The organism is Marinobacterium halophilum, from assembly GCF_003014615.1.
GTDB classification, from domain to species: domain Bacteria; phylum Pseudomonadota; class Gammaproteobacteria; order Pseudomonadales; family Balneatricaceae; genus Marinobacterium; species Marinobacterium halophilum.
The window spans coordinates 55562-112831 of sequence record NZ_PYGI01000010.1 but is presented as its reverse complement, the minus strand read 5'-3'; the positions used below and the strand labels follow the sequence as shown (position 1 = coordinate 112831).

Genomic DNA, 57270 nt, shown 5'->3' with positions numbered 1-57270 from the left:
GGTACAGGTGCCCGCCGAACAACGCACGGCCCGTTTCCAGTGCGTACTGGTGTTCATGCGCCACGCCGAAGACCCGACCCCGCTGATCTGCCAGGGCAGCTGGGAAGGCCGTATTCTGACCGCACCTCACGGCCATAACGGCTTCGGCTACGACCCGCTGTTTTACGTGCCGGAAGCCGACTGCGCCAGCGCCGAACTCAACCCCGAGCAGAAGCAGCAATACAGCCACCGCGGCAAGGCCGTGCGCCAGTTCATCGCCGCTATCGGCCCATGGCTCAGCCACGCATGAGTCTGCCGCCACTGTCGTTGTATGTGCATATCCCCTGGTGCATACGCAAATGCCCCTATTGCGACTTCAACTCCCATGCCGCGCCGGAGCAGCTGCCCGAGGCCGCTTATGTGGACGCCTTGCTGGAGGATCTGGACGCCGAACTGCCTCTGGCGGCAGGGCGCCCCCTGCAATCGATCTTCATCGGTGGCGGCACGCCCAGCCTGTTCAGTGCTGCCGCGATCGACCGTCTGCTGCAGGGTATTCGCCAACGGATCGCACTGGTCGCGGACGCCGAAATCACCCTGGAAGCCAACCCCGGTACCTTTGAACGGGCGCGTTTCGAAGGCTATCACGCCGCTGGCATCAATCGCCTGTCAATCGGCGTGCAAAGCTTCAACGCTGAACATCTGCAGCGCCTGGGCCGCGTCCATAATCCGGACGACGCCCTGCGTGCGGCCGATGCCGCCGTAGCGATATTCCCGCGCGTCAATCTGGACCTGATGCACGGTCTGCCGGGACAGAGTGTCGAGCAGGCACTAAGCGATCTGAAACAGGCACTGGATTTCGACCCCGGCCACCTGTCCTGGTATCAGCTCACCATCGAACCCAATACCGAATTTCATGCCCGCCCGCCGCAGCTGCCGGTGGACGAATCCCTGTGGGATATTCAAGAGCAAGGCCAGGCGCTGCTCGACACACGGGGCTATGCCCAGTACGAGATCTCGGCCTATGCCCGCCCGGAACAGCAAGCCCGACACAACCTCAATTATTGGCAGTTCGGCGACTACTTAGGCATTGGTGCCGGCGCCCATGGCAAGATCAGCCATTACGATAACGATGGCCAGCTGCAGATCCTGCGCCGCCACAAGCAGCGCCAGCCCAAGGGGTATTTCGAGCCCGCCCGCCGACTGGCCGGGGAAGAAAGCATCGCGCTCGATGATCGCGGCTTCGAATTCATGCTAAATGCTCTGCGTTTGACTTCAGGCACGTCTGTAGACTTGTTTAAGACCCGCACCGGGGTTACCGTGTCCACTTTAGAGCCTGTCTTGAACAGAGCTCGGCAGATGGGTTTGCTGGTCGACGACAGGTCGCTGCTGGCCCCCACCCCTCAGGGACGCCTGTTCTTGAACGATCTGCTGGCACTCTTCCTGGATTGAAGCGTGCTCACCCGGTTCATGGATGCAGTAACTGAACTCTGGACGCCCTTCGGCATGACCATCAAACAAAAATTGACCACCCTGATCGCCCTGATTCTGGCAGGCTTCATTGGCATGGGTCTGATTATTCATTACACCCTGGGGCAGTACCGTGAACTGGTCATGACCAGCCAGACTTTGACCCAGGTGGAAACCCGCAAGCTCGATCTGCGCCGCTACGAAAAAGACTTCCTGGCGCGCCTGGATACCGACTATCTGACCCGCTTTGACAGCACCTATGACACCTTCAACACCCAGTTGAGGGCACTTCAGCAGCTGCTTGAAGGTGCCGCGCTCGACGACCAGTTGAACACCTTCGCACAGCGCATGCAGACCTACCGCCAGACCTTCACTGCTGTCAGCACACTGAGAACCGATATCGGCCTCACCCCCGATACCGGCTTGCGTGGCCAGGTACGCCAAGCGATCCACTCCGTCGAACGCGAGATCCGCGCCACCGACAACAGTGACCTGCTCAGCACGCTGTTACAGATGCGCCGTCACGAGAAAGATTTCATGCTCCGCCTGGACGCCAAGTATCTGGACCGCTTTCAGCAGGAAATGACGCGTCTGCAACAGCAGATCGACATGTTGTTGCTGCCCTCGCAAAGTGCTTACCTGCATCCACTGCTGGATGAATACCAGAATGCCTTCACCCAATTGGTCGACTCTTACCGCCGCCTGGGCCTGAGTGTTGAGCAGGGCTTGATGGGCGAGATGCGCAATGCGGTCAAAAGCACTGATGAGATCCAGAACGCACTGGAACACCATCTGGAACAGCGCCTGGAAGCCGAACAGCAGCGCCTGCTGATGACCGCCATAGTCGCCATTCTGATCGCCATACTCGCTACCGTGATTCCGGCACTGTTGCTGGGTCGCAGCATCCTGCGCCCGATCAATGCCCTGGCACGCACCATGAAACAGGCCAGTGACGAACATGACCTGACACTGAGATTTACTACCGACAGCCAGGATGAAGTCGGGCAGATGGCTGGCGACTTCAATCATATGATGGATAGCTTTCGCGATCTGATTGCCCGTGTCGCCGGCACATCAGCGCAGCTGGCAACGGCTGCTGGACAGCTGTCATCAACCACACAGGACACGGCCGATGGCATCAGCAAACAGCAGAACCAGGTACTCCAGGTAGCTGCAGCGGTGCAGCAGATGGAAAGTTCCATGCAGGAAATTGCCGGCAACACCGAAAGCACCGCCGCCACCGCGGCCCAAGCCGAGCAGAATGCCGCCGACAGTACCGCGCGCGTCAGCAGCAGCATCGACGCCTTGCAATTGATGGCAGGGAAAGCGCGTGAAACCGCGAGCGTGGTTGAACAGTTGCGCAACGACAGCGACCGTATCGCGACCATGCTCGAGGTAATCAAGGATATTGCCGATCAGACCAATCTGCTGGCGCTGAATGCGTCCATCGAAGCCGCTCGCGCCGGTGAACAGGGACGTGGCTTTGCCGTAGTTGCCGATGAGGTGCGTACGCTCGCATCACGTTCGCAGCACTCCGCCGCCGAGATCGAACAGATGACCCTGAGCCTGCAGGAACAGACGCACAATGTCAGTCGCCTGATGCAGGAAAGTGTCCGCGACAGCGAACTCAGTGCCGAGCAGGCCAGCGAAACCATTGAGGCCCTGAGCACCATCACCCGCGGGGCCGCCAGCATCGTCGACATGACCACGCAGGTTGCCTCCGCCACCGAGGAGCAGGCCGCCGTGGCGGCTGAAATCACACGAAACATCGAGCATATTCGTGCGATCATGGCCGGGGCCAATGATCAGGTCGGGCAGAATGCCGATGCCAGTCAGCTGGTAGCGCAGCAGGCCGCCGATCTGCAAAATGCCGTGGCCAGTTTCCGCACCTGAGTCATCCTAGAGGGTCACGCGGCGGTCAGCTCTGGCCGCCAGCCGCGTGACCTCCTCGGGGATGGCTGACAGGCAGCTGACTCGGGCATCCGCTCGAGCCGGTTGTGGCCACTGCTGCCCCGGCAGGTTGACCCATATCGTCCACAGTCCCGCGTCCCGCGCAGCCCGCACATCATTGAGCGGATGGTCACCGATGTGGACCACCTGTTCAGGGCGCAGCCCGGTATACTGCAGCGCCTGCTCGAACAGGCGCGGGTGCGGCTTGGCATAACCGACATGCTCGGCGTTGTACTGAAAATCAAACAGGTTACCCAGCAGGGTCTGGCCCACATCCGCATTGCCGTTGCTGAGCGCACCGATGATGTAGCCCTCACGCCGCAACTGTTCCAGCATCGCCTGGGCATGCTCAAACAACTCAACCTGATGTCGGGCCTGCATAAACACTTCGAACGCACGCTCAGCCAATATGATCGCTTCAGTGGCCGTGTAACCGGCCGCCAGACAGCCCCGCTCCAGCAGCTTGATCCGGATCAGGCTGACACTGTGGGCGATCTCCGGCATCTCCTCCAACAACTCACGGCGCAGTGCCGACCCTTCCGCCATATCCGTCAGCTGGTGACCGGCCGTGAACAGGGGGGCATTATCATCCAGCCACTGCCAAAGCGTTCGATTGGCTTCACGGATCACCGGATCGACAGCCCAAAGCGTATCGTCCAGATCAAAGGTGACACATTTAATCATCCTGCTGTTCCTTCGCACGTGGGTGAGCTTGTTCGTAGACATCCATCAAATGCTGGAAGTCGAGGTGGGTATAGATCTGGGTAGTACTGATATTGGCATGGCCGAGCAGCTCCTGCACCGCACGCAGATCACCACTGGATTCCAGCAGATGACTGGCAAAGCTGTGCCGCAGTCGGTGTGGATACACTCGCCCCTGCGTCCCCTGCTCGGCGCCGCGCTTGCGCAGGCGCTGTTCGACGGCGCGCGTGGTCAGCCGCTGCCCACGCAAACCGACAAACAGGGCGGTTTCATCCGCGGCCGCCAGCGTGTTGCGCACCGGTAGCCACCGCCGCAAGGCTTCGCGGGCCAGGCGACCGACGGGCAAACGACGCATTTTGTTACCCTTGCCCAGCACCGTAATCACGCCATCGGCGGGGTCCAGATCACGCAGGTCTACACCGACCAGCTCGGATACGCGCAGCCCTGAAGAGTAGATCAACTCCATGATCGCGCGGTCACGAATATCCAGTGGCTCGTCGCCCGGCACCGTCAGCAGCGCACCGACCTGTTCGGTATCCAGCGTCTGCGGCAGCCGCCGAGCGGCCTTCGGAGCCTGCACCGAGAGCGCCGGGTTGCGGCTGACCCAGCCTTCGCGGGCCAGAAAACGGTAGAACGTACGAGTGGCCGAGAGCAGCCGCTGCAGGCTGCGCCCCGACTGCCCCTGAGCATGCAATGCACCGATGGCGTAGCGCAATGAGGCTTCGTCCAGAGCGCTCCATATGGCGATATCAGCGGACAGCGTGGCCGCCAGCGTCGACAGGTCGCGCTGATAGTTGTTCAGCGTATGCGGGGAGAGCTGGCGCTCTACCCGCAGGTAGTGGATAAAATGCTGCGGCCAGTCCGCTTCGGCCGGCACGGCCATCTCAGGCCTCCTGCTCCTGCAGGACGCGGAACAGCACCCGACTGAGCACTTCACCGACATAGCTCAGGAACAGTGTGCCCTGGCTGCTTTGAAAGTAATGCGGATCGTAGCTGCCGATCGCCAGCAGGCCGAGTGTATCGCCCTTGACCAGCGGCACCACCGCCGCCGACTGTACCTTGACGCTGCGCTCCTGAAACAGGAAACGGTTCATCGCCTCGGACAGCTGACCGCAGCTGGGCAGGTTGGTCTCGATCAACGGCTGCACCAGTGAATCTTCGGCGCGCGCCAGCGTGCGGATGCTGTTGCTGCCCAGAGAACGCTCGCTGAACAGCAGCACTTCGGTCTCGTCACCGTAGAAGTCGCGACACAGGCTCTCCTCGACCGCAACCGCCACGTCATCCAGCGTCCAGGCCTCCAGCAGCGCCAGCACCATGCGCTTGGTCTTCTCGAACTGGACATCGTTGTGCCGTGCCGCGTCGATCATGCCCGCCAGATGGCCGTGCAACTGCTGGTTGCGCTCACGCAGCAGCGATGTCTGCCGCTCGACCAGCGAAACCGCCGTGCCGCGTTGATGCGGAACGTACAGCTTTTCCAACAGATGCGTATGCTCAGTGAAAAAGTCGGGGTGACCGGCCAGGTAGTCCGCCACTTGGTCGGCACTGAGCGTCGGCTGTTCGAGTACATCCGAAGTGTCATTCATAGGTAGATCTGCCCTTCGAAAACAGTTGTCGCAGGCCCCGTCATGCGGACGGCCTGGCCTTCGCCCGGCCAGCAGATCCGCAGATCACCGCCGGGCAGGTGTACCAACACTTCCTCGTCGAGCAAACCCCGCAGCCGACCGGCCACCACCGCCGCACAAGCGCCGGTGCCACAGGCCAACGTCTCGCCGGCACCGCGCTCATAGACACGCAGGCGGATCTCGTTGCGGCTGACCACCTGCATGAAACCGATATTGGCGCGCTGCGGGAAGCGTGGGTGCGATTCCAGCAGCGGTCCTAGACGCTCGACCGGTGCGCTGTCGACAGCATCGACCACCAGCACACCGTGCGGGTTGCCCATGGATACAACGCTCAGTTCGACGTACTCACCATCCACCTCGACCGGGTAGCTCACCGCCGACTGCTCGGCCGTAAACGGCACTTCGGCCGGATGCAGCTCAGGCGCACCCATATCGACATCGACCTGGCGGTCGGGCAGCAGGTGAAGTACCGCATGGCCACGGGCGGTTTCCACATGAATCTCGTCCTTCGTCGTCAACCGGCGCTCACGCACGAAACGGCCGAAGCAACGGGCACCATTACCGCAATGCTCCACTTCCGAGCCGTCGGCATTGAAGATGCGGTAACGGAAATCCATATCCGGGCGGCTCGGCGGTTCCACCAGCAACAGCTGGTCAAAACCGATGCCCAGATGGCGATCCGACAGGTTGCGCACGATCTGAGGCGTGATCCGCACACGCTGCGACAGCGCATCGATCACCATGAAATCGTTGCCCAGTCCGTGCATTTTGGTAAAACGTACCAGCATGGGTATCGACTCCGCTCAGGTCTCGGGCAGCAATTGCTCGCCACGCATAAGATCATCCAGGGTCTCGCGCGCGCGCACCAGACAGGCCTGATTGTCATCAACCATGACTTCGGCCGGACGCGGGCGGGTGTTGTAGTTCGACGCCATGACAAACCCGTAGGCACCGGCAGAACACACGGCCAACAGGTCACCCGCCTGCAGATTGAGCTGACGGTCCTTGCCAAGGAAGTCACCGGTTTCACACACCGGTCCCACCAGATCCCAGGCCTTGGTATCACCCTCTTCGCGCAGCTGCGCCGGGATAATCTCCTGATAGGCACCGTACAGTGACGGGCGGATCAGGTCATTCATGGCACCGTCGATAATGGCGAAATTCTTGTCGCCGCTCTGCTTGAGGAACTCGACCCGGGTCAGCATTACCCCTGCATTGGCGGCAATGGAACGGCCCGGCTCGAAGATCAGCTTGTAGTCACGTCCGGCCAGCTTGTTCAGCACCTGCTCGATATACTCGCCCGGTGTCGGCGGTACCTCATCGGTGTAGCAGACGCCAAGGCCGCCACCCAGATCAAGATGGTGGATGTGGATACCCTCTGCCGCCAGCGTATCCAGCAGCGCCAGCAGGCGATCGATGGCATCCAGGAAAGGGCTAACTTCGGTCAGCTGGCTGCCGATATGGCAATCCATGCCGACGACGTTGACGTGCTCCATCGCCGCCGCACGGCGATAGACCTCAACGGCGGTATCGATATCGATACCAAACTTGTTTTCCTTCAGCCCGGTGGAAATGTACGGGTGGGTGCCCGCATCCACGTCCGGGTTGACGCGGAAGGAGACCGGTGCCTTGACGCCCAGCTCACCGGCAACCGTGTTGATGCGATCCAGCTCGGTATCGGACTCGATGTTGAAGCAGAGAATGCCCACTTCAAGCGCCCGGCGGATCTCCGCCGGCTGCTTGCCGACACCCGAAAACACTACCTTGGCAGGATCACCACCGGCCCGCAGCACACGCTCCAGCTCACCCGCCGAAACAATATCGAACCCGGCACCGAGGCGCGCCAGCACGTTCAACACGGCCAAGTTGGAGTTGGCCTTTACGGCATAGCAGACCAGTGCGTCGCGGCCTTCCAGAGCCTGTGCATAATTCAAATAGGCGCGCTCAAGCGCATCACGGGAGTACACGTACGTCGGGGTGCCGAATTCCTCGGCGATGCGGTCCACTGCCACCTCTTCGGCGTACAGGTGACCGTTGCGGTATTCGAAATTATCCATGGAAACTCTCGTTGTGATTGATGTGGTGAGCGGCGGTGTCGTCCGGCAGATACAGCGGCCCCTTCTGGCCACAACCCGACAGCAGCAGAGCACCCAGCAGCACGGCTGGCCAGCAGCGTTTCAGCATCATCAATCCCTTCATCATCGGTTGGCCGCCCCTGACAGGACGGGTTTTAACCCGCGATTATACCCTCAGCCACAGGGGCTGAGTACCGCTCGCAGCTGAGTTATACTCATTCACCGATATTTGCAGGCAGAGAGATGCAGTGATGACCGAATCCGAATTCATGACCCGAGTGGACCAGACGCTGGAACAGCTGGAAGATATTCTGGATGATGCCGAGAGTGATCTCGACTATGAGAGCAATGGCGGCATGATGACGGTGAAGTGCGAAAACGGCAGCCAGATCATCTTTACCCGCCAGCCACCGCTGAAGCAGCTTTGGGTCGCCACCCGCCACGGCGGCTTCCATTTCGACCACGATGGCAAGCAGTGGCACCGCGATACCGACCAGGCCACGCTGGCTGAAGTACTGGCCCAGGCCTTTGCCGAACAGGCGGGCGAGAACTTCGATTTCAGCGACCTCTGAGTCTAGACGCCGACAGGTGATGCTGCCGTCTGACCAACCCCAGCGTCAGGGCAGCAAGCGCTCGACAGCATGTTGCAACCGACCCAGCGCGCCGCGATTGGCGGCGACAAAATCGGCCCCTTGCCGACCCGCCGCACGGCGCTGGTCCGCGCGTTCCAGCCACAGCGCCAACTGGTCGGTCAGCGCGGCGGGGGTCTCCACCCGCACCAACCCACCCGCTTCGCCCAGGGCATCGGTAATGCTCTGGAAGTTGAAACAGTCCGGCCCCATCACCACCGGTACCCCCAGCGCGGCGGGTTCCAGCGGGTTATGCCCGCCGGTACCACTGAAACTGCCGCCCACAAAGGCGATATCGGCGGCGGCATACAGCAGCATCAACTCGCCCATGGTGTCACCCAGGTAAAGTTCGGTCTGTGTATCCGGCTGCGCGTCCTCGCTGCGGCACACCAGCCGCTCGCTGTATTGACGACACAACCGGGCGACATCGGCAAACCGCTCGGGATGGCGCGGCACCAGAATCAGCACCAGACCAGGATGCGCCGACTGCAGCTGCTGCCAGGCCTGTAACAGAATCTCGTCTTCACCCTGATGGGTACTGGCACCAATCAGCACCGGCCGACCCGACCCCAATCGTTCACGCAACTGCCGGCCAGCTGCAACCTTGCCTGCATCCGGCTGCAGATCAAACTTGATGCTGCCGGTGACTTCAACTCGCTCGGCCGGCATGCCCAGCGCGATAAAACGCTCGGCATCGGCATGGTTCTGTGCCGCGATCAGGTCCAGGTGCTGCAACATCGGTTGGGCCAGCACGGCAAACCTGCGATAGCCACGGGCTGAACGCGCCGACAGCCGTGCATTGGCCAACAGCACCGGCACCTTGGCACGGGCACACTGTGCCACCAGGTTAGGCCACAACTCGGTTTCCACGATGATGCACAGCTGCGGTCGTGTCCGACGCAAGAACACCCTCAGCGCCAGCGGCAGATCCCAGGGGCAGAACCGTTGTTCCACCCGATCTCCAAACAGGGATTTCACCTGCGCCGCACCGGTCGGCGTCATGTTGGTGATCAGAATGCGGTGTGCGGGATAACGCTGCAGCAGCCAGCGTACCAGCGGCGCAATCGCGACCGTTTCGCCCACCGACACCGCATGTACCCAGATCACCGGTTGGTGAATGACGGCTCCAAGACCCAGCCGCTGACGCCAGTTGCGGCGATAACCGGGAGCCGTACGCCCACGCCACCACAGACGCAGCAACAGAACCGGCGTGAGCACGTAGAACAGGAGGCTGTAAAGGCTGAGCAGCAGGGCATTCATCGACGGCAGCAGGCTTCATCTGACAAAAGCGGCAGTGTATCACAGCCCTGCCAGGCACAGTGCTGGAACAACCCTGCAGGATCAAGCACAATGGCCGCTCAAGCGACGGCGACTGTGGATATCAGTATGGACGACAACACCTTCCCCTCCCCCGATGTACAACGGCAAGACCGGCCCAGCCTCACCTGCATTCTGCCGGCCTACAATGAAGCGGAAAATCTGGGCCGACTCATTCCCGAGCTGACCGCTTATCTGCAACGTTTTTCCGACCAAATTGAATTGCTGGTGATCGATGATGGCAGCCGGGACGCGACCGTCGCCGTGGCAGCGGCACTGGTCGATGAGTACCCGGTCACCGTGTTGCAGCTGTCCCGCAATTTCGGCAAGGAGGCTGCGCTCAGTGCAGGCATTGACCATGCCGAGGGTGAGGTCGTGTTGCTGATGGACGCCGATGGCCAACATCCACTGGAAGCGATCGATCAGTTTTTTCATCACTGGCGTCAGGGCTACGACATGGTGTTTGGCGTGCGTGACAACCGTGCCGATGAGTCAGCAGCCAAGCGCCACCTGACCAACCTGTTCTACAAAGTCCTCAGCCGCAGTGCCGAAATCGACATTCACCCCGATGCCGGTGATTTCCGCCTGCTGGACCGTCGCGTGGTATTGGCTTTGCGCCAGCTGCCGGAGCGTTCGCGGATGATGAAAGGCCTCTACGCCTGGGTCGGCTTTCCCAGCAAGGCGGTCACGTTCACAGTGGCACCCCGCATGGGCGGCACCAGCAACTTCCGCCTGCGTCATCTGTCCTCGCTGGCGCTGACCGGCTTCACCAGCTTCAGCAGTGCCCCCTTGCGGGTGTGGATGCTGATCGGGGCCGGCATATCCGTGCTGTCCCTGCTCTATGCGTTCCTCATCGTGATGCGTACCCTGCTGTTCGGCTCGGACGTACCCGGCTGGCCCACCATTGCCGCCGGCATCGCCTTTCTGGGCGGTATCCAACTGTTTTCGGTCGGTATCCTCGGCGAATATATCGCCCGCATCTTCTCGGAAGTGAAAGCCCGCCCCCTGTATCTGGTCAGCCGTCGTCACTCTTTCCGTGACCGCACCACCGCAACGGACACTACCGATGACACGTGAAGCGCTGAGTTTCATCTTCGTCGGCGTCAGCGCACTGCTGACGCACTGGCTGATCGTGGTGTTACTGGTACCACTGGTCGGGCTGCACCCGCTGCTGGCCAATGTGGTCGCCTTTCTGGTCGCCTTCAACGTCAGCTATTTCGGCCATCGCCACCTGACCTTCAAGGCCAGCGAGCGTTCGCACCGGCGCACCCTGCCCCGCTTCGCCACGGTTGCCGCCAGCAGCTTTATGCTGAATGAGGCCCTGTATTGGGCCTTGTTGCAGTTCACCCCCTTGCGCTACGACATCGCCATGCTGCTGGTACTGGGCAGCGTAGCGGTACTGACCTATGTGCTGGGCAAATTCTGGGCATTCGCATGAGCCGTTCACTCGTTCTCTGCGCGGATGACTTTGGTTTGTCCGAAGGCATCAACCGCGCCATTCTGGCACTGATCCGCCAGGGTCGTCTGTCCGCTACCAGCTGCATGACCACCATGCCCGCCTGGCACGCGGAAGCGGCTACCGAACTGCTGGCTCTGCATGGCAAGGCGGCTCTGGGCCTGCACTTCAATCTGACCGAGGGTGATCACGCCACGCCTCTGGGGCAACTGATGCAACAGAGCCTGAGCGGACGGATCGATCGCCAACACATCCAGCAGGCGCTGGAGACTCAACTGGACCGGTTCGAACAGCAGCTTGGCCATGCGCCGGACTTTGTCGATGGTCACCAACATATCCAGATGTTCCCCGTCATCCGCCAGATCGTACTGACAACGCTGGCGCGCCGTTACGGTCATAATTGCCCCTGGATCCGCGTATCTACACCCGCCTTAAGTGGCCACGATGCACGCTTCAAGGCGTTGATTCTGAACATGATGGGAGTGGGATTTGAGCGCATGCGCCGGCGTTACGCCATCGCCGGCACTCGCGACTTTGCCGGCATGTATTCGCTACAGCCCGAAGCGGGCTTCGGAACGATGATGACACACTGGTTCAACACGCTGCCGGACGGGGGGTTGATCATGTGTCATCCGGGATATACCGATGGACGCTCCCCCCTGGCACGGGCGCGCGAAGAAGAGCGTAACTGGCTGGCCAGTGCAGCCTGCGCCAATGCGTTGCAGCAACATCAGCGCACCTTGAGCAAGCGCCCCGCGCTGCTCTGATCTGATCGTTCAATCAATCGTCACAGCGGCCTTCAGGTAGCCAGAGCCGCCACTGAACCGCCAACGGCTCACGTTCAGGCAGTCGCGGCCAGGGCAGCATCAGCTCGCCCTCGGCATCCCAGTGCCCCGCTTCGGGCAACGCCTGCTGCCAGCGCCGGTCTCCCGACGCCCAGATCAACAGCCCTCCCTGCCTGCGCAAGCGCTCGGCATCAGCCCAGGGGGCCAGAGTAAAATCGGCGTCCGGGATCGCTGCAGCGCGGGGAGACAGGTTGATCGCCACCGTCTCGGCCAGCCAGTAGTCACCCGCCACCAGTGACAAGGGGCAGGCGCTGCGCTGCTGCCACTGTTGCTGGAGGCCATTGGCCAATGCGGCATCGGGCCAGCCGGTACGAGAAGGCTTGTCACGAATCTGGTCCTTGAAGCCGACAAACAGCACCATCAGCACCGTCAACACGCCAAGGAAACCGGTAAACACCCAACAGAGTCGACGCCAGTACTGTGCCAGCACCGCCGCTGGCATCAGGGCCGCCAGCATCAGTCCCGACAGGTTCCACATCGGCGCGCCCCACATGTCGCGCGTTCCGGCACCTGTCAGCAGCGCGCCCAGTGCCGTCAGCAGCGCCGGCATCAAGCCGATCCAGAACAGGAACGCGGAACTCGCCAACGGTGCCTGCCAGCAGCGCCGGCGCCAGAAACCGGCCAGCAGCAACAGAATCAACAGCGGCAGATGATCAACCAGCTGTACCAGCAGGAATTTCAGCGGCCCCAGCCAGCGGGATTCGGTTGCTGCAGCGGCTTCCGAGCGCGCGGCGGCATAGCTGAACGGCAGGAAATCATGTTCCACCAGCCACAACAGGTGCGGCAGGAATACCAGCCCCATCAACAGCACACCGGCCCAAGGCTGCAGCTTGAGCAATCCGGCCCGCAGCGAGGGCTGCACCACCAGCCACAGGAACATCGCCGCCAGCAGCATGATGTAGGAATATTTGGTCAGCAACCCCAGCCCGGACACCAGCCCCAGCAGCAACCAGTCGGTATGACGCCAGTGGGTAATGCCGCGATGGAACAGCAACACAGCTGCCGCCCAGATCGGCATTTGCGCCACATTATGGTTGAATTCGATGGTCGGCCACGTAAAGAAATACACCCCCATCAGAGCCAGCACGCCGAACGCGGCACGCGGCCGGTCCAGCGTCCGACAGCCAATATGCCAGACGCAGAACAGCGTCAAGGCAATACAGAGCTGGCTGAGTACAAAGGGGCCAACGTCACCCAAAGCGCGCTCAAACAGGTACAGAACCCAGGCCGGCAGCGGCGGGTGTTTGTAATACCCCCACTGCCACTCCTGCCCCCAGTACACGCCTTCAACCACATCCAGCGGCAGGCTTTCTACCAGCAACCCGGGGAGCAGCCCCCAGGCCAGAAAGTATACGATCAACAGACGCAGCAGGCCCCGCTCGGGGGCGGTAGGGGTAGGCATAAGGGCTAGCTCGGATCAGTATCAGTCTGAAGGATGTGGAACTGGGCGTACGCACCTTGCTGTTCAAGCAGTTCGGAATGGGAGCCCTGCTCCACAATACGGCCGTTATCCATCACCACAATGATGTCGGCCTTCTCAATCGTAGACAGGCGGTGGGCAATCACCAGCGTGGTACGCCCGCGCATCACCCCTTCCAGAGCTTCCTGAATATGACGTTCGGATGTGGTGTCCAGTGCCGATGTTGCCTCGTCCAGGATCAGGATCGGCGCATCATTGAGAATGGCGCGCGCAATGGCGATACGTTGGCGCTGACCGCCGGACAGCAGCACGCCGTTTTCACCGACGCGGGTGTGTAATCCGTCCGGCAGGCGCTCCACAAACTCCATCACATGGGCCGCCTCGGCGGCCGCCAAAATCGCCGTTTCACTGGCACCGGCCATGCTGCCATAGGCGATATTCTCGGCGATGGTGCCGTTGAACAGCACCACGTTCTGATTCACCAGCGAGATGTTGCTGCGCAGACTTTCCAGCGTAAAGGATTCCAGCGGCTCGCCATTGATCAGCAGGTCGCCGCTCCAGCCGTCATTGAACCGCGGCAGCAAACTCGCCAATGTGGTTTTGCCGCTGCCGGAACGGCCCACCAGCGCCACCGTTTTACCCGGCGGCAAGCGCAGGCAGATGTCCTGCAGCACTTGCTTGTCGGTGCCGGGATAAGCAAAACCAAGGTGACGAAATTCGATCTCGCCGACTTCATCCAGCACTCGAGCGCCGGTGTCTTCTTCCACCGTTGCATCCAGGACTTCAAACAGGCTTTCTGCCGCCGCGATTCCCTTTTGCACAATCGAGGTGACATCGGTCAGCAGTCGCAGCGGCTTGGTAATCATGCCCGCCGCCGTCAGAAAAGCGACAAAACCGCCCGTACTCATGGTTCCCATCACATCCGGATGCATCGCCAGAAACAGCAGCATGGATAATGCCAGCGCCACCAGCATCTGGATGATCGGCGTGTTCAGCGACTTGGTCACCACCAGCTTCATGAACTGTTGCTTGTTCTTGATACTGGCCGTTTCAAAACGTTGCTTCTCTGCTTCCGTACCCCCGAAGATACGGACGACCTGATAGCCCTTGATGGATTCTGACGCGGCTTCGGTAATGTCACCCACCGACTCCTGAATACGCTTGCTCAGCTTGCGCATCCGCCGTGCCGCCATGGAAACCACCAGTCCGATCAACGGACCCGCCGCCACAAAGATGAGCGTCAGCTTCCAGTTGAGATAGAACATGTAGCCCAACAAGCCCACCACGGTCAGACCTTCACGGAACAGCACCTTGATCGCATTGGTGACAGACTCGGTGACCTGCTCGACGTTGTAGGTCAACTTGGCCAGCAGCTCGCCACTGGAGTGATGGCTGTAATATTGGGACGGCAGCAGCAACAACTGTTCAAATACCTGAGTACGCAAACGGTGAATCACTTCCCGGCCAACATAGGCAATACTGTAGTTGCCGATGAAGGCACCCACGCCCCGCAGCACGAAAATGCCCAAGACCGCACTGGCAAGAAAGTAGCGCTGGTCGTAAGCGCCTTTTTGCACCGTATCCACCACCATCTCCAGCCACTTGGCTGACAGCGCCTGCCCGGCACCATAGATGGCAAAACCGATAAAACATACAAGAAACACCGGCCATAGGTGCTTCGCATAACCCAACAGACGCCGATAGATCTGCCAGGCACTGATTTCGGACGCACCGGAAACGGAGGGGCTGTTCTGCTCGTGTGCGGACATGGTAGAAGTATCTCTGCTATTCGGTCTGACTAACCGCTTGAAGGGAAACAGGACTCAGGCGTCGCCGCCAAACAGGTCCCGCGTATAGACCTTGTCTGCACAGTCGCGCAGGTCGTCGGTCAAGCGGTTGGCAATAATGACATCGCTGGTCGCCTTGAACTCGTCCAGATCCTGAATGACCCGCGAATTGAAGAAATCTTCGGCATCAAGAACTGGCTCATAGACCACCACTTCGACCCCTTTCGCCTTGATCCGCTTCATCACGCCCTGAATGGCCGAGGCACGGAAATTGTCTGAGCCCGCCTTCATCACCAGTCGATAGATACCCACGACGGCAGGGTTAAGGCGCAGCACCGACTCGGCAATGAAATCCTTGCGGGTCGTATTGGCATCGACAATGGCCCGGATCAGGTTATTCGGCACCTGATCATAGTTGGCCAGCAGCTGCTTGGTATCCTTGGGCAGGCAATAACCGCCATATCCGAAGGACGGGTTGTTGTAGTGCGTGCCGATACGCGGGTCGAGTCCCACGCCTTCGATAATCTGGCGTGCATCCAGCCCATGCACCTCGGCATAGGTGTCGAGCTCATTGAAATACGCCACCCGCATGGCCAGATAGGTATTGGCAAACAGCTTGATCGCTTCGGCTTCTGTCGAGTCTGTAAACAGCAGCGGAATCGTCTCTTTCTTGGCACCCTGCTGCAACAGGCGGGCAAAGTTCTCGCCCCGCTCCGAACGCTCGCCCACAATGATGCGGGACGGATACAGGTTGTCGTATAGCGCCAGCCCTTCACGCAGGAATTCGGGAGAGAACAGCAGGTTTGAGGTCCCCAAACGCTCGGATAGCGCACGGGTGAAACCAACCGGCACGGTCGATTTGATTACCATCACCGCTTGTGGATTCAGCGCCATCACATCTTCAACCACCGCCTCTACACTGCGTGTGTTGAAATAATTGGTTTGCGGATCATAATCGGTCGGCGTGGCAATAATGACGAAGTCAGCGCCGGCATAGGCGTCATCCTTGTCCAGCGTTGCCCGCAGGTTCAACGCACCCGACGCCAAATATGCACTGATCTCGGCATCCTCGATCGGAGCCTGGCCTGCATTCAGCAACTCAACCTTCTCGGGTACGATATCCAGCGCCACGACTTCGTTATGCTGTGCCAGCAGCACAGCATTGGAAAGTCCGACATAACCCGTTCCTGCTACGGCTATTTTCATCTGCTACCTACTCAGATCTTTTATCAGCGGTACAAGGGCGCATCATAACATGACTCGTGTCACCGCGCCGTTTCCCCTTCCGCACAGCACCCGGGCCGGGTTTGCCGCCCCTTGCATGCAACGATACAATTCACCACACAGCCACAGCCATCGGTGTATCCGTGAGCCACGACCGTACCGCTAAACATTTCATCAGCCCGCGCTTCTGGCCTGTCTGGCTGGGATTCGGAATCCTCTGGATGCTCAACCGCCTGCCATGGCGGTGGCAGATACGTCTCGGCCGAATTCTGGGGCGCGGACTGTATCTGCTTAACGGCAAACGGCGTCACGTCACACGTACCAATATCCGCTTGTGTTTCCCGGAGCTGAGCGACACCGAGCAGGAGCAGATGGTCAAGGCGGTGTTTGCCAACAACGGCATTGGCATCTTCGAAACCGCCATGGCGTGGTGGACACCGCGCAAATGCTTGCGTAACCACGTCACTCTCAAGGGACGCGAACACCTGGACGCCGCTCTGCAACAGAAGAACGGGGTTATTTTGCTGGGCGCGCACTTTTCCACCCTCGACCTTGGCGGGTTGTTGTTTTCCGAATTCTATCCCGTCGATGCCATGTATCGCCGCCATAACAACCCGTTGATGGAGCAGATCATTACCCGCGGACGCAACCGCTTCTTTGATATGACCATTGAGCGCTCCGATATCCGCAGTGTGATCAAAGGACTGCGCCAGAATCATATTATCTGGTATGCGCCGGATCAGGATTTCGGCAGCAAGCAGTCGGTATACGCTCCGTTTTTCGGCATCCCGGCCGCCACCATCACGGCCACCACGCGGATGGTCAAACTGAACAAATCGCCAATCCTGATGCTTGCCCAACATCGTCTGCCGGATGATTCCGGCTACGAACTTGAACTGTTTCCGGTCATCACCCCGTTTCCGACAGGGGATGAAGCAGCGGATGCCGCGCGTATCAATGCCGAAATCGAGCGTGCCATCCGCAAGGATCCGGCGCAATACATGTGGGTTCATCGACGTTTCAAGACCCATCCCAAGGGCAAGGGGTACCTTTACCGCTCGTCCGCTGACCAACCGGAGTCCCGATGATTACAGTGATGCAGGTCTGCGGCGCCAACAAGCCCGGCGGTGCCGAATCCCATTTCCTGCGTTTTTGTCTCGCGCTGGACCATACCGAAGCCGTGCGCGTCATAGCCGTTGTCCGTAAGGGGTCATGGCTGGCAGAGCAGTTCAAGGCCACCTCGGTGCGGGTATATGAATTACCGTTCATGGCCCGCTGGGATCTTTACACCCGCTATCAACTTAAGCGCATTGCGCAGCGGGAGCAGGCCCAGGTTGCACAGTGCTGGATGAGCCGTGCCGCCAGCCTCATGCCCCGCGTGGACGGCACGCTGAATCTGGGACGACTGGGTGGCTATTATGCACTGAAGAACTTTACTCGCATGCACTGGCTGGTGGGCGCAACCGATGATCTCGCCCGACACATTCGCGACGGTGGACACCCTGCTGAACGCACTGCCGTGATCCCGAACTTCGTCAATCCAGCGAAGCCGGAGGATCCGCAATGCTCGCAGCGCCTGCGCCAGCAACTGAGGCTTGAAGGCAAGAAAGTCCTGTTCACACCAGCCCGCCTGCATGGCGTCAAAGGGCTGGATACGGCCATTGCCGCGCTCACGCAGCTGCCTGAACAGTACGTCTACATTATTGCGGGGCAAGGCCCGGAGGAAGCATCACTGCAACAGCAGGTCACGCAGCTGGGATTACAACAGCGGGTACACTTTGTCGGCTGGACCGACAACATTTCCCAATACTGCCATATCAGCGACCTGTTCATCGTGCCATCCCGACACGAACCCTTTGGCAGCGTTCTGCTCGAAGCCTGGTCACACCAGCTGCCGCTGGTCAGTTCGGATTCACAGGGGGCGAGCGCCATTACACGCCACGAAGACAACGCGCTGATCTTCCCCAAAGATGACAGTGCTGCACTGGTAAGGCACATCATGCGACTTGCCGATGATGAAGCGTTGCGCCAGCAACTAATCCACAATGGCTACGAAACCCTAAACCGTCACTATGCCACGGCCCCCGTGATGCAGGCCTATATTGACCTGTATCGGCGCATGCAGGCGGAGGGCTAACAGCGGAGCGCGATCATTTCGAGTGCTTGCTGCGCGCAATGATCGCCTTCTGCGCTGTACGCCACTGGCCCGGACGTCCGTCCAGCTCCCATTGAATACGCAGGTTCATGTTGCGGATCTTGCGTTCAATGTACTGTTGTCGCCAGGAGCGCAACGGGTATAACAGCGCCAGAAAGTCCGGCGCACCCAAGCCGTCGATAATGTACAGACGTATCCCCTGCGGCCCCGATTTGACCGCAAGGTTATGCGGCAGCAGGTTCCGCGTCAGCACCTGGTGCGCGCGCAACCAGGACTGGAACTCACGAATGGCAACCGTGGTCGCCTCATCCATGCCCTGCTGTACCAGCCATTGCGACAGATTCGGTGCCACCTCCCCCGTCGCGGTTGTGATCAGTTCACTGACGTTGGCCATCCCTTCAGAGGTCAGCTCACGCCCCCAGAGCTGCGGGATATGGTCATACAGCTGCGGACTGGCGGCCACTTTACGCAGCTGCCGATACCCCTTCAGCTCCTGCAGGTTGTCATCCAGCCGATCACGCCCCTGCTGGCGCTTGATCCAGGACGATCCCTTGAAGCGCTTGTCGATCACTTCCTGGCGTGCCACCTTGACACACTTGCCCGCATCCTCGGGGTGAATGTAACAGTGGCGATTGCCGCCGCTGGCGAACGGAGTCAGCCCGTGCAAGTCAATCATGCGCCGGCTCCAACGACAGAGCGCTCAGATTCCTGTGTCCGCAGAAAGCTGACAATAATCAACATGCACATGATCGACGACGACAGCGTCGAATAAATGCCCCAGTGCGTATTGATCGGCATCGCCATCAGCACGGCGGCAAAGGTCAGTGCAAAGTCACCACAACGCCCCCCCCGCGCGGCCTGCCACCAACGCTGCATCAACACCGCAAACGCCAGCATATAGGCGACAAAACCGATCAGTCCGGCATACATCAGAACATCCAGACCAAAGAAATGCGCGTGAGGATAGCCTCGACTGGCCAACTGCTGCTCTTCGGTCATGCTGGCCATGGCACCCTGGCCAATGCCGTTAATCGGGTCGTCCTTGAACAGCGACCAGGCCGCAGCCCAGACTTCGCCACGCATGGACGTTGCCGCATTCAGCGAGTCTTCGCTCAGATCAAAAATCTGTGCGGTACGATCCATGCGCTGCTGAAACTGGGGCACCCATTCGTAGGCCGCCAGCGCAGCTGCCGTGCTGATGACCAAGCCGACCAGCACGGCTTTTCTGGACACGACACCCTGCCACACGAAGAACAGCATATAGCCAAAGATAGCCGCTACCGCCACCAGCCAGGATGAACGACTGCCGCCAATAATGATGACAAACAGAATCGGTATCAGCAGCAACCATGACAGACTGCCAACTCGGTAAGCGGACCAGCGGCGACAGGCTTCGATCGAGAAAGGCAGCAAATGGGCCAGAACGATGCCGATCCGCATTTTGGGATGGAACACACCGGTCACGCGGTAATTGTTGTATTCGAAACCCAGCAGGTTCTTGCCGCTGGCATACTGGATAATGGCATCAGCACTCCAGGCCAGCGAGATCAGCAGGACCAGGTAAAACAGCAGATCCGACAACCGCGCCGAGAGTGCCTCCCGATTCAGCATCAGCAATACCAGACCGGCATAGAAATAGAGCCCGATACGCACGGCATCGATCAAGGTTTTTTCCACATCCCGCGCACCGATGGCGGCAATGGCCGCAGGCACCGTCAACAACAGGGCAATTGCCAGAAATTGGTTAAAACCCTCAAACCTGGTGAGCTGGTTGCGCATGAACACGCTGCCCAGTATCAGCAACAGCGGTACAATATGCACCGCTTCCGTCAGCGGCAATAACAGCACAAAACAGGCCATCAAGCCTACGGCCAACAACCCGCCTCGTGAAGTGGGCAATGATAAGGTACTCATGACGGCGTGCCGGCTCCTGTGACGTCGGTGTATAGATTCAAAGTTTCAGTGAGCATCCGGTGCTGCACAAACGGGTTGTCCTGTATCGGTGCGGACTCGCCCTCGATAACGGCAGCCACTTTGCGCACAACAGCCTGAACGTCACCTGTCTCCACTTTTCCCTGCGGGTAAATCGCCCCCAAGGTTTCCGCCACTGCACCATGGGCATAGCCGATCACCGGCGTGCCAACGGACAGACACTCAACCACCGTACGACCAAAGGCCTCGGCGGTTGTTGAAGTCAACGACAATGTCACGTCAGCCACGGCGTATAGCTCTTTCATATCGGAGCGGGTACCAAGAAACGAGAAATAAGCATCCAGCCCGGCCTCACTAATGGCGGTTTTCACCTCATGGATGAACTTGTCCTTGGGGTCACTGCCCACCACCAACACATGGAAATCCTGACGCTGACGGCACAGTTCTGCAACTACCTTGACCAGATCCAGATGTCCTTTCCAGCGGGTGATGCGACCCGGAAAACAGATCAAATGCTTGTTTTTGGCAGCGGGATAATCACTGAACAGTTGCTCTTTCCACGCATCAGCGGGCTGATAGCCGGGCGGAAATTCGTTGGGATCGATACCGCGATGAATCACCGTCACCTTTGCCGGATCCACGCCGGAAAAATTGTCCAGCAGATAGCGTTTGGCCGTTTCAGAGACCGCGATAACACGCTCGCCCCGGCCCATGATGGCACTGTAACGATTGATCGAGTGCATGCCGTGCAAAGTGGTGATAAACCGCGGCCGCCTGGCTGGATCCATCGTCCGCCAGGCCAGCCATACCACCCATGCCGGCATGCGGGAGCGCACATGCACGATGTCGGGCTGTTCCTGTGCCAGCCAGCGCCGGAACTTCGGGACCTGCAGGAAGGTGAGCAGGGATTTCTTGCCCAGCTCCCACGGCACATGACGACTGCCTTCGCGCTCCAGCTGTTCAACCAGGCGACCACCGGCGGATACCACCACCGACTCATGACCTGCCGCGACCAGGCCTCGCGCGACTTCCAGCGTGCCACGTTCGACTCCGCCCAGCTCCAGCGCCGGTAATACCTGTACCACTTTCACAACCATTCTCTCTTTAATATTGCATCGGCACAGCGCGCTGCTTCGTTGAAGGCGCCGTGCTCATTGCTCAGTTGCTGCATCAACCAGTCCGGCGCACGGGTAATCTGCCCCTGTGATGCCAGCCCTTCAAGTCCTCGACTCAAACGATTATCCACCCGGTCCGCAGGCCCCAAAACACCCACCCGACACCCGGCCGTCAGGGCTTCATACACCATTGAGGCACTGTCTTCGGTTACCCAGCACACCTCGGCCCTGCCCAGCTGTTCAGGCAGCCAGTCAGCGCCGGTGTTGGCCGCGGGCACGAAACGCTCGCCGACCAGTGCGGCCAGCGCCTGTTCAGTACTGGCCGGTGTGCGCCGTGATGAGCCGATCAACCAGTCACGGGCACCTGCGGCCAGCAAGGATTCCACCTGCTCCAGCACACGGGGTTCGTCCCAATCGAAATGCTTTGACGGCCCGCCGATCAGGACCACCCCGCTACCCGGCGTTTTGGCACCCGGCTGCATGCGGTTCAATGCGCCTCGCGTGGGAATAATGTTCGGGCGCGACGGCGGCTGGTCGTGCTCGGGGACCAGACAGAGATCGAAAAATCCCATCGGAATCGACGGCTGCATCAACACCACTGCAGGCACCCCATACAGCCGGCGCAAGGCCAGCAGGGTCAAATGGGTGGCGTGGCCGGCACCAATCAGCAGCGCCGGCTTGTCGTCCAGCGTCGGCAAAAAGCCGCTGAAACAGAGCCGCAGCGCCTGCAGCCTGCTCATGGGCGGCTGTTCACTGATCACCACCTCACGCTGGCGCGCGATCGCTTCGGCAAGGCCACGGGACTGGTTCAGATGTCCCGGCTTGCCATCACTGACAATCCAGATCTGTTTTGCCTGTGTTACGTCATTCACCCGCGCTCAATCCCCTGCAACCGCTACATGCTGCCAAAACACCTATGGTACCATTAGCGGCGCGATGCAACGAAGCGTGCAACACTATTTACGCCCTTCGGGTCATTCCATTTTTGCCGTGAATGCATACAATCTAGGCTGCTGCCGTGCCCGCACCATGTCGCTGCGGTTGCGCCCACCGGTCTCTCTCAACCCTGCTTGTTAGGAAGGTCTTATGTCTGCTTTTGGTTCCGTGTTCATGCCTGAAATGGCGATCTCCTGGTTCGACGGCTCACAATGGAGCGACACCGACGTGGTCTCGAGCGACAGCCTTCAGCTGCATCCGGGTGCCCACGTGCTGCACTATTCCAGCACCTGTTTCGAAGGCCTGAAGGCGTTCCGCCACGAAGACGGCTCGGTCAAGGTTTTCCGTATGGACAAGAACATCAGCCGCCTGGCTCAGAGCTCTGAACTGCTGGCCCTGCCGGCATTCGACGAAGCGGTGATGGCTGACATGATCCGCGACATCGTCGCCCGCTTCGCCGACGAAGTGCCTTCACCGCCGGGCTCCATGTATATCCGTCCGACCCATATCGGCACTGAACCGGCTATCGGCAAGGCTGCCGTGCCATCGCTGACCTCCTGCCTGTACGTACTGCTATCGCCGGTCGGCGATTACTTCACCGGTGGCGACAAGGCGCTGCGCCTGCTGCTGGACGACGAAGGCATGCGCTGTCCGCCGCACATGGGCATGGTCAAGTCCGGCGGCAACTACGCCGGTGCGCTGCAGCCGATCATGAAGGCCCGCGCCGAATTCCAGGCCGATCAGGTACTGTTTTGCCCGGGTGGCGATGTCCAGGAGACCGGCGCAGCCAACTTCCTGCTGATCGACGGCAACGAGATCATCACCAAGGCGCTGGACTCATCGTTCCTGCACGGCGTGACCCGCGACTCCATTCTGACCCTGGCCCGCGACATGGGCATGGATGTACAGGAACGAGAGCTGAGCGTTGAAGAGCTGCTTGAGCGCAGCGCCCGTCCGGGCTGTGAAGCTGCCCTGTCCGGCACCGCCGCCGTCCTGACCGCCGTTGGCACCCTGATCTACCAGGGCAAGGAATATCCGGTCGGCAATGGCGGCATCGGCGAAACCACACTGCGTCTGCGCCGCGCCCTCAACGATATCCAGTGGGGCAAGGCCGACGATACTCACGGCTGGCTGACCAGCATCTGATCGGGCATCACAGCGCTTGATGTAAACAAGCCGACCTCCAGGGTCGGCTTTTGCGTTGTCGATCAGGCGGCCATCAGGCGCTGCCAGATAGCGGCCACGCCCTCGCGATATTCGCGCATCTCCTCCTCATCCAGCACGCCGGACAGGTTCTGCAGCGTCAGCCGATGCCCCGCCGCCCGGAAGGCCTTGTAGGCTTCACGCAGCAGCTCGGCATCGTCCGCTGCCAACAAACCGGCAGCCTCCAAACTGTCCAGAATGCGGATATTGTCAGTCCAGCGCAGCAGTTCTGGGCGTGCTGCAGCATGCCGCAGCACCAGATACTGCACCATGAACTCAATATCGACGATGCCACCACGGTCCTGCTTCAGATTGAATACCGGGTGCTCCGTATCGCCGGTGTTCTTGCTGCCCAGATGCTCGCGCATCTTCTCACGCATGTCGGCCACCTCGGTGCCCAGTGTTGCGGCATCGCGGGGTTGCTGCAGAATCTCGTGGCGCACCTGCTCGAACCGCTCGGCCAGTGCCGGACTGCCGGCCACGACCCGCGCCCGCACCAATGCCTGATGCTCCCAGGTCCACGCATCCTTGTGCTGGTAGTCACGAAAGGCACTCAGCGAGCTGACCAGCAGCCCCGAATTGCCCGACGGGCGCAGCCGCATATCGACTTCATAGAGAATGCCGGACGGGGTAAAGGTGTTGAGAATATGAATGATGCGCTGGCCCAGGCGGTTGAAAAACACGCTATTGGCTAGCGGCCGGCCACCGTCGGTCTCCAGATTGGAAGCGGCATCATGCAGGAACACCAGATCCAGATCCGAACCGTAGGACAGCTCGATCCCACCCACCTTGCCGTAACCGACCACAATAAAATCGGGGTCGCAGGGCACACCCGGCGCTCGCATCGGCACGCCATGCTTTTCGGTCAGATTGCGCCAGGCGATCTCCAGCACCGCCTCCAGCACCGCTTCCGCCAGCCAGGTCAGGTAATCGCTGACCTTCATCAACGGCAGCACACCGGTGATGTCAGACGCCGCTACCCGCAGCATATGTGCATGCTTGAAGTAACGCAGCGTTTCCATCAGCTGCTCGATATCATCTTCCGGGATGCGCAGCAGTTGCTGCCGCAATTCGGTGCGCAGCGCGGTCAGATCCGGCGGAGCATAGAGGGTCCGCGGGTCGATCAGCTCGTCGAGCAGTACCGGTTGCCGGGACAACTGCTCGGCAAACCAGGCACTGGCCGAACACAACCGGACCAGCTGCTTCAGTGCCGCCGGGTTCTCCGACAGCAGCACGAAGTAAGCCGAGCGGCGCAGCACCGCCTGTACCAGTACCAGCACCCGCTCCAGCGTGGTCTCGGCGTTATCACACAAGCCCACCTGCTCCAGCAGTGGCGGCAACACCACCTCCAGTCGTTCCAGTGCAACCTTCTGCAGCATCTGCACGGTGCGCAGCCCTTTCAGGTCCTGCAGCGCCTTGAGTGCCACCTCCGGCTGCTGGTAGCCCTGCTCACGCAGAAACGCGCTGCTGCTGTCGTCATCCATCTCTCCCTGCCACAGAGCCAGCCACTCGGTGCGCTGGTCGTCTGCGGTCTCTTCACCCTCGTCCGCCGGGGCAATGACGTCGGCAAAGTGGCGGGACACGGCGGCGCGGGCGTTGTGCAGCGCATCGGTCAGCGCCGTCCAGTCGGCAAAGCCCTGCGCCCAGGCCAGGCGAGCCCGCCCTTCATCATCGTCCGGCAGTTCCTGGGTCTGCCTGTCGGCAATGGCCTGGATGCCATGTTCCACATTGCGCAGGAACACATACGCCTCGGTCAGCTCGGTGACGGCCGTGTCCGGCATACCGACCTTTTCCGGCAACTGCGGCAGGATGTTGAGCAGTTCGCGCTGTTGCAGTTCGGCGTCGCGCCCCCCGCGGATCAACTGGAACGCCTGCGCGATGAACTCTACTTCACGGATACCGCCAGCCCCCAGCTTGACGTTCTGGTCCAGGCCCTTGCGTCGGACTTCGCGATTGATCATCGCCTTCATGTCACGCAATGACTCGAACGCACTGAAGTCGATGTACTTGCGGTACACGAACGGCCGCAACAGCTGAATCAGTTCCGCACCGGCGACGGTATCACCAGCCACCACCCGCGCCTTGATCATGGCGTAACGTTCCCAGTCACGGCCCTGATTCTGGTAGTAATTTTCCATGGAAGCGAAGCTGCTCGCCAGCGGCCCCGACGAACCGAAGGGGCGCAGGCGCATGTCGACGCGGAAGACGAAACCGTCCAGGGTTACATTGTCGAGCGCCTGAATCAGCTTCTGCCCCAAACGGATAAAGAAGTCCTGATTTTCCAGTGCCCTACGTGCACCTTCGGTTTCACCGTTGGCCGGAAAAGTGAAGATCAGATCGATATCAGACGACAGGTTGAGTTCGTCCGCCCCCAGCTTGCCCATGCCCAGTACCACCATCCGCTGCGGATGGCGCACGCCGTCAGCATCAGCACGCGAGTAGGGCGTGCCCCAGCGTTCACAGGCCTGGCCATACAGCCAGTCCAGGGTGCGGTCGATACAGGCATCGGCCAGCCGCGACAGTTCACGGGTGGTACCGCGCATGTCCGTCAGCCGGTTAAGATCACGCCAGACCAGGCGCACCATCTCGCGCTGGCGGAACAGGCGCAGCTGCCGATGCAGTTCCTTTTCGTCTGTCGTCACTGCCAGCAATGCCTGCAGCCGTTGCGCATAAGTACTGTCCGCGTAGGCCTGCTGCAGGTCACCACTGTCAATCAGTTCGGCCAGCCACTCCGGATGCCGCTGCAGTTGCTCGGCCACATAATCGCTGCCGATCAGCACGTGATCCAGCTGTGCCTGCAGCCACTCGGGCTGCGTATCCAGCCGTGCCAACGCGTCTTCAACGCGGGCTTGATTGCGCACCAACAGCGCACTCAGTGCCGTCGGCACCGGGGTATAACTTTCACCAGCCTGTTGCATGGCCTTCTCCTTATCCTGCCTGATCCGTATCCCGGCACTGTTGATACAACTGATAGCCGCGTTGCGCCTTGCTCAGGTCGAACGGCTGCAGCGTGACTTGTCGACCCAACTCATCGGCCAGCGCCAGCAACTCCAAGGCATCGCCGGACTTGAGCTCCAGTTCCAACTCGAGAATGGTGTCTTCCCTCGCGCAGCCGTCACAGCTGATCCGGCCACGATCCAGTGCCACTTCGATGTCGGCATTACGGTAACGCACATCCCAAAGCTCACGCTCGAAATCGGTCGTGAATACCGGTAACAGGTGCAACTCTGCGGCAGGCGGCAAGCCCTCGGGCCAGACATCACCGACCAGCAGTGCAGGGTCGAGAGTCGCCTGGTCGCGCTCCCATTCCCATTCGCCGCGCTGATGCAGACCGTTGACGCTCTGCCCTCGGGTTTTCAATGTCTGAATCACCCGCGAACCCTGACGGCGCAGGCGCAAGGCCACCTTGGCCTGTGCCAACGCCAGATCAGGACTATCATAATAGGTGTTAAACAGGGTTTGACACCCACGAGCCGCACCGGCCTGCAACCGCGGATGTGTACGCAGCCCCTCGATATCCGCCTCGGTCAACAGCAGTTTCAGTTCCGTTTCTGTGGCCATTATTCAAACACCTGTAAATTTTTTACCAGTGTACCCAAGGATTTGCGCTGATGGGCGTCAGATTTCACCATTTTTTGTGACGCTATCACTACAGATAAATGACATCAGCACGTATACTGCGCCGAGTTTTCACCTGCAACAGGAACGCAACATGGTTAACAGCCCTATTCTGCAGATGTTTGCACGTTCCCCGTTCAAGCCGATGCAGGAGCATATCGTCAAGGCACAGGAAAGCGCCGCTGAACTGATCCCGTTTTTCGAAGCAGTCATGAAAAACGACTGGAACACCGCCGCTGCATGCCAGCAGCGCATTGCTGAACTGGAGAACGAAGCGGACGATCTCAAACGCGATATCCGCCAGCGTTTGCCAGCGAGTATCTTTTTGCCTGTCCCGCGTACCGATCTGCTCGATCTCCTGCGCATGCAGGACAAAATCGCCAATCGTGCCAAGGATATTGCCGGTCTGATGCTAGGACGGCAGATGCAGATCCCGCAGCCAATTCAGGCTGAATTGCTGGGCCTGCTGCAGACAACACTGATGGCGATTGAACAGGCCGTACTGGCCCTGCGTGAGCTGGACGAACTGTTGACCGCCGGTTTCCGTGGTCATGAAGTCGATATCGTCGAACGCCTGATCACCGGCCTGGACGATCTGGAACACAAGGCCGATGAGCATGAACGTGAACTGCGTTCGTCGCTGTTTGCCGTTGAACGCGATCTCTATCCGATCGACGTCATGTTCCTCTACCAGGTTATTCAGTGGGTTGGCGATCTGGCCAACCGTGCCCAGCAGGTTGGTAACCGCCTGCAACTGCTCCTCGCACGTTAAACTAAAACGACCAAGGCTACACAATGGATATCATTGCTCAGTACGGCAACATCATGGTCATTATGGCCTGTGTCTTCGGCTTCTTCATGGCCTGGGGTGTAGGCGCCAATGATGTCGCCAACGCAATGGGGACCTCTGTCGGCTCCCGCGCCCTGACCCTGAAGCAGGCGATCGTTATCGCTATCCTGTTCGAATTCGCCGGTGCCTATCTGGCGGGTGGCGCAGTTACCGAGACCATTCGCAAAGGCATCATCGAGCCCTCGATGCTCTCCGCCAACCCCGAATTGCTGGTCTATGGCATGATGGCATCCCTGCTGGCCGCAGGCGTCTGGCTGCTGATCGCAACCCACTTCGGTTGGCCCGTTTCGACCACGCACTCCATCGTCGGTGCCATCGTCGGCTTTGCCGCCGTGGGCATTTCCGTGGATGCCGTACACTGGTCCAAGGTCGGCTCGATCGTGGCCAGCTGGGTCGTCTCGCCGGTCACTGCAGGCATCCTCGCCTTTTTCCTGTTCCGCAGCGTGCAGAAACTGATCCTCGATACCGAGAATCCTTTTGCCAACGCCAAGCGCTACGTGCCCTATTACATCTTTCTGGTCGGCTTCATCATCGCCATGGTGACGTTTACCAAGGGCCTGAAGCATATCGGCCTGCATCTGAGCTGGTTGCAAAGCGCGGGCATTTCCGTGGTCATTGGTCTGCTGACCATGGGCCTGGGCATGTTTATGCAGCGTAACATCAAGATTGATGTCGACGCCGACCGTGAATACCACTTCACCAGTGTCGAAAAGGTGTTTGGTGTACTGATGATGTTCACCGCCTGCGCCATGGCCTTTGCCCACGGTTCCAATGATGTGGCCAATGCCGTTGGTCCGCTGGCCGCCATCGTCGGCATCGTGCACAACAGCGGTGAAGTCGCACAGAAGGCCGCCATGCCCGCCTGGATTCTGCTGTTGGGTGGCGCCGGTATCGTCGCCGGTCTGGTGATGTATGGTCACAAAGTGATCGCGACCGTGGGCCAGAATATCACTGAGCTGACCCCGAGCCGCGGCTTTGCCGCTACGCTGGCCGCAGCCTCCACCGTGGTCGTTGCATCCGGTACCGGCCTGCCGATCTCGACCACCCATACACTGGTGGGTGCCGTTCTGGGTGTTGGTCTGGCGCGCGGTCTGGCGGCCCTCAACCTGAAGGTTGTCGGTACCATCTTCGTGTCCTGGATCGTCACTCTGCCGGCAGGTGCCATTCTGTCCATTCTGTTCTTCTTCATGTTCAAGGGCATCTTCTCCTGAGCTATCGCGGCGGCCCGCCCGGGCCGCCGCAGCCAATCATGGACCCCGTGGCGCAAAGGTTGCACAATGCAGGCTGTATACCCAGCCTGATCAGGAGCTGACCTTGAGCACCACCGATTACGTCAACTGGTTCCGCCACTCGTCTCCCTACATCAATGCACATCGCGGCAAGACCTTTGTGCTGATGTTGAGCGGTGAAGCGATTGCGGATGCAAACTTTGCCAACACCGTTCATGACATCGCTCTGCTCAACAGCCTTGGCGTCCGCCTGGTGCTGGTGCATGGCGCCCGCCCTCAGGCCGAACAGCGGCTGCAGGCTCGCGGCATTGAAACCCGGCTGCATCACGACCTGAGGGTCACCAGCAGCGCCATCCTGGAATGCGTCATCGAAGCGGTCGGCACTCTGCGCACCGAACTCGAAGCGCGTCTGTCGATGGGGCTGGCCAATACACCGATGCACGGCGCCCGCATCCGCATATGCAGCGGCAATTTCGTGACCGCCCGTCCCGTCGGCGTGCTGGATGGCATCGACATGGGCCATACCGGCGAATTGCGCCGGGTCGATCACGAGGGCATTCGTCGGCTGCTGGACCTGAACCAGATCGTATTGCTGTCCAATTTGGGGTTTTCACCCACCGGCGAGGTGTTCAACCTGTCAGCGGAAGAGGTCGCCACCCGCACGGCGGTGGCACTCAAGGCCGACAAACTGATCCTGTTCGGCTCCAAAGTGGGTATCCATGACAGCCGTGGCGAACTGCGCAGCGAACTGCTGGCTGAAACCGCGTCCCGGCTGGTGCAACAGTATATGGCGCGGGTGGATGACCCGGAGCAGCCCTACAGCGAGACCGCCTGCCTGCTGGAAGCGGCAGCGACGGCCTGTGAAGAGGGCGTCCCCCGCTGTCATTTAATCAGCTATCAACAGGACGGCGCGCTGCTCAGCGAGCTGTTTACCCGTGATGGCCAGGGCACCATGGTAGTCAGCCATTCCTATGAACAGGTGCGCCCGGCCAACATTGAGGATGTCGGCGGCATTCTGGAGCTGATTGCTCCACTGGAGGAAAAAGGAGTTCTGGTGCGACGCTCACGCGAGTACCTGGAAAGCGAAATCGAACAGTTCACCGTGGTCGAGCGTGACGGCGCGATCATCGGCTGCGCGGCGCTTTACCCCTTCAAGGACGAGGCGATCGGTGAACTTGCCTGTGTCGCCATTGACCAGAGCTACCGTGGCGGCCAGCGTGGGGACCGCCTGCTCGACGCAATCGAAGCCCAGGCCCGAACGCTGGGGCTGCAGCGCCTGTTTGTACTGACTACGCGTACGGCACACTGGTTTGTCGAGCGTGGCTTTGCCGCCGCCGATCTGGATCAGCTGCCACAAGAGAAAAAGGCGTTGTACAACTTCCAGCGCAACTCCAAGGTGTTCTTCAAACCGCTGGCATAACCGGCCCGCCCGGCAGCGAAACTCGGAAACAGGCGCCGCCGAGGTCGGATTCACTGACCTCGAGCGCGCCGTCGTAGCTGCTGACAATATCCAGGGCCACGGCCAAACCGATCCCTTGTCCCGGTGCCTGAGTATCGAGCCGGGCACCCCGCTGCAGAATCACCTGACGCTGCCTGGGTGCCACGCCCCGACCATCATCACTGACCTCAATCTGCACCAGCGGCCCAGCCAGTTCAACGACCACCCGTACACGGCCATCACCATACTTGAAGGCATTGTCGATCAGGTTGCCCAGCAGCTCCATCAGGTCGCGCTCATCACCGGCAAACCCGGCTTCCGGGTCCAGCACCGCTTCAATATCCTTGGGCTGACGGGCATAAACCTTTTCCATGACCCGTAACAGCCGGTCCACTACCGGCGCGACCGGCAACGTCTGTGCCAGCGTGCGCCCTTCCGTCTTCACCGCACGCGCCAGCTGATACTGCACGATCTGCTGCATCCGCTGAGCCTGTTCTTCCACCTGCTGGCGATAACTGTCGAAATCCAGGCCTTCATCACCGGCCCCGTGGATTACCGCCAGTGGCGTTTTCAGACTGTGCGCCAAATCACCCAGCGTGTTGCGGTAGCGTTCGCGCTGTTTGCGCTCGGACTCGATCAAACGATTAAGGCTATCGGTCACGCCCTGAACTTCAACCGGATACTGGTGTTCCAACTGGTCGGATTCGCCGTCTTCGATACGTTTGAGGTCACGGGTCAGCAAGTCCAGCGGCCGCAGGCCCCAGCGCATGATGAAGTATTGCGCCAGCAGGGCCACCAGACAAATGCCACTGAGCCAGCCCAGCAGCTGCAGGCTGAACGCCTTCATTGCGCTACGGACCGACTCATCACTGCGCAGCACCGAAATCAGCAAGCGCATTTCACCGGCCGCACTTTCCCAGATCACCGGATACTGAAACAGGTACAGCTGTTGCTCCGGCAAATGACTGAGCAGCGACTGCCCCGGTTTGAGCAGTGAGCTGGGCAAGCGTTGTACCAACGTGTCGGGCAGGGCCAGACTGGAACCCGAGCGCCAGAACAGGCGACGGTCTTCACCGTGAATAAAACCATACACACCGGAGTTGGGCCGGTTGAATCCGGGTTCCAGCACCGTACTCGGCAGGGTCAGCCGGCCATCCTCCACTTCCAGTGCGCCCAGCAGCAGGTATACCTGCAGCCGCGCCTGCGAGGCTTCAGCACTTTCAAGGCTGGAATGAAAGGCCTTGAGCAGGGCCAAACCCGCCAGCACAATGACCAACGGCAGGATGACTGCGGAGGCGCGCAGCAGGCGCCCACGCAGGGACAGAGGGACACGGGAATCGGTATCGGTCACGCCTGACGAACGTCTTCCAGCGCAAAGCGATACCCCAAGCCGCGCACCGTGATGATCGGCTGCAATGATTGCTCAGGGTCCAGTTTCTGCCGCAGGCGACGAATAAACACCTCCAGTACATTGCTGTCGCGGTCATAGTCCTGGTGATAAAGGTGTTCGGTCAGTTCCGCCTTGGAGATGGTTTTACCCGCATTCAACATCAGATATTCAAGCGTACGATACTCGTAGCTGGTCAGGCGTACTTCACCGCCTTCCCGGGTCACCACTCGCGCTGCCGTATCCAGTTCCAGCGGACCAAACTTGAGCACCGGACTGGCATGACCGGAAGCCCGGCGTACCAGTGCGTTCAGGCGCGCCAGCAACTCTTCGGCATGGAACGGCTTGGCCAGATAATCGTCGGCACCGGCTTCCAGACCCGCCACTTTATCCTGCCAGTCACCCCGCGCCGTCAGCACCAGCACCGGTACTGTATTGCCCTCCGCCCGCCACTGCCGGATTACGTCCAGGCCGGACACTTCCGGCAGGCCGATATCGACAATCGCGATGTCGTACTCATATTCCTGGCCGAAATAGAGCGCTTCACGCCCACTCCCGGTCTCTTCGATGGTATACCCGCGCTGCTCGAGCTGCAGCTTGAGCTGCCGTCTCAGGTCAGCATCATCTTCCACTATCAGTGCTTTCATTCGGCAATCTCCGCCTGCAAGGGCAATAACATCCGGCCTGTAGCCGTATCGACCAATACATCACGCACCCGACCCTGATCCAGCAAGCGCACCAGATAGACATCACTATCCCGGTATCGGGTCAGCTCCGCCTTGATGATCTCGCCGCCGACCATCTGCTGAGCTAGTTCAGATGCCTGCAGCAGGTTAACTCTGCTGGCAGCATCGGCAGGGGTCACGGACGCCTCGGGAACTGCATCGGGTAATTCTGCGTAGCCGGGCATCCCTGCCCCCAGCATGACAAACAGCCCGGCGACCGGCCACCATTGCTGCCGACGCCGGTTGTATGCTGATCCATTCTGTCCCGCCAAGACCTGATCTCCATGATGTTGCCATTGTGCTACAGGCATTCAGTAAATTGAAAATTGCCCACCAGCCTAGAGAGCAGGGTCTGAATGGCGGATGAATTTCAGCCCTTGCGGCGACAGGTTCGGATACCCAGCAGGCTGTACAGCGGACAGGTGCCGGAGATCGCAATCGCGATGATCGGCACCCCGATCAGCCCCCACCAGGTCTGCGGACCGAAAAAGATCAGAATGATGAAGACCATACCGATCAGAACACGCACCAGCTGGTCCAGAATGCCGATATTTGTTTCCATGGTTATACCCTCGTCGAACAACAGGATGTTACGAACGCGATGAAGCGCGCCGAGCGCGCTGCACCAGCAGCAGGTAGCGGATATTGTAGGCAAAACCGATCACCAGCACCGGCGGCAAGGTCAAAATGAACACCCGGCCCAACCCGCCACTGCCCAACCATTGGCCCGCCCACAGACTGAGCACGCAGACCAGCGCCAATGGAATACCCAGCCACGCCATGCGTTTGAGCCAGAGATCTGAACGAATATTGTTGTTAGTGTGCATCAGAAACCCCTTATATAGCCTCTGAGCATAAAGTGAGCGGCGGCCGGTTTCAAGCACTGCCCAGCTCGTCCAGCGGTGCGTGGCACGGTAGCGCAAAAGCATCAGCGACTCCCGGGCAGGTGATGCGGCCCGAGTGGATATTCAACCCCGCCAGCAGCCCCGGCACATCCTGCAGCGCTCGACGCCAGCCGTGGTGTGCCAACTGCTCCACATAGGGCAGGGTCGCGTTGGTCAATGCCAGCGTCGATGTCCGCGCCAGCGCGCCCGGCATATTGGCAACACAGTAATGAACAATACCTTCGACCTCGAACACCGGGTCTGTATGGGTTGTAGGTCGGCTGGTTTCGAAGCAGCCGCCCTGATCAATCGCCACATCCACCAGCACCGCGCCGGGCTGCATCAGACCCAGCATCTCACGGGTGACCAGTTTCGGTGCCGCCGCGCCGGGCAGCAGCACGGCACCGATAACCAGATCAGCCTGTGCCAGCTGTTGTTCGATATTCTCCCGCGTCGAATAGAGCGTTATCAGCGCACCGTTGAAGCGCTCATCCAGCTGACGCAGCCGCGGAATCGACTTGTCCAGCAAACTCACCTGTGCGCCCATGCCCAACGCAATAGCCGCGGCATTCTCACCGACCACGCCACCACCAATAATCAGCACCCGCCCGGGGCCAACGCCCGGCACGCCGCCGAGCAGTACACCGCGCCCACCCTGAGCCTTCTCCAGACAATGGGCACCGGCCTGTACCGCCATCCGACCGGCAACCTCGCTCATCGGCGCCAGCAGCGGCAGCCCGCCGTGCAGGTCCTGAACCGTCTCATAAGCGATAGCGGTACAGCCGCTGGCCAATAGCGCTTCGGTCAACGCCCGGTCTGCCGCCAAATGCAGATAGGTAAACAGCACCTGATCGGCACTGAGCCAGCCACACTCGTTGGCTTGCGGCTCCTTCACCTTGACGATCAAGTCGGCCCAGGAGAAAACCCCACGGGGATCATCCACCAGCACCGCGCCAGCCTGCTCATAGGCCACATCACTGAAACCGGCCGCAATGCCCGCGTTCTGCTCAATCTGAACCTGATGCCCCTGCTCCACCAGCTCGCGCACGCCCATCGGGGTCATGCCCACACGATACTCATGATTCTTGATCTCTTTCGGTACACCAACACGCATGTTCATACCCCTTCCGGCGGCTTTTTTCATGTCTCAGTGTAGACGATAAACCACACCGTCCATCGCCCTCGGCGTACGCTGTTTATCTGATATACTCGAGCTTATTTGAATCGGATTTTCGAGGGAGCCCCATGCCTGAGTATCGTTCCAAGACCTCCACCGCCGGCCGTAACATGGCTGGTGCCCGTGCCCTTTGGCGTGCCACTGGCATGAAGGACGAAGACTTCCACAAACCGATTATCGCCGTGGCCAACTCCTTCACCCAGTTCGTGCCCGGCCATGTCCACCTCAAGGACATGGGCCAGCTGGTTGCCCGTGAAATCGAGGCCGCCGGCGGCGTCGCCAAGGAATTCAACACCATCGCGGTAGATGACGGTATCGCCATGGGTCACGACGGCATGCTCTACTCACTGCCGAGCCGCGACATCATTGCCGACTCCGTCGAGTACATGGTCAACGCTCACTGTGCCGACGCGCTGGTCTGCATCTCCAACTGCGACAAGATCACTCCGGGAATGCTGATGGCCGCCATGCGCCTCGACATTCCGGTCATTTTCGTCTCCGGCGGCCCGATGGAAGCAGGCAAGACCAAGCTGTCCGAGCACAAGCTGGACCTGGTTGACGCCATGGTCCTGGCCGCCGACCCGACCGCCTCCGACGAGATGGTTGCCGAAGTCGAGCGTTCCGCCTGCCCCACCTGCGGCTCCTGCTCCGGCATGTTCACCGCCAACTCGATGAACTGCCTGACCGAGGCTCTGGGCCTGTCCCTGCCCGGCAACGGCACCATGCTGGCTACCCACGCCGACCGCGAGCAGCTGTTCAAGCGCGCCGGTCACACCATCGTCGAAATGGCCAAGCGCTACTATGAAGGCGACGATGCACGCGTACTGCCGCGTTCCATCGGCCTGCGCGCGTTCGAGAATGCCATGACCCTGGATATCGCCATGGGCGGTTCCACCAATACCATCCTGCACCTGTTGGCGATCGCCCAGGAAGCGGAGATCGACTTCACCATGAAGGATATCGACCGCCTCTCCCGCGAAGTGCCGCAGCTGTGTAAAGTCGCGCCGAACACGCCGAAATACCACATTGAAGACGTTCACCGTGCCGGTGGCATCATGGCCATCCTCGGCGAACTGGACCGTGCCGGTCGCCTGCACACGGATCTGCCGACCGTATACAGCGCCAGCATGAAAGATGCGCTGGACGAATGGGACATCATGCGTAACCCGTCCCCTGCGGTCGTCGAGTTCTACAAGGCCGGCCCCGCGGGCATCCCGACCCAGACCGCCTTCAGTCAGGCCACCCGCTGGCCCACGCTGGACGGTGACCGTGCCAACGGCTGCATCCGCTCGCTGGAACACGCATTCTCGCTGGAAGGCGGTCTGGCCGTGCTGTACGGCAACATCGCCCTCGACGGTTGTGTAGTGAAAACCGCAGGTGTCGATGACTCCATTCTGGTGTTCGAAGGCCCGGCTCACGTGGTCGAGTCCCAGGACGAAGCGGTCAGCAACGTACTGGAAGACAAGGTCAAGCCGGGCGAAGTCGTGGTCATCCGCTACGAAGGCCCGAAGGGCGGCCCCGGCATGCAGGAGATGCTCTACCCGACCTCCTACCTGAAGTCGAAGGGGCTGGGCAAGGAATGTGCGCTGCTGACCGACGGTCGTTTCTCCGGCGGTACTTCAGGCCTGTCGATCGGCCACGTATCCCCGGAAGCCGCTGCCGGTGGTGCCATCGGTCTGGTACGTCAGGGCGATCTGATTCGCATCGACATCCCCAACCGCACCATGAACGTGCTGCTGTCCGACGAAGAGCTGGCCCTGCGCCGTGCCGAGCAGGACAAACTGGGCTGGAAACCGGTCCAGGAACGTCCGCGCAAGGTCTCGGCTGCACTCAAGGCCTACGCCCTGCTGGCCACCTCCGCCGACAAGGGTGCGGTGCGTGACCTGAGCATGCTCGACTAAGCCTGACGGGAGCGGGTTACCCCCCGCTCCCGACTGATCCAAATCCCGTCCAATACAGTATCCTATTGCACTGAACTGCGGCCGGAAACTGTCATTACGCGTCCCTTCCGGCTGTCTATACTGAACCGACACACTGTCGCCCACCGGATCAGGACTGCACATGGAACGCCTTACCCGTACCCCTCGGCTGGATAACCCCGATACCGACGCCCTGCGCGGCGAGATCCTGAGCTATTTCCAAACCACCTGCGACCGTTACGAGCAACTGTTCGAGGTGCTGACCTGTGACGAAGCCTATCTCGTCAAGCCAATCGCGTTGCGCCACCCACTGATTTTCTATTACGGCCATACCGCCACCTTCTTCATCAACAAATTGCTGCTGGCAGGCCTGATCGACACACGCATCAACCCGCACTTTGAATCCATTTTTGCTGTCGGCGTCGACGAAATGAGCTGGGACGATCTCAATGACCAGCATTATCAATGGCCCAGCGTTGCCGAAGTAAAAGCCTACCGCCAACAGGTTCGTCAGACGCTGGAGCAACTGATCCGTGAAGCTCCCTTGAACGGGCCGATCAACTGGGAGCACCCCTGGTGGACCCTGATCATGGGCATCGAGCACGAGCGTATCCACCTGGAAACCTCATCGGTGCTGATCCGCCAACATGATCTCAAGTACGTCCAGCCGCATCCTGCCTGGCCTGCATGCCGCGATTCCGGATCGGCACCGGCCAATCAGCTGATCGACATCCCCGCCGGTACCGTCACGCTGGGCAAGACCCGTGACGACGCCCATTACGGCTGGGACAACGAATATGGCCACCGCGAGGTCGAGCTGGACGCATTCCAGGCGGCACAGATGCTGGTGTCCAACCAGGAGTTTCTGGCCTTCGTGGAGGCGGGCGGTTATGCCGACACGCAATGGTGGAGTGACGAAGGCCGCGAATGGTGCCGCTTTGCCGCTGCCGAACATCCGACCTTTTGGGTCCGCAGCGGTGATGACTGGCAACTGCGCCTGATGTGCGAGCAGGTGTACATGCCCTGGGACTGGCCGGTCGAAGTCAACTGTCACGAAGCCGAAGCGTTCTGCCGCTGGAAAGCCGCGCAGACCGGCACGCCAATCCGCCTGCCCAGCGAAGACGAATGGTATCGCCTGTATGATCTTTCACGGGTCGCCGAGCCGGACAACACCGGAGCGGTCAACGCCAACCTGCACCTGGACCACTTCGCCTCCTCCTGCCCGGTCTATCGCTTCGCCCAGGGCGACCTCTATGACGTCAGCGGCAATGTCTGGCAGTGGACGCAGACCCCGATCTATCCGCTTGACGGCTTTGAAGTACACCCCTATTACGACGATTTCACCACGCCCACCTTTGATGATCGCCATAACCTGATCAAGGGCGGCAGCTGGATCGCCTGCGGCAACGAGAGTCTGCGCAGTGCGCGTTACGCCTTCCGCCGCCACTTTTTTCAGCATGCCGGTTTCCGCTATGTCGCCGGTGCAGCACCCACCGCCGTGCCCGACTCACGCTACGAAAGCGATGACCTGGCTTCCCAGTATGCCGAGTTCCACTACGGTGATGCACCCTTCGGCGTGGCCAACTTCCCGCAAACACTGGCACAACTGGCGATCGACGTCTGTGCCGAAGGCAAGGCGGACAAGGCGCTGGATCTGGGCTGCGCGACCGGCCGTGCCAGTTTCGAGCTGGCCCGTCACTTTGATCATGTCGACGGCGTTGATTTCTCCGCCCGTCTGATCAATCTGGGCGTACAGCTGCAGCAGCAGGGCCGCTTGCGCTACACCCTGCCCGACGAAGGCGAACTGGTCAGCTACCATGAGCGTGATCTGGCCTCGCTGGGACTGTCTGAGGTGGCCGAACGCGTTAGCTTCATGCAAGGCGATGCCTGCAACCTCAAACCGATTCTGACCGGCTATGACCTGATTCTGGCGGCCAACCTGATCGATCGCCTGTACAGTCCGCGCCAGTTCCTCAGCCGTGCACATGAGCGCCTCAACGCCGGTGGCATGCTGATGCTGGCCTCACCCTACACCTGGCTGGAAGAGCACACACCCAAAGAGGAATGGATCGGCGGTTTCAAACGTGACGGCGAGAATGTCACCACGCTGGATGGCCTGCATGCCGTGCTGGATGAACATTTCGAGTTGATTCGGGGGCCGGAAGCCGTGCCATTCGTGATCCGCGAAACCAAGCGCAAGTTCCAGCATACCTTGTCCGAGGTCACCTGCTGGCGACTACGCGACTGATACAGCACTTCGGTGCGGTGGTCACACCGCGCCGGGGTCGCTAGAATCAGGGAGGTTTTCCCAACAGGACCCTCCCCATGCTGCACCGGATCTGGCTCGGCTTCTTTTTGACCGCCTTCGCCGCTGCCCTTTGGCAGTGGCTTGCATTAGGCGACTCCGGTGTCTTCCAGCGCATGGTGGAAAGCACCTTCAGCATGTCGAAACTGACCGTAGAGCTGGCCATCGGCCTGATCGGCACCCTTGCCTTCTGGCTGGGCATGATGAAACTGGCCGAAGCCTCGGGCCTGGTCGATACTCTGGCCCGCGCGCTGGGGCCGGTGTTTACCCGACTGATGCCGGAGGTGCCTCCGCGCCACCCGGCGATCGGCTCCATGACCATGAACCTGTCCGCCAACCTGCTCGGTCTCGACAACGCCGCCACTCCATTGGGGCTGAAGGCGATGCAGGACCTGCAGACACTCAACCCGGACAAACACACCGCCAGCAACGCCCAGATCCTGTTTCTGGTGCTCAACACCTCGTCGGTGACCCTGTTCCCGATCACCGTCTTTCTCTACCGCGCCCAGCAGGGCTCCAACGACCCCACCGCGGTGTTCATCCCCATTCTGATCGCCACCAGCTGCTCCACTTTGGTTGGCCTGCTCGTCACCAGCTGGGTGCAGCGGATCAACCTGCTGCAACGCACGCTGCTGCTCTGGTTCGGTGCCGGTATCAGCCTGCTGCTGGCCTTTGTCGGCTATTTTGCCACCCTCAGCGTCGATGAGCTGCAGCGCCAATCCGCCCTGACCGGCAATCTGCTGCTGTTCAGTACCATCATCCTGTTTCTGTTGCTGGCTCACCGCAAACAGGTCAACGTTTACGAAACCTTCATTGAAGGTGCCAAACAGGGTTTCGAGACGGCGATCATGATCATCCCCTATCTGCTGGCGATGCTGGTTGCGATCGGGGTGTTGCGCGAAAGCGGCGCGCTGGAAGGCTTTATCTGGCTGCTACGTGAAGGCATTGGCTTGTTCGGACTGGATACCCGCTTTGCCGACGCTTTGCCGACCGCCTTGATGAAGCCACTGTCCGGCTCCGGCGCTCGGGCGATGATGCTGGAAACCATGAACACCCACGGCGTGGACTCATTCGCCGCCCAGGTGGCGTCAATTATTCAGGGCTCCACCGAAACCACCTTCTATGTGCTGGCGGTCTACTTCGGTGCGGTCGGTATTCGTCACAGCCGCCATGCGCTCTGGTGCGGACTGAGTGCCGACCTGGCCGGCATCATTGCCGCTATCCTCTGTGGCTACTGGTTCTTCGGCTAGATAAAGCCCCACAGAAAAAAGGTGAATAAGCTTCGACCAAAGTAGCTCCGCTGGAAACAACTGTGTAGAATTCGCGCTTCTTTTAACCCCTTAAAAACACGTCTGGGAGAGATTGATGACCAGCAAGTGGATGACCTTTCTGCTGGCAGTCCTAAGTGCTGCAGGCATCTGGTTTCTGGCACCGCTGGCGCCTGAACTGCGCACCGGCCTCGCCATTCTGGCGGTTATCGCCATCCTGTGGATGACCGAAACCTTCAACATCACCGTAACCGCACTGCTGGTGCCGGTGTTGACGGTGGTCGCCGGCGTGTTCACTGTGTCTGACGCACTGAGAAACTTCGCCAACCCGATCATCTTCCTGTTCCTTGGCGGTTTCGGCCTGGCGGCCGCACTGAATGCCCAGGGGCTGGACAAATATATCGCCGGGCATGTCATCCGCCTGGCCCGAGGCCGTCTGGGCACCGCCTCCATTCTGCTGTTCCTGACCGCAGCCGGACTGTCGATGTGGATCTCCAACACCGCCACTGCTGCGATGATGCTGCCGCTGGCACTGGGTCTGCTGCGTCAGCTGCCCTATGAGAACAACGAGCGCACCTACTGGTTCGTGCTGTTGGGTGTGGCCTACTCGGCCAACATCGGTGGTATCGGTACGCTCGTGGGCTCACCGCCCAACGCCATTGCCGCCGCCGAAGTCGGGCTCAGCTTCACCGACTGGCTGAAGTTCGGCATCCCCACCGTCATCGTATCGTTGCCGCTGATGATCGTGGTGCTCTACTTCATGTGCCGTCCGGACATGAACCACCGCTTCCACGAAGTCCACCGTCACGAACCGCTCAACGGCAAACAGTGGATGACGCTGGGCGTATTTGTACTGACCGTCGCCATGTGGCTGTTCAGCAAGCCGCTGGCCGGTCTGATCGGCATCAGCAAGGGCCTGGATTCGATCATTGCGATGAACGCCATCCTGATGCTGTGCATGCTGCAGCTGGTCACCTGGAAGCAGATCGAGAAGTCGGCGGACTGGGGCGTGTTGCTGCTGTTCGGCGGTGGTCTGACCCTGTCGGCCATGCTCAAGGCCACTGGTGCCAGCGCCTTCCTGGCTGAAGGCTTGAGCACGATGATGGCCGATGCATCAGCCCCGTTGTTCCTGCTGGCTGTGGCTGCGTTCGTGGTCATGCTGACCGAAATCGCCAGCAACACCGCCAGCAGCGCCCTGCTGGTGCCTATTTTCGTCGGTATTGCCGGCAGCATGGGCTTGCCGACCGAGATCATGGCAGTGGTGATCGCGATTGCAGCGTCCTGCGCCTTCATGCTCCCGGTCGCAACGCCGCCCAACGCCATCGTCTATGGCTCCGGCTACCTGCCACAACGTGAAATGATGCGCGCTGGTGCAGTACTCAACGTCATGATGACCGCCATTATCGCCGGCGGTGCCTGGATGCTGCTCTAACGCACGACCTGGGCCGGACCTCGTCCGGCTCAGCCCACCTCGGGCAACGGCAATCGACGAATGCGTCCCTGCGGATCGATCGCGACCTGCACACACTCGGCCCCCGTTACCTTGCGCAATTCATTCCCATCGGGACAACGTCCCCACACCTCGACCTGAATACGCAACGAGCTATGCCCACGCTCAATAATACGCGTATGGAAGCTCAGCACTGTGCCGCGTAAAACCGGCGACATGAATCCCATCCGCCCCACCGATACTGTCGCAACCCGCCCGCAGGCTTCCTGACCCGCCCGTATTTCGCTGGCCAGCACCAGCTGTGAAGCCACCCAGCCACCATACACATCACCAAACATGTTGACTGCATCCGCACCGGCCGGCAGTTGCAGACTCAGCTCGCCGTCGGGCATGAGCAGCTGATCTTCGCTTGTTGTCATTATCGGATCCCGCTCAATTGAATACGAGGCCTGCGCCCCTTTATGCTGCAGCGCATATAATACTAAGGTTTAACACAAAGAATAGCCCCCAAAACGCCTGCCGCCACAACTGACAGCAATGGCCGTCAGTGTCATCTTCCCGTCACAAACCTTGCCTATAGTGCGTGCATGTTCATTCAATAACCCGTTTCCGCACCAGGAGCCGACAATGAAACCGATGAAAAAGCTGTTCGCAGCGGTCGCCATGACTGCCACCTGCTTCACCGCACACGCCAGTGATCTCCTCGACCCGAACCTGCCGGTCTATGAAAAGGCCTCTGGCGTTTCCGGCAACCTGTCCAGCGTTGGCTCCGATACCCTGGCCAACCTGATGACCCTGTGGGCGGAAGAGTTCAAACGCAGCTACCCGAACGTCAACATTCAGATTCAGGCCGCCGGTTCCTCAACTGCGCCGCCCGCACTGACAGAAGGGACGTCCAATATCGGCCCGATGAGCCGTAAAATGAAGGACAAGGAGATCGAGTCTTTCGAGAAGAAGTACGGCTACAAGCCGACCCCGGTCGCCGTGGCAATCGATGCGCTGGCCGTGTTCGCGCACAAGGACAACCCGATCCAGGGCATGAGCATCGACCAGGTTGACGCCGTGTTCTCCTCCACCCGCAAGTGCGGTGCCGAGCAGGACGCCAGCAAGTGGAGCGATCTGGGCATCGGCGGTTCTCTGGCCGACCAGAGCATCCAGCTGTTCGGTCGTAACTCCGTATCCGGTACCTACGGCTACTTCAAGAAGGTTGCCCTGTGTAAAGGCGACTTCAAGAACAGCGTTAACGAACAGCCGGGCTCTGCCTCTGTTGTCCAGTCCGTATCCACCTCCGTGAATGCACTGGGCTACTCCGGCATCGGCTACAAGACGGCATCTGTCCGTGCCCTGCCGCTGTCCAAGTCCGGTACCAACTTCGTTGAACCGACTCCGGAAAATGCCATCACTGGCAAATACCCGCTGGCGCGCTCACTGTACGTCTACATCAACAAGAAGCCGGGCCAGCCGTTGCAGCCGCTGGAGCGTGAGTTCCTGAAGCTGGTGCTGTCCAAGGTCGGCCAGGAAGTGGTCGTGAAAGATGGCTACATCCCGCTGCCGGCCAAGGTTGTCGAGAAGCAGATGCAGGACCTGGGTCTGTAACTACCCGCATCCGCACACCCGAAGGGGAGCCATATTGGCTCCCCTTTTTGTTTTTGTTACAGCTGTAACAAAACAGTCATGTCTTTGACTTATTGTAGCGGCCATATCAAGTTCGACACTTCTCGGGATTCTCAGCCATGAGTATTGAGCAAACCAACACCGTGCCTGAGCTGGACTTCAACACCCCAGCCCAGCGCCGTCTGCGCAAAGCGCGCATGCTGAAGGACAAACTGGCCGCAGGTGGCATCGCCGTCGGTGGTATCAGCGTTATCCTCGCCGTTGTCATGATCTTCTTCTACCTCCTGTACGAGGTTGCACCGCTGTTCCGCTCGGCCAGTATCGAGCCCTGGGGCGGTCAGGAGGAGGTCAGCTATGCTGTGCCCGGACAGGGTAAAACGCTCTACCTCGCGGTAGAAGAACAGGCCGAGATCGGTTTCCGCGTCACCGATCGTGGCGAGATGCTGTTTTTCGATACCACCAGTGGCCGCACTCTGCTGAGCGAGGCACTGAGCCTCACGGACGGCGTCACCATCAGCAGCTTTGCACTGGTGTCAGAAGCCAGCCAAAGTTTTGCGTTCGGCCTCAGTGATGGCAGCGTCAAGGTGGTCAAGCACAATTACAAGGCGACCTACCCCAACGGCCAACGTGTACTTAACCCGGAGTTGGTCTACCCGCTGGGCGAAGCACCGCTGCAAGTCGCGGCCGGTCCCGTCGAGCGCCTGACCCTGAACCAGGACAGCGACGAGTGGACCCTGATCGCCCTGAGCGGCGACCAGCTCACTGAGCTGACCCTGTCGATGACCGAGAACTTCCTGACCGGTGACGTCGAAGTGGAACAGAGTCACCGCAGCCTGCCGTCATTCGGTGTCAAACCGCGCAAACTGCTGATGACACCGGACCAGCGCTGGCTGCTGGCCAGCGTGCCTCAGGGCAAGGTTGCCGTGATGACACTGAGCAACACCCCTGAAGTTACCCAGCTGATCGAAGTCTCAAAGACCGATATCACCAGCTTCGAGCTGCTGCTCGGCGGCAGTTCACTGATCATCGGTGATGCCAAGGGCAAGCTGTCGCAGTGGTTCTTCGTCCGCGACGAAACCAACCAGTTCCAGCTGACCCATATTCGCAGCTTCGAACACGGTGACAGCGCCGTCACCAATCTGACCACCGAACAGCGTCGCAAGGGCATTATTACCCTGGACGCCGACGGCACCCTGAACCTGTACAGCAGCACCGCCAACCGCAATGCCCTGCGCGAGCCGCTGTTCAGCAGTGCCGCCGATGCCATCGCACTGGCACCGCGGGCCAATGCCCTGCTGGTACAGCATGGTGACCAACTGAGCTTCTGGCACGTCGATAACGAACATCCGGAGATTTCCTGGAGCGCCTACTGGGAAAAAGTCTGGTATGAAGGCTACGAAGAGCCGGAATATACCTGGCAGTCGTCCGCCTCCAACAACGATTTCGAACCCAAATACAGCCTGATGCCGCTGGCCTTCGGCACCCTGAAAGCCGCGTTCTACGCCATGCTGCTGGCGACACCGCTGGCCATCGCCGGGGCGATCTATACCGCCTACTTCATGGTGCCAAGCATGCGCCGCAAGGTGAAGCCGTTCATCGAGCTGATGGAAGCGCTGCCGACGGTCATCCTGGGCTTCCTCGCCGGTCTCTGGCTGGCCCCGTTCATGGAAGCCAACCTGGCCGGTATCTTTGTCTGTCTGCTGGTGATTCCGGTCGCGATCGTGCTCTTCGGTTTCGCCTGGAACAACATGCCCAACAAGATCCGTTTCCTGATTCCGGATGGTTGGGATGCCGCTCTGTTGATCCCGGTGGTGATTCTGGCCACCTGGCTGGGCCTGGCGATCGCCGGTCCGATCGAGCACATGCTCTTCGGCGGCGACATGCCAACCTGGCTGACCAACGAAGTGGGTATCCCCTATGACCAGCGCAACGCCCTGGTGGTCGGTATCGCCATGGGCTTTGCCGTGATCCCGACCATCTTCTCGATTACCGAAGATGCCATCTTCGCGGTGCCCAAACACCTGAGCTACGGCTCACTGGCATTGGGTGCCACCGCCTGGCAGACCCTGACCCGCGTCATCCTGCCGACCGCCAGCCCGGGTATCTTCTCGGCGCTGATGATCGGCATGGGCCGCGCCGTCGGTGAAACCATGATCGTGCTGATGGCCACCGGCAACACGCCGATCATGGATGTGAACATCTTCGAAGGCATGCGTACGCTGGCCGCGAACATTGCGGTCGAGATGCCGGAATCGGAAGTCGGCAGTACCCACTACCGCACCCTGTTCCTGGCCGCCTTCGTGCTGTTCCTGTTTACCTTCGTGGTGAACACCCTGGCCGAGACCATCCGCCAGCACCTGCGCAAGAAATACGGTTCCCTGTGATCGGTGAGAGTGAGGATTAGATAGATGCGTTATTCAGTAAACGAATGGACCAAATCCGGCTCCCCATGGGTCTGGCTCAATGCCGGTGCCGTTGCCATCTGCGTGATCATGGTGGTAGGGCTGCTCGGCCTGATCGCCGCGCGCGGCCTGGCTCACTTCTGGCCTGCCGACGTGATGCAGGCGACCTATACCCAGGGTGAGCAAGACAGCCGTATCATGGGCGAACTGGTGCAGCAGGAGATGGTTCCCGCTGACCAGCTGCGCGGGGCCGGTGTCGAGGTTCCCGAAGGTGTTGAAACCATGCGCCGCGATCTGCTCAAGGTCGGTAACCGTGACTTCGGTGCCGCCGACTTTGTCTGGGCCATGGATAACCTGATCACCGACAAGGCCTATCCCGAGATGGTCATGGTCGCCGAGCGCCTGGAGTGGGGCAATTTCTACGGCTACCTGCGCGAAGTCCGCGAGAGTGGCGAAACCGTGATCCGCCATGACGGCTACGCCAAGTCCGATGAGTACCTGGATCTCTGGACCGAATTCCAGCAGCGGCTCGACCGGGTGCTGGAGATCCGTGAGCAGATTCTGGATATCGAAAAGCACAAGATCGGCAGCATCAACTATGCGCTGGAGCGCCTGCGTCTGCAGGAGCGTTCTCTGGAGCTGGAGCAGTCCACCGATGCCCAGGCTTACGCCGAGATCGAAACTCAGCGTGCCGAGCTGAACGCCGATTACGAAGTCCTGCAGCAGGAGCTGATCGACCTCTACACCCAGATCAACCGTGACAGCTTTGTCGCCGAAATCGCCGACGGCCGTGAGGTCCAGATCGATGTTGCCAAGGTCGTGCGCGCCTTCCAGCCGAACGACATGGGCACCAGCGACAAACTGCTGCATTACGGTGCCAAGCTGTGGGAGTTCCTGTCCGACGAACCGCGTGAAGCCAACACCGAAGGCGGCATTTTCCCGGCGATTTTCGGCACCGTGATGATGGTGATCCTGATGTCGGTGCTGGTAACCCCGTTCGGCGTGATCGCGGCGGTTTACCTGCGTGAATACGCCAAGCAGGGCTTTATCACCCGTCTGATCCGCATTGCGGTCAACAACCTGGCCGGTGTACCGTCCATCGTCTACGGTGTATTTGGCCTTGGCTTCTTCGTCTACTTCCTCGGCGGCAGCATCGACGATCTGTTCTTCGCCGAAGCCAAACCGGCACCGACCTTTGGTACCGGCGGTCTGATGTGGGCTTCCATTACTCTGGCGCTGCTGACCGTACCGGTCGTGATCGTGGCGACGGAAGAGGGCCTGGCCCGCATTCCGCGCTCGGTCCGTGAAGGCTCGCTGGCATTGGGCGCGACCAAGTTCGAGACCCTGATGAAAGTGGTACTGCCGATGGCCAGCCCGGCGATGATGACCGGTGTGATTCTGGCGATTGCCCGTGCCGCCGGTGAAGTGGCCCCGCTGATGCTGGTCGGTGTGGTCAAACTGGCCCCGAGCCTGCCGCTGGATGGCAACTACCCGTTCCTGCATCTGGATCAGAAGTTCATGCACCTGGGTTTCCACATCTATGATGTCGGCTTCCAGAGCCCCAATGTCGAAGCGGCCCGACCGCTGGTCTATGCGACCGCGTTTCTGCTGGTCGTGGTGATTGCGCTGCTGAACTTTTCGGCCATCGCGATCCGCAACCATTTGCGCGAAAAGTACAAAGCGCTTGAAATGTAACCGCCGGCTTAAGCATTTTGATTTGAAGGTTTACCACTATGACTAGCGAAGCAAAGACCCACGCCATCGACATCGCCGCCCTGCAGCGCGGCGATCGCAACCTGAACCTGGGTGACGAACAGATCACCCTGCAGGTGAAGGACCTGCGCCTGAGCTACGGCGACAAGGAAGCCCTGCACGGCATCAACATGGATATCCCGCAGAACCGGGTGACCGCCTTCATCGGCCCGTCCGGTTGCGGCAAGTCCACGCTGCTGCGCTGCTTCAATCGCATGAATGATCTGGTTGACGGCTGCAACATCAACGGCCAGATCCTGCTCGACGGCGACAACATTTACGACCGCACCGTCAACGTGGCTGACCTGCGTCGCCGGGTCGGCATGGTGTTCCAGAAGCCCAACCCCTTCCCCAAGTCGATTTATGAAAACGTGGCCTACGGCCTGCGCATTCAGGGGATCAACAAGAAGCGCGTCATCGACGAAACCGTCGAGTGGGCCTTGCGCTCCGCCGCACTCTGGGATGAGGTCAAGGACCGTCTGCACGAGAGCGCGCTGGGCATGTCCGGCGGTCAGCAGCAGCGTCTGGTCATCGCCCGCACCGTGGCGGTAAAGCCGGAAGTCCTGTTGCTGGACGAACCGGCCTCGGCACTGGACCCGATCTCCACACTGAAGATCGAGGAGCTGATCCACGAGCTTAAAAAGGATTTCACCATCGTCATCGTTACCCATAACATGCAGCAGGCGGCCCGTGTCTCCGACTACACCGCGTTCATGTACATGGGCGACCTGATCGAGTTTGGTGCCACGGATGCACTGTTCACCAAACCGGAAAAGAAACAGACCGAAGATTACATCACTGGCCGTTACGGTTAATGATGGCCCATGCACGCAACGGAGAGACCGACCGTGGAACTCGAAAACGATAACTACTCGACCCATATCTCGCAGCAGTTCAACGAGGAACTGGAGAAAATCCGTACGCAGATGCTGACCATGGGCGGCATTGTCGAACGTCAGGTCAGCGATGCCGTCGAGGCCTTGCTGACCGGTGATGTGGAACTGGCCGAACAGTCGCGCCGCATCGACCAGCAGACCAACGCCATGGAACTGATGATCGACGAGCAGTGTACGACCACTATCGCCCGCCGCCAGCCAGCCGCCAGCGACTTGCGCCTGATCGTCTCGATCAGCCGTGCGGTGTCCGATCTGGAGCGCATCGGTGACGAAGCGACGCGTATCTGCACCATGGCGATCGAACTCGCTGACAGCGGTGTCAACCAGCGTGGCTTCCAGGAAGTGCGCCATATCGGCAATCTGGTGCGCGACATGGTCAAGGATGTGCTCACCGCGTTCGCCCGCAACGATCTGGAGATGGCCTACCGCGTCGCCAAGCAGGACAAGAACGTGGATCTGGAATACCGCACCGCCATGCGCTCGCTGGTCACCTACATGATGGAGGACGCCCGCGCCATCTCCAACGTGCTCAACGTGATCTGGGTGCTGCGCAGTCTGGAACGCATCGGTGACCATGCCCGCAACTTGGGTGAGCACCTGATCTATCAGGTCAGCGGTACCGATGTGCGCCATCAGAGCCTGAAACAGATCAAGCGCACGGTGCAGGAAGAGTCCGCCGGCAGCCTGCTCGACGACGACGGCAACGACGAGTAAGTCCGCCGCTGCCGGTACGCTGCCGGCAGCGGCAACATGATACACTCGGGCCTTATCCCCATGATGGAACAGGTACCCGTGTCCGCCCGCAACGCTCTGCTCAATCCCCGTACCCCGCCCCGCTGGATGCCCGCCGACAGCGCCCTGCGTGCGCCCCGTCATTGGCGTCCCTGGCTACAGGACAACGGCTCGCTGACGCGCCGTCTGACCCGTGCGGCACAGGGCCAGTTTGGCGTCCGCGTCCTGTCCCAGCGCTGGGCCATGCCCACTGCCGACGAGGCGCGCGCACTGGGCATGCCTCGCCGTCAGGTCGCCCTGATTCGCGAAGTTGAGTTGCTGGGACACGAAGGAACTGCCTGGGTCTACGCCCGCTCGGTGCTGCCCGCCACCACGCTGACCGGCCGTGAACGCCGACTCAAGCTGCTCGGCAACCGCTCTCTGGGCTCATTGATGTTCAGTGACCCAAGCCTGCAGCGCAGTCCATTGCAGGCCTGCTGCCTGTCTGCCGCCGCTGGAAAGCCTTACTGGGCCCGGCGTTCAGTGTTCCGTCTGCACGGCAAGCCGCTGCTGGTGTGCGAGGTTTTTCTCCCGGCCATGGAGCACGTACAATACCCGCTCTGACCGCGACCCTCAGGAGCCCGCCTTGTCGACTTTATCCACGCCCTCACTGCGCACACGTCTGACCGCCTACATCCAGCTGATGCGGGCCGACAAGCCGATCGGCACCTATCTGCTGCTGTGGCCAACCCTGTGGGCGCTGTGGATCGCCGCCGAAGGTGTCCCGGCGCTGGACCTGCTGCTCATCTTCAGTCTCGGCGTGTTCCTGACCCGCTCCGCCGGTTGCGTCATCAACGACTATGCCGATCGCCACATTGATGGCCACGTCAAGCGCACCCACGCTCGCCCGCTGCCATCGGGCCGGGTCACCGAGCGCGAGGCGATCTATCTGTTTTGCGGGCTGATGCTGGTGTCGTTTCTGCTGGTACTGCTGACCAATACAATGACCATCCTGATGTCGTTCGGCGGTCTGGCACTGGCGTTCATCTACCCGTTCATGAAACGCTACACCCACCTGCCACAACTGGTGCTGGGCGCGGCATTCGGCTGGGCCATTCCGATGGCATTCACTGCCATTCAGGAGCAGATCCCGCTCACCGCCTGGCTGCTCTACGCCGCCAAGCTGCTGTGGACCGTGGCCTACGACACCCAGTACGCCATGGTCGACCGTGACGACGATCTCAAGATCGGGGTCAAATCCACCGCCGTACTCTTTGGCCGCCACGACAGGCTGATCGTTGGGATGTTGCAACTGGCCACCCTCGGCGTGCTGGTCTGGGTGGGGCAGCTGGAACAGCTGGGCGTGTGGTATCACGTGGGGCTGGTGGCCGCGCTCGGTTTCTTCATCTACCAGCAGTGGCTGATTCGCCACCGCGAACGCATGCCCTGCTTTCGCGCCTTTCTCAACAACCACTACGCCGAACTGGCCATCCTGGTGGCGCTGATTATCGACTATGCCGTCGCCTAACTATCGGAAAAACAGAGATTTTTTGCCCGAATACCCGATTCTCCAGGAGTGTGTCATATTAATGTAATGGAAACGTCTTGTAATAGTAGCCTCCGATAACACCTGTCAATGGGGCAGAAAATGATGTCTGCATCAAAACGTGTGCTGATTGTCGATGACGAAGCACCGATCCGTGAAATGATCGCCGTGGCACTGGAAATGGCCGGTTACGACTGTAGCGAAGCCGACAATGCCCAGGATGCCCATGCCCAGATCGTGGACAACAAACCCGACATGGTCCTGCTCGACTGGATGATGCCCGGCACCAGCGGTATCGAGTTTGCCCGCCGCCTGCGCAAGGATGAAGTGACCGCCGATATTCCGATCATCATGCTCACCGCCAAGACCGACGAAGACAACAAGATCAAAGGCCTGGAAACGGGTATCGATGATTACATCACCAAGCCGTTCTCGCCGCGTGAGCTGGTGGCTCGGCTCAAGGCCGTCCTCCGTCGCACGACCCCGCGTGGCGTGGAAGAGCCGGTGACCGTGGACAGCCTGACGCTGGATCCGGTATCTCACCGTGTCACCGCTGACGGCCAGCCGGTCGAACTCGGTCCGACCGAATTCCGCCTGCTGCAATTCTTCATGACCCATCCCGACCGTGCCTATTCGCGCAGCCAGCTGCTGGATATGGTCTGGGGCGGCAATGTCTATGTCGAAGAGCGCACCGTGGACGTGCATATCCGTCGCCTGCGCAAGGCGCTGGGTGAGCGTCACGACTATCTGGTACAGACCGTACGCGGCACTGGCTACCGCTTCTCGGCTCAGGTCGCCTGATCGTGCTGGCCCCCCACCAGCATGACCACACTCGGGATGGAGCCCCGTGATGCAGGTATCCCGTCACACCCTGTTACTCAGTCTGCTGCTGTTCGCTGCGGTGGGCCTGATCGGTGGCACCTTGCTTGGACATACCCTTGCGGGCCTGAGCCTGGGCGTTATTGTCTGGAGTCTGCGGCAGATCCGTCAATTCAACCGGCTGACCGAATGGCTGCACCGTGAAGACGGCTCCGAACCACCGGAGGCCGATGGCGCCTGGGGTGATCTGTTCGACGAACTGGCACGCATGCAGAAACGCGGCAGTGCCCGCGAGCAGTCACTGCGCGGCATCATTTCCCGTTTCCAGCAATCCTCGGCGGCGCTTACCGACGCCATCGTTATCATCGACAACCAGAACAATCTGGAATGGTGGAACCGCGCGGCCGACCGCCTGCTCGGGCTGAAAGCCACCTCCGACCGCGGCAAACCGCTGATGAACCTGCTGCGCGACCCGCGCTTCGTACGCTATTTCCGCAAGGGCCACTATCAGGAACCGCTGGATCTGCCGTCACCGGTCAAGGCCGAACTGCAGCTGCAGTACCAGATTACCAAGTTTGGTCAGGGCGACCGCCTGCTGGTCGCTCGTGACATCACCCGCCTGATGCGGCTGGAGCACACCCGCCAGGACTTCGTCGCCAACGCCTCCCACGAGCTGCGCACACCGCTGACCGTCATCCGAGGCTATCTGGAAACCTTCCTGGATCAGGAGCTGCCAAAACCGCTGCAACGCGCACTGGGACAGATGCAGCAACAGGCACAGCGCATGGAAAGCCTGGTCACCGACCTGTTACTGCTGTCACGTCTGGAGGCCAGTCACCATATCAGCGACGAGCACCCCATTCTGATCCACCCGCTGATCCGCCAGATCCACCAGGATGCCGAGGCGTTGGCCAGCGGTCGTGGCCACCGTTTCGTACTCGATATCGACCCGGAGTATGATCTGCTGGGCCAGCGCAACGAACTGCAGAGCGCCTTTTCCAACCTGGTGTTCAACGCCGTTCGCTACACCCCTGACAACGGCATCATCACTCTGCGCTGGTGGACCGATGCTCTGGGCGGACATTTTGCCGTTACCGATAACGGCATCGGCATCGAACCCATGCATATCCCGCGCCTGACCGAACGCTTCTACCGCATCGACGAAAGCCGCTCTTCGGCCAGCGGCGGTACCGGGCTCGGGCTGGCGATCGTCAAGCATGTGCTGGTGCGTCACGATGCCCATCTGGACATCCACAGCACGCGCGGCAAGGGCAGCACGTTCACCTGCCACTTCCCGCCTGACATGGTGGTGCCGGTCAGGGACGCGGAGTGAGGTCTCGCGCCTCACCCGCATACTCCTCGACCCAGAAGATGGTGGCGCCTATCACCGCCGCCGGCATCAGAATCAGGTTGACCACCGGGACCAGCATACCCACCTGAACCAACGCTCCGAAGCCAATCGAGGTCACCCGCCGCGCCTTCATCAGCTGCTTCATCTGCGCAAAACTGACTTTGTTGTTGTCCATCGGGTAATCACAGTACTGGATCGACATCATCCAGGCTCCGAACAGAAACCAGAGCAGCGGTGCCACTAAATTGACTACGGGAATAAAGGTGATCAACAACAGCAACAGAAAACGCGGCAGGTAGTAGGCCAGCTTGTGCAGCTCTCGTTGCAGTGAGCGGGGGATCATCGCCAGCATTTCACGCCAGCCATCATCGGTTACCACTTCGCCACGCAGCTGCTGCTCAACCTTTTCCGACAGGAAGCCATTGAACGGGGCTGCGATCAGGTTGGCAACGATGGAAAATCCGTAATAGACCCCAACCAGCACCAGCAGCGCAAACAGCGGCCAGAACAGCCAGTACAGGAAATCGGCCCAGGCGGGCAGGAACCCGAGCCAGTAGTCGACCCAGACATTGAATTGGCCGACCAGCAGCCAAATGGCACCCATGAACAGCAATATGTTCACCAGCAGAGGTATCAGCACGAAGTGGCGGATACCGGGCTGGGGCAGCATGGAGACGCCGCGCAGCAGGTAGCCGGCACCACGAACAGGGTTAGCTTTCATCCACTCTCCTTGCAACAAAGATTGCCAGATCACGCACGATCACTTTACTCTTGCAATCAGTACATGACTGTTACTGGCCGATGACAGGCCATTCAAACCGGGGAGATTAACATGAAAGCAATGCGCATCCATGCCTTTGACGGGCCGGAGGGTTTACAGTTGGACGAACTCGACACACCGGCCCCCGGCCCCGGTGAGGTTCTGGTCCACACCCGTGCAGCGGGCATCAATCCGATCGACTGGAAAACCTGTGCCGGTGGCGGTGCCAGCGGTTTTATCGACGCATTGCCCTTCTGCCCCGGCTGGGAATGTTCCGGTACCGTGGCCGCGCTGGGTGAAGGTGTGGAAACCTTGCGCATCGGTGACGAGGTGATGGGCTTCATTCGTTTCCCGCACCCCGCTGGCTGCTATGCCGATACCATTATCGCCCCGGCAGAACAGTTGTGCCTGCGCCCGGCAGCACTGGACCCGGTGTCCGCCGCCGGTCTGGGACTGGCCGGACTGACCGCCTGGCAGGCGCTGTTTGAAGTTGGGCATCTGAAGACCGGACAATCGGTATTGGTACTGGCCGCTGCCGGCGGCGTCGGCCACCTTGCAGTTCAGTTGGCCAAATGGAAAGGCGCCTACGTGATCGGCACCGCTTCAGCGGGCAACAAGGGCTTTCTACAAAGCCTGGGCTGTGACGACACTATTGACTACACCCGCCAGCAGGTCGAAACACTGATTCACGATGCTGATTTGATCATAGATTGCGTTGGCGGCCAGACGGCGATTCAGGCCCTGGACTGCCTCAACCCGCACGGCCAGATGATTACCTTGCCGTCGGTCACCGCTGCGGAGGTCATGGCGGCGGGTGCAGCGCGCGACCTCAAGGTCAGCAGCATGCGCGCCCGCCCCGATGCTGCCCAGCTGCATGAACTGGCCATGTTGGCGTCCAGCGGCAAGGTGATGCTCAGCATCGCGGACACCTTTGCGCTGGAAGAGGCCGCAAAAGCCCACCACCTCAGCGCCCATGGCCACATCCGCGGCAAGCTGGTGCTCACCGTTTAATTGGCCGGCGCAGCCTCGACAGTAACAGCCTCACCGTCAGCCGCACTGCAGAACAGCTGCTGCTGACGCATCAACAAGCGACAACCTTCCCCACGGATATTCCGGTCCCAACAGGTGTACTTGGCCCAGCTCTTGTCATCTTCAGTCGGCTGGTCACGGAAAGCGGGCACACCCTCACAGAAGCCTTCACTGATCGCGGCCGTTTCCAGACAGGCATTGAGCAGACGGCCATAATTGACCGTACACTGAAAACCGGTACAGCCATCGAAATCGGTCAACGCCCGATCCAGACAGGCCGCCTGATCGCCACTGCGACCCAACGCCAAACCCTGTTCACGCCAGACCATCGCCTGCTCAGCCCGATCGGCATTGAAGTCTGCCAGCCATTCAGCCTTGGCCTCCTGCCACCAGAGAGGCTCTGCCTGCCACAAAAACACACCCGCCAGCAGCGGAATCAGCACCAGCGCCAGAATGATCTTTTTCACCATCAGTAACTCCGTATCGGTCTCAACGGCGGCGGTAAAGTCCGGCGATGCACAGCAACAGCCCCACAACCGACAACAGCATGCCACCGTTCACCCACAGCGGATGACGCACCATGAAAGGCGTGAAGGGATGTGCGGCACCCGCCTCATCACAGCGGGCGGCACGATAATCCCAGGAGCCACCCTGCTCCAGACAGGCATCGGCCAACGACAGGTCGTACATGTAGCCCGCCATCAGCAATACGGCAGGCACCACCAGCAATAACAGTCCCAGACGCAGCATGATCAGTCGTCGTCGCTGATGCCGATGTTGCTGACACCTTCATTGCCGGCCAGCTCGCGCAGGGCCTGGATGAAGTCAGGGGTCGCGTGTTTCTGTCCACGCAGGCGCTCAAGCACCTCGTCACGGAAGGCGTCTTCGGCCTGCATCAATTCATGGGTGTTGATCAGCTTGACCAGCTCCTCATCGGACAGCTGGTCATCACCTTCGGTCACTTCCAGAAAGGTGGCAACGCACTCACGGGACAGCTGACCAATGGTCGCGGCTTCGGCACGGTCCTTTTCCAGCAGGCAGTTAAGCGTGGCGTTCAGAGCGACGACCGCATCCAGTGCCGGCAACGCGCCATACATGTCGAATACGTCGATATCCGGCATATTGGCTTCGACGGCGTCCAGCTGGACTTCGAAATTCATCTTCGCCCCCTGGCCGCTGAGGCTGTCCCAGACGCCATCCAGGATCTGCCGCAATTTGGCAGCATCGCCGAACTCGACCAAACGTGCGAAGAGCGCGAAATTGGGGAACATACGCTCGGTCAGCGCGGCCGAAAAGGCGGTCAGCTGCCAGGGCTCGAAGGCCTCCAGTTCAGGCTCAAGATTCAGCAGTTCAGTCATGGGAAATCTCCACATTGGTGTCTGTTCGCCTATTGTACGGCTTTGCCGCCTCAAGCTGTAGTCATCCCTGCCTGCCGCGCTACAGGAATTACCTGATATACTGCCGCCCGCCCAATCTCCTGAAACGAGAATATCGATGCGTCACTCCTCCCCCCTTGCGGCCCTGGTCAGATTACTGGACGGTTTCAGCGAATGGACCGGACGGCTGATCGCGTGGCTGACCCTGTTGATGGTGGTCGTCACCTTTGTCGTTGTGGTCATGCGCTACGCCTTCGAGATGGGCAATATCGCCCTGCAAGAGTCTGTCATCTACATGCACAGCTTCGTCTTCCTGCTCGGGGCTGCCTATACCCTCAAACATGATGGTCATGTACGCGTGGATATCATCTACCGTCCACTGGGGGAAAAGGGCAAAGCCTGGATCAATCTGTTCGGCACCCTATTCCTGCTGCTGCCTGTGTGCATATTTCTGTTCTGGGTCTCCTGGGAATACGTCGCCACCTCCTGGGAACTCAAAGAAGGCTCTCAGGAAGCGGGCGGCATCGCCTATCGCTACATACTCAAAACGGCTTTGCTGGCGATGCCCGCGATGATGACCCTGCAGGGGATTGCCGAACTGCTGCGCAGTCTGCTGGTGATCAGCGGCCATGCCCATCTGCCACCACCGGAAGGGGAGCACGCCCTGTGATCGAGTTACTGCCTCTGCTGCTGTTTATCGGTGCCATCGTTGTCTTGTTGATGGGCTATTCCGTTGCCTTCTCGCTGGCCGGTACCGGCCTGCTGTTTGCCGCCATCGGCACTCTGACCGGCCACTTTGACAGTGTGTTTCTGGAAGCGATCCCCAACCGCATCTTCGGGGTCATGAACAACGAGGTGCTGATCGCCGTGCCCCTGTTCGTATTCATGGGCGTTATGCTGGAGAAATCCAAGGTCGCCGAGGAGCTGCTCGACACCATGGCCGCCCTGTT

The 57270-nt window shown here is 60.2% G+C and carries 56 protein-coding genes (2 of these 56 only partly in view); 29 read left to right on the top strand and 27 right to left on the bottom strand.

Going from position 1 to position 57270, the window contains the following annotated elements; genetic code table 11:
* The 3 genes in view from rdgB to CLV44_RS08615 are tightly spaced (at most 3 nt apart) and all read left to right on the top strand, a layout consistent with a single transcriptional unit that may run on beyond the window.
* Positions 1-289 carry the final stretch of an RdgB/HAM1 family non-canonical purine NTP pyrophosphatase gene (gene rdgB, locus CLV44_RS08625; RefSeq protein ID WP_146139988.1) on the top strand. The gene continues 320 nt to the left of window position 1, outside the view, so 289 of the gene's 609 nt are visible here — the last part of the coding sequence; the start codon falls outside the window, past its left edge; its stop codon occupies positions 287-289.
* A complete protein-coding gene (gene hemW / locus CLV44_RS08620; protein ID WP_245912647.1) occupies positions 286-1428 on the top strand; it encodes a radical SAM family heme chaperone HemW in 1143 nt (380 codons plus the stop codon). The genes rdgB and hemW overlap by 4 nt, the downstream gene beginning before the upstream one ends.
* Before the next feature lie 3 nt (positions 1429-1431).
* The gene (locus tag CLV44_RS08615; RefSeq protein WP_106591710.1) at positions 1432-3339 is read left to right on the top strand and encodes a methyl-accepting chemotaxis protein; all 1908 of its coding nucleotides are present in this window, start codon (positions 1432-1434) and stop codon (positions 3337-3339) included.
* Between the two features lie 6 nt (positions 3340-3345).
* On the opposite strand, the gene CLV44_RS08610 is transcribed toward CLV44_RS08615, so the two are convergent.
* Genes CLV44_RS08610 through lptM form a run of 6 tightly spaced genes read right to left on the bottom strand, consistent with a single transcriptional unit; the run spans position 3346 to position 7904 of the window.
* A complete protein-coding gene (locus tag CLV44_RS08610; protein WP_106591709.1) occupies positions 3346-4080 on the bottom strand; it encodes an HAD family hydrolase in 735 nt (244 codons plus the stop codon).
* Positions 4073-4981: a tyrosine recombinase XerC gene (xerC, locus tag CLV44_RS08605; protein ID WP_106591708.1), complete on the bottom strand. Its 909-nt coding sequence runs from the start codon at positions 4979-4981 to the stop codon at positions 4073-4075. Before xerC ends, CLV44_RS08610 begins: the two co-directional genes overlap by 8 nt.
* Position 4982: 1 nt before the next feature.
* Positions 4983-5681 (bottom strand): DUF484 family protein, encoded by a 699-nt coding sequence (locus CLV44_RS08600; RefSeq protein WP_106591707.1) that lies wholly within the window; start codon positions 5679-5681, stop codon positions 4983-4985.
* Positions 5678-6508, bottom strand: coding sequence for a diaminopimelate epimerase (gene dapF, locus CLV44_RS08595; RefSeq protein WP_106591706.1), 831 nt, complete (start codon positions 6506-6508; stop codon positions 5678-5680). The genes CLV44_RS08600 and dapF overlap by 4 nt, the downstream gene beginning before the upstream one ends.
* A 15-nt stretch (positions 6509-6523) precedes the next feature.
* On the bottom strand, positions 6524-7777 hold the full coding sequence (gene lysA / locus CLV44_RS08590; protein ID WP_106591705.1) for a diaminopimelate decarboxylase: 1254 nt from the start codon (positions 7775-7777) through the stop codon (positions 6524-6526).
* Positions 7770-7904: an LPS translocon maturation chaperone LptM gene (lptM, locus tag CLV44_RS08585; protein WP_211298108.1), complete on the bottom strand. Its 135-nt coding sequence runs from the start codon at positions 7902-7904 to the stop codon at positions 7770-7772. The genes lysA and lptM overlap by 8 nt, the downstream gene beginning before the upstream one ends.
* Before the next feature lie 142 nt (positions 7905-8046).
* Here lptM and cyaY point away from each other — a divergent pair, with 142 nt between their 5' ends.
* On the top strand, positions 8047-8367 hold the full coding sequence (gene cyaY, locus CLV44_RS08580) for an iron donor protein CyaY (protein ID WP_106591704.1): 321 nt from the start codon (positions 8047-8049) through the stop codon (positions 8365-8367).
* 45 nt (positions 8368-8412) lie between these two features.
* On the opposite strand, the gene waaA is transcribed toward cyaY, so the two are convergent.
* Entirely contained in the window at positions 8413-9684 is a 1272-nt protein-coding gene (gene waaA, locus CLV44_RS08575) for a lipid IV(A) 3-deoxy-D-manno-octulosonic acid transferase (protein ID WP_245912646.1), read from the bottom strand.
* A gap of 90 nt (positions 9685-9774) precedes the next feature.
* Here waaA and CLV44_RS08570 point away from each other — a divergent pair, with 90 nt between their 5' ends.
* Genes CLV44_RS08570 through CLV44_RS08560 form a run of 3 tightly spaced genes read left to right on the top strand, consistent with a single transcriptional unit; the run spans position 9775 to position 11964 of the window.
* The gene (locus tag CLV44_RS08570; protein WP_211298104.1) at positions 9775-10818 is read left to right on the top strand and encodes a glycosyltransferase family 2 protein; all 1044 of its coding nucleotides are present in this window, start codon (positions 9775-9777) and stop codon (positions 10816-10818) included.
* Positions 10808-11179: a GtrA family protein gene (locus CLV44_RS08565; RefSeq protein ID WP_106591703.1), complete on the top strand. Its 372-nt coding sequence runs from the start codon at positions 10808-10810 to the stop codon at positions 11177-11179. Before CLV44_RS08570 ends, CLV44_RS08565 begins: the two co-directional genes overlap by 11 nt.
* On the top strand, positions 11176-11964 hold the full coding sequence (locus tag CLV44_RS08560; protein ID WP_106591702.1) for a ChbG/HpnK family deacetylase: 789 nt from the start codon (positions 11176-11178) through the stop codon (positions 11962-11964). The genes CLV44_RS08565 and CLV44_RS08560 overlap by 4 nt, the downstream gene beginning before the upstream one ends.
* A gap of 13 nt (positions 11965-11977) precedes the next feature.
* On the opposite strand, the gene CLV44_RS08555 is transcribed toward CLV44_RS08560, so the two are convergent.
* Genes CLV44_RS08555 through CLV44_RS08545 form a run of 3 tightly spaced genes read right to left on the bottom strand, consistent with a single transcriptional unit; the run spans position 11978 to position 16455 of the window.
* Entirely contained in the window at positions 11978-13444 is a 1467-nt protein-coding gene (locus tag CLV44_RS08555; RefSeq protein WP_106591701.1) for a glycosyltransferase family 39 protein, read from the bottom strand.
* A gap of 5 nt (positions 13445-13449) precedes the next feature.
* Positions 13450-15231 carry a lipid A export permease/ATP-binding protein MsbA gene (gene msbA / locus CLV44_RS08550; protein ID WP_106591700.1) on the bottom strand — a complete coding sequence of 594 codons (1782 nt, stop codon included), beginning with the start codon at positions 15229-15231 and terminating at the stop codon, positions 13450-13452.
* Between the two features lie 54 nt (positions 15232-15285).
* Positions 15286-16455 carry a nucleotide sugar dehydrogenase gene (locus CLV44_RS08545; protein ID WP_106591699.1) on the bottom strand — a complete coding sequence of 390 codons (1170 nt, stop codon included), beginning with the start codon at positions 16453-16455 and terminating at the stop codon, positions 15286-15288.
* Between the two features lie 161 nt (positions 16456-16616).
* On the opposite strand from CLV44_RS08545, the gene lpxL reads away from it, so the two are divergent.
* Both lpxL and CLV44_RS08535 read left to right on the top strand, forming a co-directional pair.
* Positions 16617-17561: an LpxL/LpxP family Kdo(2)-lipid IV(A) lauroyl/palmitoleoyl acyltransferase gene (gene lpxL / locus CLV44_RS08540; RefSeq protein ID WP_106591698.1), complete on the top strand. Its 945-nt coding sequence runs from the start codon at positions 16617-16619 to the stop codon at positions 17559-17561.
* Positions 17558-18610, top strand: a complete 1053-nt coding sequence (locus CLV44_RS08535; protein WP_106591697.1) for a glycosyltransferase — start codon at positions 17558-17560, stop codon at positions 18608-18610. The genes lpxL and CLV44_RS08535 overlap by 4 nt, the downstream gene beginning before the upstream one ends.
* A gap of 13 nt (positions 18611-18623) precedes the next feature.
* On the opposite strand, the gene CLV44_RS08530 is transcribed toward CLV44_RS08535, so the two are convergent.
* The 4 genes from CLV44_RS08530 to CLV44_RS08515 are packed head-to-tail and all read right to left on the bottom strand — an operon-like array spanning position 18624 to position 22547.
* Positions 18624-19304, bottom strand: coding sequence for a YrbL family protein (locus CLV44_RS08530; RefSeq protein ID WP_106591696.1), 681 nt, complete (start codon positions 19302-19304; stop codon positions 18624-18626).
* Positions 19301-20542 (bottom strand): O-antigen ligase family protein, encoded by a 1242-nt coding sequence (locus CLV44_RS08525; protein ID WP_106591695.1) that lies wholly within the window; start codon positions 20540-20542, stop codon positions 19301-19303. Before CLV44_RS08525 ends, CLV44_RS08530 begins: the two co-directional genes overlap by 4 nt.
* Positions 20539-21651 carry a glycosyltransferase family 4 protein gene (locus CLV44_RS08520; protein WP_211298103.1) on the bottom strand — a complete coding sequence of 371 codons (1113 nt, stop codon included), beginning with the start codon at positions 21649-21651 and terminating at the stop codon, positions 20539-20541. The genes CLV44_RS08525 and CLV44_RS08520 overlap by 4 nt, the downstream gene beginning before the upstream one ends.
* Positions 21648-22547, bottom strand: a complete 900-nt coding sequence (locus tag CLV44_RS08515) for a mitochondrial fission ELM1 family protein (RefSeq protein ID WP_106591693.1) — start codon at positions 22545-22547, stop codon at positions 21648-21650. The genes CLV44_RS08520 and CLV44_RS08515 overlap by 4 nt, the downstream gene beginning before the upstream one ends.
* 214 nt (positions 22548-22761) lie before the next feature.
* Here CLV44_RS08515 and CLV44_RS08510 point away from each other — a divergent pair, with 214 nt between their 5' ends.
* Positions 22762-23757, top strand: a complete 996-nt coding sequence (locus CLV44_RS08510; RefSeq protein ID WP_106591692.1) for a branched-chain amino acid aminotransferase — start codon at positions 22762-22764, stop codon at positions 23755-23757.
* A 62-nt stretch (positions 23758-23819) separates the two neighbouring features.
* On the opposite strand, the gene glnE is transcribed toward CLV44_RS08510, so the two are convergent.
* Positions 23820-26732 carry a bifunctional [glutamate--ammonia ligase]-adenylyl-L-tyrosine phosphorylase/[glutamate--ammonia-ligase] adenylyltransferase gene (glnE, locus tag CLV44_RS08505; RefSeq protein WP_106591691.1) on the bottom strand — a complete coding sequence of 971 codons (2913 nt, stop codon included), beginning with the start codon at positions 26730-26732 and terminating at the stop codon, positions 23820-23822.
* A gap of 10 nt (positions 26733-26742) precedes the next feature.
* Positions 26743-27375, bottom strand: coding sequence for a CYTH domain-containing protein (locus CLV44_RS08500; RefSeq protein WP_106591690.1), 633 nt, complete (start codon positions 27373-27375; stop codon positions 26743-26745).
* A gap of 151 nt (positions 27376-27526) precedes the next feature.
* On the opposite strand from CLV44_RS08500, the gene CLV44_RS08495 reads away from it, so the two are divergent.
* The 3 genes from CLV44_RS08495 to argA all read left to right on the top strand — a co-directional run bounded on the left by CLV44_RS08495 (position 27527) and on the right by argA (position 30931).
* Entirely contained in the window at positions 27527-28204 is a 678-nt protein-coding gene (locus tag CLV44_RS08495; RefSeq protein WP_106591689.1) for a TIGR00153 family protein, read from the top strand.
* Between the two features lie 23 nt (positions 28205-28227).
* Entirely contained in the window at positions 28228-29493 is a 1266-nt protein-coding gene (locus CLV44_RS08490; protein WP_106591688.1) for an inorganic phosphate transporter, read from the top strand.
* Between the two features lie 97 nt (positions 29494-29590).
* Positions 29591-30931, top strand: coding sequence for an amino-acid N-acetyltransferase (argA, locus tag CLV44_RS08485; protein ID WP_211298107.1), 1341 nt, complete (start codon positions 29591-29593; stop codon positions 30929-30931).
* Here argA and CLV44_RS08480 read toward each other — a convergent pair.
* From CLV44_RS08480 to ald, 6 genes are all read right to left on the bottom strand, one after another.
* Positions 30915-32300 carry an ATP-binding protein gene (locus tag CLV44_RS08480; protein ID WP_106591686.1) on the bottom strand — a complete coding sequence of 462 codons (1386 nt, stop codon included), beginning with the start codon at positions 32298-32300 and terminating at the stop codon, positions 30915-30917. The two genes, argA and CLV44_RS08480, sit on opposite strands and share 17 nt — an antisense overlap.
* Positions 32297-32983 carry a response regulator transcription factor gene (locus tag CLV44_RS08475; protein ID WP_106591685.1) on the bottom strand — a complete coding sequence of 229 codons (687 nt, stop codon included), beginning with the start codon at positions 32981-32983 and terminating at the stop codon, positions 32297-32299. The genes CLV44_RS08480 and CLV44_RS08475 overlap by 4 nt, the downstream gene beginning before the upstream one ends.
* Positions 32980-33333, bottom strand: coding sequence for a PepSY domain-containing protein (locus CLV44_RS08470; RefSeq protein WP_106591684.1), 354 nt, complete (start codon positions 33331-33333; stop codon positions 32980-32982). Before CLV44_RS08470 ends, CLV44_RS08475 begins: the two co-directional genes overlap by 4 nt.
* Positions 33334-33431: 98 nt before the next feature.
* Complete coding sequence (locus CLV44_RS08465; protein ID WP_106591683.1) at positions 33432-33623, bottom strand: YgaP family membrane protein; 192 nt, start codon at positions 33621-33623, stop codon at positions 33432-33434.
* A 28-nt stretch (positions 33624-33651) separates the two neighbouring features.
* Complete coding sequence (locus CLV44_RS08460) at positions 33652-33888, bottom strand: hypothetical protein (protein WP_106591682.1); 237 nt, start codon at positions 33886-33888, stop codon at positions 33652-33654.
* 49 nt (positions 33889-33937) lie between these two features.
* Positions 33938-35059: an alanine dehydrogenase gene (ald, locus tag CLV44_RS08455; RefSeq protein WP_106591742.1), complete on the bottom strand. Its 1122-nt coding sequence runs from the start codon at positions 35057-35059 to the stop codon at positions 33938-33940.
* A 131-nt stretch (positions 35060-35190) separates the two neighbouring features.
* On the opposite strand from ald, the gene ilvD reads away from it, so the two are divergent.
* The 4 genes from ilvD to CLV44_RS08435 all read left to right on the top strand — a co-directional run bounded on the left by ilvD (position 35191) and on the right by CLV44_RS08435 (position 42046).
* Entirely contained in the window at positions 35191-37023 is a 1833-nt protein-coding gene (gene ilvD / locus CLV44_RS08450) for a dihydroxy-acid dehydratase (protein WP_106591681.1), read from the top strand.
* 160 nt (positions 37024-37183) lie between these two features.
* The gene (gene ovoA, locus CLV44_RS08445) at positions 37184-39289 is read left to right on the top strand and encodes a 5-histidylcysteine sulfoxide synthase (RefSeq protein WP_106591680.1); all 2106 of its coding nucleotides are present in this window, start codon (positions 37184-37186) and stop codon (positions 39287-39289) included.
* A 77-nt stretch (positions 39290-39366) separates the two neighbouring features.
* Positions 39367-40596 (top strand): nucleoside recognition domain-containing protein, encoded by a 1230-nt coding sequence (locus CLV44_RS08440; RefSeq protein WP_106591679.1) that lies wholly within the window; start codon positions 39367-39369, stop codon positions 40594-40596.
* Between the two features lie 115 nt (positions 40597-40711).
* Positions 40712-42046 (top strand): DASS family sodium-coupled anion symporter, encoded by a 1335-nt coding sequence (locus CLV44_RS08435; protein WP_106591678.1) that lies wholly within the window; start codon positions 40712-40714, stop codon positions 42044-42046.
* A 29-nt stretch (positions 42047-42075) separates the two neighbouring features.
* Here the strand turns inward: CLV44_RS08435 and CLV44_RS08430 are convergent, their stop codons facing one another.
* Positions 42076-42483: an acyl-CoA thioesterase gene (locus tag CLV44_RS08430; protein ID WP_106591677.1), complete on the bottom strand. Its 408-nt coding sequence runs from the start codon at positions 42481-42483 to the stop codon at positions 42076-42078.
* 208 nt (positions 42484-42691) lie between these two features.
* Between CLV44_RS08430 and CLV44_RS08425 the strand changes: the two genes are divergently transcribed.
* The 9 genes from CLV44_RS08425 to phoR all read left to right on the top strand — a co-directional run bounded on the left by CLV44_RS08425 (position 42692) and on the right by phoR (position 53137).
* The gene (locus CLV44_RS08425; RefSeq protein ID WP_106591676.1) at positions 42692-43660 is read left to right on the top strand and encodes a PstS family phosphate ABC transporter substrate-binding protein; all 969 of its coding nucleotides are present in this window, start codon (positions 42692-42694) and stop codon (positions 43658-43660) included.
* 137 nt (positions 43661-43797) lie between these two features.
* Entirely contained in the window at positions 43798-46062 is a 2265-nt protein-coding gene (locus CLV44_RS08420) for an ABC transporter permease subunit (protein WP_106591675.1), read from the top strand.
* A gap of 24 nt (positions 46063-46086) precedes the next feature.
* Entirely contained in the window at positions 46087-47775 is a 1689-nt protein-coding gene (gene pstA, locus CLV44_RS08415) for a phosphate ABC transporter permease PstA (protein WP_106591674.1), read from the top strand.
* Positions 47776-47813: 38 nt separating this feature from the next.
* The gene (gene pstB / locus CLV44_RS08410; RefSeq protein ID WP_106591673.1) at positions 47814-48647 is read left to right on the top strand and encodes a phosphate ABC transporter ATP-binding protein PstB; all 834 of its coding nucleotides are present in this window, start codon (positions 47814-47816) and stop codon (positions 48645-48647) included.
* Between the two features lie 33 nt (positions 48648-48680).
* The gene (gene phoU / locus CLV44_RS08405; protein ID WP_106591672.1) at positions 48681-49442 is read left to right on the top strand and encodes a phosphate signaling complex protein PhoU; all 762 of its coding nucleotides are present in this window, start codon (positions 48681-48683) and stop codon (positions 49440-49442) included.
* A gap of 60 nt (positions 49443-49502) precedes the next feature.
* A complete protein-coding gene (locus CLV44_RS08400; RefSeq protein ID WP_245912645.1) occupies positions 49503-50063 on the top strand; it encodes a chorismate--pyruvate lyase family protein in 561 nt (186 codons plus the stop codon).
* Between the two features lie 79 nt (positions 50064-50142).
* Complete coding sequence (ubiA, locus tag CLV44_RS08395; RefSeq protein ID WP_245912649.1) at positions 50143-50967, top strand: 4-hydroxybenzoate octaprenyltransferase; 825 nt, start codon at positions 50143-50145, stop codon at positions 50965-50967.
* Positions 50968-51090: 123 nt separating this feature from the next.
* On the top strand, positions 51091-51786 hold the full coding sequence (gene phoB, locus CLV44_RS08390; RefSeq protein ID WP_106591739.1) for a phosphate regulon transcriptional regulator PhoB: 696 nt from the start codon (positions 51091-51093) through the stop codon (positions 51784-51786).
* A 49-nt stretch (positions 51787-51835) separates the two neighbouring features.
* Positions 51836-53137 carry a phosphate regulon sensor histidine kinase PhoR gene (gene phoR / locus CLV44_RS08385; protein WP_106591671.1) on the top strand — a complete coding sequence of 434 codons (1302 nt, stop codon included), beginning with the start codon at positions 51836-51838 and terminating at the stop codon, positions 53135-53137.
* On the opposite strand, the gene cysZ is transcribed toward phoR, so the two are convergent.
* Complete coding sequence (gene cysZ / locus CLV44_RS08380) at positions 53121-53876, bottom strand: sulfate transporter CysZ (protein ID WP_106591670.1); 756 nt, start codon at positions 53874-53876, stop codon at positions 53121-53123. The two genes, phoR and cysZ, sit on opposite strands and share 17 nt — an antisense overlap.
* A gap of 111 nt (positions 53877-53987) precedes the next feature.
* Between cysZ and CLV44_RS08375 the strand changes: the two genes are divergently transcribed.
* Positions 53988-54926, top strand: coding sequence for an NADP-dependent oxidoreductase (locus CLV44_RS08375; protein ID WP_106591669.1), 939 nt, complete (start codon positions 53988-53990; stop codon positions 54924-54926).
* On the opposite strand, the gene CLV44_RS08370 is transcribed toward CLV44_RS08375, so the two are convergent.
* Genes CLV44_RS08370 through CLV44_RS08360 form a run of 3 tightly spaced genes read right to left on the bottom strand, consistent with a single transcriptional unit; the run spans position 54923 to position 56302 of the window.
* Positions 54923-55414 carry a hypothetical protein gene (locus tag CLV44_RS08370; RefSeq protein WP_106591668.1) on the bottom strand — a complete coding sequence of 164 codons (492 nt, stop codon included), beginning with the start codon at positions 55412-55414 and terminating at the stop codon, positions 54923-54925. The two genes, CLV44_RS08375 and CLV44_RS08370, sit on opposite strands and share 4 nt — an antisense overlap.
* Before the next feature lie 19 nt (positions 55415-55433).
* Entirely contained in the window at positions 55434-55694 is a 261-nt protein-coding gene (locus CLV44_RS08365) for a hypothetical protein (protein ID WP_106591667.1), read from the bottom strand.
* A 2-nt stretch (positions 55695-55696) separates the two neighbouring features.
* Positions 55697-56302 carry a YjaG family protein gene (locus CLV44_RS08360; RefSeq protein WP_106591666.1) on the bottom strand — a complete coding sequence of 202 codons (606 nt, stop codon included), beginning with the start codon at positions 56300-56302 and terminating at the stop codon, positions 55697-55699.
* A gap of 136 nt (positions 56303-56438) precedes the next feature.
* On the opposite strand from CLV44_RS08360, the gene CLV44_RS08355 reads away from it, so the two are divergent.
* Positions 56439-56990 carry a TRAP transporter small permease subunit gene (locus CLV44_RS08355; protein ID WP_106591665.1) on the top strand — a complete coding sequence of 184 codons (552 nt, stop codon included), beginning with the start codon at positions 56439-56441 and terminating at the stop codon, positions 56988-56990.
* Positions 56987-57270, top strand: partial view of a TRAP transporter large permease gene (locus CLV44_RS08350; RefSeq protein WP_106591664.1) — the start only. 1096 nt of this gene lie beyond the right edge of the window; the window shows 284 of its 1380 coding nt (coding positions 1-284); its start codon is at positions 56987-56989; its stop codon lies off the right edge, out of view. The genes CLV44_RS08355 and CLV44_RS08350 overlap by 4 nt, the downstream gene beginning before the upstream one ends.

Coding starts and splice junctions, on each gene's coding strand:
- hemW (WP_245912647.1), top strand. CDS start 286: ATGAGTCTGCCGCCACTGTCGTTGTATGTGCATATCCCCTGGTGCATA.
- CLV44_RS08610 (WP_106591709.1), bottom strand. CDS start 4,080: ATGATTAAATGTGTCACCTTTGATCTGGACGATACGCTTTGGGCTGTC.
- xerC (WP_106591708.1), bottom strand. CDS start 4,981: ATGGCCGTGCCGGCCGAAGCGGACTGGCCGCAGCATTTTATCCACTAC.
- CLV44_RS08600 (WP_106591707.1), bottom strand. CDS start 5,681: ATGAATGACACTTCGGATGTACTCGAACAGCCGACGCTCAGTGCCGAC.
- dapF (WP_106591706.1), bottom strand. CDS start 6,508: ATGCTGGTACGTTTTACCAAAATGCACGGACTGGGCAACGATTTCATG.
- lysA (WP_106591705.1), bottom strand. CDS start 7,777: ATGGATAATTTCGAATACCGCAACGGTCACCTGTACGCCGAAGAGGTG.
- lptM (WP_211298108.1), bottom strand. CDS start 7,904: ATGCTGAAACGCTGCTGGCCAGCCGTGCTGCTGGGTGCTCTGCTGCTG.
- cyaY (WP_106591704.1), top strand. CDS start 8,047: ATGACCGAATCCGAATTCATGACCCGAGTGGACCAGACGCTGGAACAG.
- waaA (WP_245912646.1), bottom strand. CDS start 9,684: ATGAATGCCCTGCTGCTCAGCCTTTACAGCCTCCTGTTCTACGTGCTC.
- CLV44_RS08570 (WP_211298104.1), top strand. CDS start 9,775: ATGGCCGCTCAAGCGACGGCGACTGTGGATATCAGTATGGACGACAAC.
- CLV44_RS08565 (WP_106591703.1), top strand. CDS start 10,808: ATGACACGTGAAGCGCTGAGTTTCATCTTCGTCGGCGTCAGCGCACTG.
- CLV44_RS08560 (WP_106591702.1), top strand. CDS start 11,176: ATGAGCCGTTCACTCGTTCTCTGCGCGGATGACTTTGGTTTGTCCGAA.
- CLV44_RS08555 (WP_106591701.1), bottom strand. CDS start 13,444: ATGCCTACCCCTACCGCCCCCGAGCGGGGCCTGCTGCGTCTGTTGATC.
- msbA (WP_106591700.1), bottom strand. CDS start 15,231: ATGTCCGCACACGAGCAGAACAGCCCCTCCGTTTCCGGTGCGTCCGAA.
- CLV44_RS08545 (WP_106591699.1), bottom strand. CDS start 16,455: ATGAAAATAGCCGTAGCAGGAACGGGTTATGTCGGACTTTCCAATGCT.
- CLV44_RS08535 (WP_106591697.1), top strand. CDS start 17,558: ATGATTACAGTGATGCAGGTCTGCGGCGCCAACAAGCCCGGCGGTGCC.
- CLV44_RS08530 (WP_106591696.1), bottom strand. CDS start 19,304: ATGATTGACTTGCACGGGCTGACTCCGTTCGCCAGCGGCGGCAATCGC.
- CLV44_RS08525 (WP_106591695.1), bottom strand. CDS start 20,542: ATGAGTACCTTATCATTGCCCACTTCACGAGGCGGGTTGTTGGCCGTA.
- CLV44_RS08510 (WP_106591692.1), top strand. CDS start 22,762: ATGTCTGCTTTTGGTTCCGTGTTCATGCCTGAAATGGCGATCTCCTGG.
- glnE (WP_106591691.1), bottom strand. CDS start 26,732: ATGCAACAGGCTGGTGAAAGTTATACCCCGGTGCCGACGGCACTGAGT.
- CLV44_RS08500 (WP_106591690.1), bottom strand. CDS start 27,375: ATGGCCACAGAAACGGAACTGAAACTGCTGTTGACCGAGGCGGATATC.
- CLV44_RS08495 (WP_106591689.1), top strand. CDS start 27,527: ATGGTTAACAGCCCTATTCTGCAGATGTTTGCACGTTCCCCGTTCAAG.
- CLV44_RS08490 (WP_106591688.1), top strand. CDS start 28,228: ATGGATATCATTGCTCAGTACGGCAACATCATGGTCATTATGGCCTGT.
- CLV44_RS08475 (WP_106591685.1), bottom strand. CDS start 32,983: ATGAAAGCACTGATAGTGGAAGATGATGCTGACCTGAGACGGCAGCTC.
- CLV44_RS08465 (WP_106591683.1), bottom strand. CDS start 33,623: ATGGAAACAAATATCGGCATTCTGGACCAGCTGGTGCGTGTTCTGATC.
- CLV44_RS08460 (WP_106591682.1), bottom strand. CDS start 33,888: ATGCACACTAACAACAATATTCGTTCAGATCTCTGGCTCAAACGCATG.
- ald (WP_106591742.1), bottom strand. CDS start 35,059: ATGCGTGTTGGTGTACCGAAAGAGATCAAGAATCATGAGTATCGTGTG.
- ilvD (WP_106591681.1), top strand. CDS start 35,191: ATGCCTGAGTATCGTTCCAAGACCTCCACCGCCGGCCGTAACATGGCT.
- ovoA (WP_106591680.1), top strand. CDS start 37,184: ATGGAACGCCTTACCCGTACCCCTCGGCTGGATAACCCCGATACCGAC.
- CLV44_RS08440 (WP_106591679.1), top strand. CDS start 39,367: ATGCTGCACCGGATCTGGCTCGGCTTCTTTTTGACCGCCTTCGCCGCT.
- CLV44_RS08435 (WP_106591678.1), top strand. CDS start 40,712: ATGACCAGCAAGTGGATGACCTTTCTGCTGGCAGTCCTAAGTGCTGCA.
- CLV44_RS08430 (WP_106591677.1), bottom strand. CDS start 42,483: ATGACAACAAGCGAAGATCAGCTGCTCATGCCCGACGGCGAGCTGAGT.
- CLV44_RS08425 (WP_106591676.1), top strand. CDS start 42,692: ATGAAACCGATGAAAAAGCTGTTCGCAGCGGTCGCCATGACTGCCACC.
- CLV44_RS08420 (WP_106591675.1), top strand. CDS start 43,798: ATGAGTATTGAGCAAACCAACACCGTGCCTGAGCTGGACTTCAACACC.
- pstA (WP_106591674.1), top strand. CDS start 46,087: ATGCGTTATTCAGTAAACGAATGGACCAAATCCGGCTCCCCATGGGTC.
- pstB (WP_106591673.1), top strand. CDS start 47,814: ATGACTAGCGAAGCAAAGACCCACGCCATCGACATCGCCGCCCTGCAG.
- CLV44_RS08400 (WP_245912645.1), top strand. CDS start 49,503: ATGATGGAACAGGTACCCGTGTCCGCCCGCAACGCTCTGCTCAATCCC.
- ubiA (WP_245912649.1), top strand. CDS start 50,143: ATGCGGGCCGACAAGCCGATCGGCACCTATCTGCTGCTGTGGCCAACC.
- phoB (WP_106591739.1), top strand. CDS start 51,091: ATGTCTGCATCAAAACGTGTGCTGATTGTCGATGACGAAGCACCGATC.
- phoR (WP_106591671.1), top strand. CDS start 51,836: ATGCAGGTATCCCGTCACACCCTGTTACTCAGTCTGCTGCTGTTCGCT.
- cysZ (WP_106591670.1), bottom strand. CDS start 53,876: ATGAAAGCTAACCCTGTTCGTGGTGCCGGCTACCTGCTGCGCGGCGTC.
- CLV44_RS08375 (WP_106591669.1), top strand. CDS start 53,988: ATGAAAGCAATGCGCATCCATGCCTTTGACGGGCCGGAGGGTTTACAG.
- CLV44_RS08370 (WP_106591668.1), bottom strand. CDS start 55,414: ATGGTGAAAAAGATCATTCTGGCGCTGGTGCTGATTCCGCTGCTGGCG.
- CLV44_RS08365 (WP_106591667.1), bottom strand. CDS start 55,694: ATGCTGCGTCTGGGACTGTTATTGCTGGTGGTGCCTGCCGTATTGCTG.
- CLV44_RS08360 (WP_106591666.1), bottom strand. CDS start 56,302: ATGACTGAACTGCTGAATCTTGAGCCTGAACTGGAGGCCTTCGAGCCC.
- CLV44_RS08355 (WP_106591665.1), top strand. CDS start 56,439: ATGCGTCACTCCTCCCCCCTTGCGGCCCTGGTCAGATTACTGGACGGT.